45 protein-coding genes and 1 pseudogene are annotated in these 48,790 nt (G+C 72.0%); 27 read left to right on the top strand and 19 right to left on the bottom strand.

Features of this window, described 5'->3' with window-relative positions; all coding sequences use genetic code 11:
• Positions 1–245 (bottom strand): ArsR/SmtB family transcription factor (locus VGD70_RS20710; protein ID WP_331083757.1); only part of this gene is annotated, 245 nt, incomplete at its 3' end.
• Positions 246–347: 102 nt separating this feature from the next.
• On the opposite strand from VGD70_RS20710, the gene VGD70_RS20705 reads away from it, so the two are divergent.
• Positions 348–1,106, top strand: a complete 759-nt coding sequence (locus tag VGD70_RS20705; protein WP_331083755.1) for a hypothetical protein — start codon at positions 348–350, stop codon at positions 1,104–1,106.
• Positions 1,107–1,174: 68 nt separating this feature from the next.
• Here VGD70_RS20705 and VGD70_RS20700 read toward each other — a convergent pair whose 3' ends face one another.
• The 3 genes from VGD70_RS20700 to VGD70_RS20690 all read right to left on the bottom strand — a co-directional run bounded on the left by VGD70_RS20700 (position 1,175) and on the right by VGD70_RS20690 (position 3,460).
• Positions 1,175–1,327 carry a hypothetical protein gene (locus tag VGD70_RS20700; protein WP_331083753.1) on the bottom strand — a complete coding sequence of 51 codons (153 nt, stop codon included), beginning with the start codon at positions 1,325–1,327 and terminating at the stop codon, positions 1,175–1,177.
• 93 nt (positions 1,328–1,420) lie between these two features.
• Entirely contained in the window at positions 1,421–2,056 is a 636-nt protein-coding gene (gene shbA, locus VGD70_RS20695; protein WP_331083752.1) for an RNA polymerase sigma factor ShbA, read from the bottom strand.
• Positions 2,057–2,212: 156 nt separating this feature from the next.
• Positions 2,213–3,460, bottom strand: coding sequence for an endonuclease/exonuclease/phosphatase family protein (locus tag VGD70_RS20690; protein WP_414638008.1), 1,248 nt, complete (start codon positions 3,458–3,460; stop codon positions 2,213–2,215).
• 147 nt (positions 3,461–3,607) lie between these two features.
• Here VGD70_RS20690 and VGD70_RS20685 point away from each other — a divergent pair, with 147 nt between their 5' ends.
• From VGD70_RS20685 to VGD70_RS36980, 6 genes and pseudogenes are all read left to right on the top strand, one after another.
• Positions 3,608–4,312 carry a TetR/AcrR family transcriptional regulator gene (locus VGD70_RS20685; RefSeq protein ID WP_331083748.1) on the top strand — a complete coding sequence of 235 codons (705 nt, stop codon included), beginning with the start codon at positions 3,608–3,610 and terminating at the stop codon, positions 4,310–4,312.
• A gap of 79 nt (positions 4,313–4,391) precedes the next feature.
• Positions 4,392–5,288, top strand: a complete 897-nt coding sequence (locus tag VGD70_RS20680) for a diiron oxygenase (RefSeq protein WP_331083746.1) — start codon at positions 4,392–4,394, stop codon at positions 5,286–5,288.
• Between the two features lie 41 nt (positions 5,289–5,329).
• Positions 5,330–6,508: an RtcB family protein gene (locus VGD70_RS20675; protein WP_331083744.1), complete on the top strand. Its 1,179-nt coding sequence runs from the start codon at positions 5,330–5,332 to the stop codon at positions 6,506–6,508.
• A 47-nt stretch (positions 6,509–6,555) separates the two neighbouring features.
• Complete coding sequence (locus VGD70_RS20670; protein ID WP_331083742.1) at positions 6,556–7,167, top strand: MerR family transcriptional regulator; 612 nt, start codon at positions 6,556–6,558, stop codon at positions 7,165–7,167.
• The gene (locus tag VGD70_RS20665) at positions 7,164–9,845 is read left to right on the top strand and encodes a VIT domain-containing protein (RefSeq protein ID WP_331083740.1); all 2,682 of its coding nucleotides are present in this window, start codon (positions 7,164–7,166) and stop codon (positions 9,843–9,845) included. The genes VGD70_RS20670 and VGD70_RS20665 overlap by 4 nt, the downstream gene beginning before the upstream one ends.
• A gap of 498 nt (positions 9,846–10,343) precedes the next feature.
• Positions 10,344–10,394 (top strand): annotated as a pseudogene (locus VGD70_RS36980) (hypothetical protein); the annotation flags it as partial.
• Positions 10,395–10,561: 167 nt separating this feature from the next.
• Here VGD70_RS36980 and VGD70_RS20660 read toward each other — a convergent pair.
• Both VGD70_RS20660 and VGD70_RS20655 read right to left on the bottom strand, forming a co-directional pair.
• On the bottom strand, positions 10,562–10,912 hold the full coding sequence (locus VGD70_RS20660; protein ID WP_331083738.1) for a metallopeptidase family protein: 351 nt from the start codon (positions 10,910–10,912) through the stop codon (positions 10,562–10,564).
• 4 nt (positions 10,913–10,916) lie between these two features.
• A complete protein-coding gene (locus VGD70_RS20655) occupies positions 10,917–11,798 on the bottom strand; it encodes a septum formation family protein (protein WP_331083732.1) in 882 nt (293 codons plus the stop codon).
• Positions 11,799–11,991: 193 nt separating this feature from the next.
• On the opposite strand from VGD70_RS20655, the gene serS reads away from it, so the two are divergent.
• From serS to VGD70_RS20640, 3 genes are all read left to right on the top strand, one after another.
• Entirely contained in the window at positions 11,992–13,251 is a 1,260-nt protein-coding gene (gene serS / locus VGD70_RS20650) for a serine--tRNA ligase (protein ID WP_331083730.1), read from the top strand.
• A 213-nt stretch (positions 13,252–13,464) separates the two neighbouring features.
• Positions 13,465–13,728 (top strand): EamA family transporter, encoded by a 264-nt coding sequence (locus tag VGD70_RS20645; RefSeq protein WP_331083728.1) that lies wholly within the window; start codon positions 13,465–13,467, stop codon positions 13,726–13,728.
• A gap of 4 nt (positions 13,729–13,732) precedes the next feature.
• Positions 13,733–14,311, top strand: a complete 579-nt coding sequence (locus tag VGD70_RS20640) for a Pr6Pr family membrane protein (RefSeq protein ID WP_331083726.1) — start codon at positions 13,733–13,735, stop codon at positions 14,309–14,311.
• Positions 14,312–14,429: 118 nt separating this feature from the next.
• On the opposite strand, the gene VGD70_RS20635 is transcribed toward VGD70_RS20640, so the two are convergent.
• Entirely contained in the window at positions 14,430–14,570 is a 141-nt protein-coding gene (locus VGD70_RS20635; RefSeq protein ID WP_331083724.1) for a hypothetical protein, read from the bottom strand.
• A gap of 135 nt (positions 14,571–14,705) precedes the next feature.
• On the opposite strand from VGD70_RS20635, the gene VGD70_RS20630 reads away from it, so the two are divergent.
• Positions 14,706–15,056 (top strand): YciI family protein, encoded by a 351-nt coding sequence (locus tag VGD70_RS20630; protein WP_331083722.1) that lies wholly within the window; start codon positions 14,706–14,708, stop codon positions 15,054–15,056.
• A complete protein-coding gene (locus VGD70_RS20625; protein ID WP_331083720.1) occupies positions 15,053–16,279 on the top strand; it encodes an RNA polymerase sigma factor in 1,227 nt (408 codons plus the stop codon). The genes VGD70_RS20630 and VGD70_RS20625 overlap by 4 nt, the downstream gene beginning before the upstream one ends.
• Positions 16,280–16,287: 8 nt before the next feature.
• On the opposite strand, the gene lhgO is transcribed toward VGD70_RS20625, so the two are convergent.
• The 3 genes from lhgO to VGD70_RS20610 all read right to left on the bottom strand — a co-directional run bounded on the left by lhgO (position 16,288) and on the right by VGD70_RS20610 (position 19,858).
• Entirely contained in the window at positions 16,288–17,460 is a 1,173-nt protein-coding gene (gene lhgO / locus VGD70_RS20620; protein WP_331083718.1) for an L-2-hydroxyglutarate oxidase, read from the bottom strand.
• A gap of 158 nt (positions 17,461–17,618) precedes the next feature.
• Positions 17,619–18,827, bottom strand: a complete 1,209-nt coding sequence (locus VGD70_RS20615; protein ID WP_331083716.1) for a glycosyltransferase family 2 protein — start codon at positions 18,825–18,827, stop codon at positions 17,619–17,621.
• A 44-nt stretch (positions 18,828–18,871) separates the two neighbouring features.
• Positions 18,872–19,858 carry a lysylphosphatidylglycerol synthase transmembrane domain-containing protein gene (locus VGD70_RS20610; RefSeq protein ID WP_331083714.1) on the bottom strand — a complete coding sequence of 329 codons (987 nt, stop codon included), beginning with the start codon at positions 19,856–19,858 and terminating at the stop codon, positions 18,872–18,874.
• 411 nt (positions 19,859–20,269) lie between these two features.
• Here VGD70_RS20610 and VGD70_RS20605 point away from each other — a divergent pair, with 411 nt between their 5' ends.
• The 3 genes from VGD70_RS20605 to VGD70_RS20595 all read left to right on the top strand — a co-directional run bounded on the left by VGD70_RS20605 (position 20,270) and on the right by VGD70_RS20595 (position 23,953).
• Positions 20,270–20,407, top strand: coding sequence for a hypothetical protein (locus tag VGD70_RS20605; protein ID WP_331083712.1), 138 nt, complete (start codon positions 20,270–20,272; stop codon positions 20,405–20,407).
• A gap of 20 nt (positions 20,408–20,427) precedes the next feature.
• On the top strand, positions 20,428–22,914 hold the full coding sequence (locus VGD70_RS20600) for a hypothetical protein (RefSeq protein WP_331083710.1): 2,487 nt from the start codon (positions 20,428–20,430) through the stop codon (positions 22,912–22,914).
• Between the two features lie 91 nt (positions 22,915–23,005).
• Complete coding sequence (locus VGD70_RS20595; protein WP_331083708.1) at positions 23,006–23,953, top strand: glycosyltransferase family 2 protein; 948 nt, start codon at positions 23,006–23,008, stop codon at positions 23,951–23,953.
• A 64-nt stretch (positions 23,954–24,017) separates the two neighbouring features.
• On the opposite strand, the gene VGD70_RS20590 is transcribed toward VGD70_RS20595, so the two are convergent.
• Positions 24,018–25,994 (bottom strand): DUF6541 family protein, encoded by a 1,977-nt coding sequence (locus tag VGD70_RS20590; protein WP_331083706.1) that lies wholly within the window; start codon positions 25,992–25,994, stop codon positions 24,018–24,020.
• Positions 25,995–26,198: 204 nt separating this feature from the next.
• On the opposite strand from VGD70_RS20590, the gene VGD70_RS20585 reads away from it, so the two are divergent.
• The 3 genes from VGD70_RS20585 to VGD70_RS20575 all read left to right on the top strand — a co-directional run bounded on the left by VGD70_RS20585 (position 26,199) and on the right by VGD70_RS20575 (position 33,590).
• Positions 26,199–29,018: a PQQ-dependent sugar dehydrogenase gene (locus VGD70_RS20585; protein WP_331083704.1), complete on the top strand. Its 2,820-nt coding sequence runs from the start codon at positions 26,199–26,201 to the stop codon at positions 29,016–29,018.
• Between the two features lie 21 nt (positions 29,019–29,039).
• The gene (locus VGD70_RS20580; RefSeq protein ID WP_331083702.1) at positions 29,040–31,523 is read left to right on the top strand and encodes a hypothetical protein; all 2,484 of its coding nucleotides are present in this window, start codon (positions 29,040–29,042) and stop codon (positions 31,521–31,523) included.
• Between the two features lie 102 nt (positions 31,524–31,625).
• Entirely contained in the window at positions 31,626–33,590 is a 1,965-nt protein-coding gene (locus tag VGD70_RS20575; RefSeq protein WP_331083700.1) for a glycosyltransferase, read from the top strand.
• A gap of 300 nt (positions 33,591–33,890) precedes the next feature.
• On the opposite strand, the gene VGD70_RS20570 is transcribed toward VGD70_RS20575, so the two are convergent.
• On the bottom strand, positions 33,891–34,838 hold the full coding sequence (locus tag VGD70_RS20570; protein ID WP_331083698.1) for a glycosyltransferase family 2 protein: 948 nt from the start codon (positions 34,836–34,838) through the stop codon (positions 33,891–33,893).
• Between the two features lie 351 nt (positions 34,839–35,189).
• Between VGD70_RS20570 and VGD70_RS20565 the strand changes: the two genes are divergently transcribed.
• Both VGD70_RS20565 and VGD70_RS20560 read left to right on the top strand, forming a co-directional pair.
• Positions 35,190–35,795, top strand: a complete 606-nt coding sequence (locus VGD70_RS20565) for a class I SAM-dependent methyltransferase (RefSeq protein WP_331083696.1) — start codon at positions 35,190–35,192, stop codon at positions 35,793–35,795.
• 22 nt (positions 35,796–35,817) lie between these two features.
• On the top strand, positions 35,818–37,725 hold the full coding sequence (locus VGD70_RS20560) for a glycosyltransferase (protein ID WP_331083694.1): 1,908 nt from the start codon (positions 35,818–35,820) through the stop codon (positions 37,723–37,725).
• Between the two features lie 90 nt (positions 37,726–37,815).
• Here the strand turns inward: VGD70_RS20560 and cspE are convergent, their stop codons facing one another.
• Positions 37,816–38,019 (bottom strand): transcription antiterminator/RNA stability regulator CspE, encoded by a 204-nt coding sequence (gene cspE / locus VGD70_RS20555; RefSeq protein ID WP_075126052.1) that lies wholly within the window; start codon positions 38,017–38,019, stop codon positions 37,816–37,818.
• A gap of 225 nt (positions 38,020–38,244) precedes the next feature.
• On the opposite strand from cspE, the gene VGD70_RS20550 reads away from it, so the two are divergent.
• Positions 38,245–38,592: a hypothetical protein gene (locus VGD70_RS20550; protein ID WP_291414197.1), complete on the top strand. Its 348-nt coding sequence runs from the start codon at positions 38,245–38,247 to the stop codon at positions 38,590–38,592.
• A 7-nt stretch (positions 38,593–38,599) separates the two neighbouring features.
• Here the strand turns inward: VGD70_RS20550 and VGD70_RS20545 are convergent, their stop codons facing one another.
• Together VGD70_RS20545 and VGD70_RS20540 are read right to left on the bottom strand one after the other, a co-directional pair.
• Positions 38,600–39,085, bottom strand: coding sequence for a histidine phosphatase family protein (locus VGD70_RS20545; RefSeq protein ID WP_331083687.1), 486 nt, complete (start codon positions 39,083–39,085; stop codon positions 38,600–38,602).
• A 36-nt stretch (positions 39,086–39,121) separates the two neighbouring features.
• Positions 39,122–39,955, bottom strand: a complete 834-nt coding sequence (locus VGD70_RS20540; RefSeq protein ID WP_331083685.1) for an HAD family hydrolase — start codon at positions 39,953–39,955, stop codon at positions 39,122–39,124.
• A gap of 42 nt (positions 39,956–39,997) precedes the next feature.
• On the opposite strand from VGD70_RS20540, the gene VGD70_RS20535 reads away from it, so the two are divergent.
• From VGD70_RS20535 to VGD70_RS20510, 6 genes are all read left to right on the top strand, one after another.
• The gene (locus VGD70_RS20535; protein WP_331083683.1) at positions 39,998–40,606 is read left to right on the top strand and encodes a hypothetical protein; all 609 of its coding nucleotides are present in this window, start codon (positions 39,998–40,000) and stop codon (positions 40,604–40,606) included.
• Positions 40,607–40,625: 19 nt separating this feature from the next.
• On the top strand, positions 40,626–41,513 hold the full coding sequence (locus VGD70_RS20530; protein WP_331083682.1) for an LLM class flavin-dependent oxidoreductase: 888 nt from the start codon (positions 40,626–40,628) through the stop codon (positions 41,511–41,513).
• Between the two features lie 12 nt (positions 41,514–41,525).
• Complete coding sequence (locus VGD70_RS20525; protein ID WP_331083680.1) at positions 41,526–42,710, top strand: PQQ-binding-like beta-propeller repeat protein; 1,185 nt, start codon at positions 41,526–41,528, stop codon at positions 42,708–42,710.
• A 203-nt stretch (positions 42,711–42,913) separates the two neighbouring features.
• On the top strand, positions 42,914–44,161 hold the full coding sequence (gene glf, locus VGD70_RS20520) for a UDP-galactopyranose mutase (RefSeq protein WP_331083678.1): 1,248 nt from the start codon (positions 42,914–42,916) through the stop codon (positions 44,159–44,161).
• A complete protein-coding gene (locus tag VGD70_RS20515) occupies positions 44,161–44,766 on the top strand; it encodes a phosphatase PAP2 family protein (RefSeq protein ID WP_331083676.1) in 606 nt (201 codons plus the stop codon). The genes glf and VGD70_RS20515 overlap by 1 nt, the downstream gene beginning before the upstream one ends.
• Positions 44,763–45,716, top strand: a complete 954-nt coding sequence (locus VGD70_RS20510; RefSeq protein WP_414638007.1) for a decaprenyl-phosphate phosphoribosyltransferase — start codon at positions 44,763–44,765, stop codon at positions 45,714–45,716. Before VGD70_RS20515 ends, VGD70_RS20510 begins: the two co-directional genes overlap by 4 nt.
• A gap of 7 nt (positions 45,717–45,723) precedes the next feature.
• Here the strand turns inward: VGD70_RS20510 and VGD70_RS20505 are convergent, their stop codons facing one another.
• The 4 genes from VGD70_RS20505 to VGD70_RS20490 are packed head-to-tail and all read right to left on the bottom strand — an operon-like array spanning position 45,724 to position 48,759.
• Positions 45,724–46,653: an endonuclease V gene (locus tag VGD70_RS20505; RefSeq protein ID WP_331083674.1), complete on the bottom strand. Its 930-nt coding sequence runs from the start codon at positions 46,651–46,653 to the stop codon at positions 45,724–45,726.
• Positions 46,650–46,994: a hypothetical protein gene (locus tag VGD70_RS20500; RefSeq protein ID WP_331083672.1), complete on the bottom strand. Its 345-nt coding sequence runs from the start codon at positions 46,992–46,994 to the stop codon at positions 46,650–46,652. Before VGD70_RS20500 ends, VGD70_RS20505 begins: the two co-directional genes overlap by 4 nt.
• Positions 46,995–47,001: 7 nt before the next feature.
• Complete coding sequence (locus VGD70_RS20495) at positions 47,002–47,568, bottom strand: suppressor of fused domain protein (protein ID WP_331083670.1); 567 nt, start codon at positions 47,566–47,568, stop codon at positions 47,002–47,004.
• A 33-nt stretch (positions 47,569–47,601) separates the two neighbouring features.
• Positions 47,602–48,759 (bottom strand): GH-E family nuclease, encoded by a 1,158-nt coding sequence (locus tag VGD70_RS20490; protein WP_331083668.1) that lies wholly within the window; start codon positions 48,757–48,759, stop codon positions 47,602–47,604.
• Positions 48,760–48,790 lie beyond the last annotated feature (31 nt).

The raw sequence follows: 48,790 nt of genomic DNA, 5'->3' as shown, positions 1-48,790 counted from the left end.
TTCATCCGCTGCCGGCCGTCCTCGTACTGGCGCAGGATGCCGGCCTTGCGCAGCGCGCGGAAGTGATGGCTGAGCGTCGAGGCGGCGACCGGGAGGCCGAACGTGCCGCAGGCCCGGTCGCCCTCGGCCAGCAGCATCCGCACGATCTTGCGCCGGGTCGGGTCGGCGAGCGCGTGCAGCACCTCGTCGATCGCGACCGCGTGGATCTCGGGATGGGCGATCGACGCCCACCGGCCCAACGGCATTCCTGACAGCCCTCTCAGTTCTCTTCGATAACTAACGAAGACTCTACCTCCGATCGGGACTATTCGACATGTATCGAAAACACCCCGACCGGAGGTAGCAGCATGCGAACCCGTCTCGTGCTCGGCCTGACCGCCGCCGCCCTCGCCCTCGCGGCGACACCCGCCTCGGCGACCACCGCCGCACCGCCCCATCCGGCGCCGTTCGGCCCGCAGCGCCCCTACGAGCCCGACGTCGCCGGCCCGGCGAACCTCGACGAGGGCGAGGCCACGGTGGTCCGCGACGCCGGCGGCAAGCACGGCGTGGAGATCACCTTCGACACCCGCCGGTTCACCGCGTCCGGCGAGAAACCCGCGGCACCGCGCGAGTTCGTCTTCCTGTTCGACGACTCGGTGAGCTTCAACGTGCTGGCGTTCCCGACCTGTGGCCGCGCGGTACTCGCGGACCAGGGGCCGGCCGCGTGCCCGCCTGGCTCGAAGGTCGGCGCCGGCCGGGCCGAGTTCTACGGCGGCGGCGCGGCGGAGGTCGCGGTCTACAACACGACGTTCGCCGGCGGCCTGCGCGGCGTGCTGATCACGATCCCGGCCACCGGCACGATCCTCGACAACACGCTCGAGCCCGTGTGGGGCCCGTACCGGCAGAACTACACCTGGGGCCTGCACGAGATCATCCAGCCCGACGGCGTGCCGCCGCAGGACCGGGGCGTGACCTCCAGCTTCGTCGTCAGCTTCGGCGCGACCTGGCACGGCCGCAGCTTCGTGGAGAGCCACGAGCGTGCCGGGCGCCCGCTGGACCTCGGCGTCTGGGGCCACTACGTGACCGGCCAGGTCACCCTGACCGAGGGCCGGACCGCGCGACCGTAGGCGGGTATGCGGCGCGGGTGGCCCCTGGCCGTGCCACCCGCGCCGCCGCACCCACCTGTTGGAGACGCTCAGAAGATCGCGATGGGCACCAGGATCACGAGAACCGCGAGGGCGATCCCGACCCACGGCACCCCGCCGGGCCTGCGCCGGTAGTGACTCCGGACCCACGTGCTCCGGCCGAAGAGGCCGTTGTGGCGGCGGTGCCGGCGGACCCACGTCATCTCTCTTCTCCCAACTCAACCCCTGTCCGTCCAGGCTAAGTTGGGAGAAGATGTCCTGCTTGTCGATCACCTGGTTGCCGTTTCACGAGCTGGTCAGCGCTTGATCGCCCGCCGCAGCCGGTTGAGTGCCCGGTGCTGGGCGACCCGGACGGCGTCCGGCGTGGTGCCGACGGCCTCGGCCGTCTCCTGGGCGGACATGCCGAGCACCACCCGCATGATCAGGATCTCGCGCTGGCGGGGGAGGAGCGTGCGCAGCAGGCCGCCGGTCTGCTCGACCAGTTCGCGGCGCAGTGCGATCTGCTCGGGGCTCTCGTCGATGTCGGGCAGGTCCGGCGTCTCGGCGGTCGGCAGCGAGCGGTCCCGGGCGGCCGCGCGGTGTACGTCGGCCACCTTGTGCGCGGCCACGCCGAACACGAACGACAGGAACGGCCGGCCGAGGTGTCGGTAGGTGGGCAGCGCCCGGAACACGGCCAGGCACACCTCCTGCGCCACGTCGTCCGGCGAGTTCACCGGGCGCACGCGGCCGAGCTTGCCGCGGCAGTAGCGCACCATGATGGGGCGCAGGTAGGTGAGCAGCTCGTGGGTGGCCACCGTGTCGCCCGCGGAGGCGGCCGCGGCGACCGAGTCCACGTTCCCCCGGGTGACCGGTCGGGACCATGCAGTCGGCTGGGTGGCAAGCTCGGCCTCGAGCTCGGCAAGAGCCGAGTCCGGCTCCACAGTGCACAACATCGCGCCTCCAAGAGGGTGACCCCGCGGTTGTGGTCACACCAAGAGAGCACGCATGGGGGCCGCAAATACGTCGAGCGCGAACTTGCGACCCCCGGGAACCAAGTTGTTGCCCCTTTGGGCATATGCCCAGAACAGGGCGTGTCTTGTTGGTTACCGTCAGCGCCTGGGGACCACGATGTCGACCCGCACGAGGTGGTGGTCGGAGGCGTCGTTGAGCCTGGCCAGCTCCGAGTCGCTCCGGGGCCAGAACACCTCGCCGCCGACCGGGACCAGGCCCCGCGACGGCAGCACGTAGTCGGCCCGCAGGTTGCCCGGCGCCACGTCGTTGAAGTCGGCGGTGTCGAAGAACGGGTTGCCGCGGTGGGTCGCGTTGGCGCCGCCCTGCTCGCCGGCCGCGAGGTAGCCGCCGATGCTGCCCGGCTTCGGGTCGATGACCCGTGGCGCGTACAGGAGCTGCTGGATGGCGCCGGGCACGCTGTCGCCGTCGAGCGGGTCGGAGTTGTTGTCGCCGGCGACGACGAAGTTCGCCTCGGACCGCAGGCCGCCGCGCTGGCCGTGGTCGTCGTAGATGTAGCGGCCCTTGCCCGGGGTGACGTAGTCGGCCCAGAACCGGATCTCGTCGTGGTTGCGGGTGCCGTTGCGGTCCTCGGCGCCGTCGAACGTGGGCGGCGTCGGGTGCGACACGAGGAAGTGCACGGTCGACCGGCCGACCCGGATCGGCACGTCCCAGTGCGACTTCGACGACAGCCGCAGGACGTCGAGGATCTGCGGTGAGTACCAGTCGTGCGGCGCCGCGGTGGCCGGGTCGTCCGGCAGCATCGCGTTCGGCATGTCCTTCCAGCGGAACTTCTGGAAGGTGCGGATCGAGCGGGTGTCGATCGGGTACTTCGACAGCACGAGCATCCCGTACTGGCCCTCGAACAGGCCGAACCCGTGCGCGTCGTCGCCGGTGCCGGTGCGGCCGTCGCGGTTGAGGTCGAACCCGGTGGGCACGCCGGTGTTGGACGGCGCGACGAACGCGTACGGGTAGGTGACCGGCGTGGCGCCGTTCTGGCCGCGCTCGAGGTAGTTCGTCCGGAACAGGTCGGCCGCGACGTTGTCCGGCACGTAGTCGAACTCGTTGATCAGCAGGACGTCCGGCCGGTTGCGCTGGACCACCTCGGCGACCTCGCGGGCCTGCGCGTTGTCCGGCGTGGACAGGTCGGTGACGAGCCGGCCCGCGGCGCCCCGGTTGAGCGAGGCGTTGAAGGTCGCGAAGCGGACCGGGTCCGGCCGGTCGCCGTGCCGGTCGCCGTGCCGGCCACCGTGCTGGTCGCCGTGCTCGGCCTGCGCGACGGGCGCGGCGAGCACACCCGCGGCCAGGGCCAACGCCGGTAATAACAGGAGTCGTCGGGCTCGGATCATGATCTACCTCCAAGGTCGGCGCGTCACCCTGGCATGCCGCGGCCACGAGCGGGTGATGCCCGAGTGAACACCGCGCCCCCTCGGCCGGCCCTTCGGTGGGGTCGGAAATGTCCGGACGGCGCCGCGTGCCGACGATACGGTGATGTGGTGGCGGAATCCCCTGGCACGGTCGTGCGCACGCCGAAGAGCGAAGCGACCCGGACCCTCATCGTCGAGACCGCGCTGCGCCTGTTCCAGGAGAACGGCTACGCCAAGACCACCATGCGGGCCATCGCCAAGGAGGCCGGTGTCTCGGTCGGCAACGCCTACTACTACTTCTCCTCCAAGGAACAGCTGGTCCAGGGCTTCTATGACCGGATCACCGAACTGCACGAGCAGGCCTGCGAGGAGGCGTTGCGCACCGAGCGCGAGTTCGCCCCGCGGCTGAGCGCCGTGATGCACGGCTGGATCGACGTGGCCGCGCCCTACCACGAGTTCGGCAAGCAGTTCTTCGTCAACGCCGCCGACCCGGACAGCCCGCTGAGCCCGTTCTCGACCGACTCCAGCCCGGCCCGGGAGGCGCAGATCGCCCTGCACCGCCGGGTGCTCGACGGCTCGACGGTGAAGGTCGACACAGAGCTGCGCCCCGAACTGCCCGAGCTGCTGTGGCTCTACGAGATGGGCGTGGTGCTGTTCTGGGTGCACGACCGCTCGCCGAACTGCCGCAGGACGCGCCTGCTGGTCGACCGCACGGTGCCGCTCATCGACCGGGTGATCGGGCTCTCCCGGCTGCGCCTGCTGCGCCCGGTCACGAGGGAGATCGTGCAGCTGATCGGCGACCTGGTCCGCCCCGATCCCGAGCCGACCGCTTGACACGGCCGCCCACCCGCGAGACTCTCTACCCAAGGTAACTGTTACGCGAGGTAACACCAATCGGGGAGGGTGGTCCACGATGGCCCGCGTGCTGCAACCCAAGGACCGGGAGGTCACCGCCGAGCGGCTGCTCGACTCCTCCGTCCGCAACTCCTACCAGCCGGACGTCGACATCGACTGGGACGCGCCGCTGGTGGAGGGGAAGGGCTTCCTCCCCGAGGAGCGGGTCTCCCTGTACGGCACCGAGCTGTGGGAGCGACTGACCCCTGAGCAGCGGATCGAGCTGGCCAAGCACGAGCTCGGCAGCATCACCAGCGTCGGTCTCTGGACCGAGATCGTGCTGATGCAGCTGCTCGCCCGGTACGCGGCCGACCTCGACCCGCGCAGCCCGCACACCCACTACGCACTGACCGAGATCGGCGACGAGACCCGGCACGCGATCATGTTCGGCAAGGGTCTGTCCCGGTTCGGCCTGCCCGCCTACGGCCCGCCCAAGGTGGTCCGCTCGCTGGCGAAGGTGTTCGGCGCGGTGATCGGCGGTCCGGCGATGTTCGCCTCCGTTCTGGTTGTCGAGGAGACCACCGACCGGCTCCAGCGCTCCATGCTCGACGACGAGGGCATCCAGCCGATCATCCGGATGATCAACCGGATCCACGTGGTCGAGGAGGCTCGGCACGTGCGCTACGCGCGCGAGGAGCTGGTCCGTGGCCTGGAGAAGCTGAGCCGTCCGGAGCGCGAGGTGCACCGGCTCGTGACGGCCGTGGTGGCCTACTCGGTGGTGGACATCATGGTTCACCCAGCGGTCTACAAGTCCGTGGGTCTGGACCCCAGGGAGGCACGCGCCGTGGCGCGGGCCAACCCGTACCACCACGAGTCCCGCCGGTGGATGGCCGAGAAGATCGTCGAGTTCCTCAACGAGGTCGGCATGATCGGCGGCCCGTCCAAGCGGATCTGGCGTAAGGCGCACCTGCTGTAAATGCGTCGAGCGTCCGGATCTCGGGGCCTAGCCTGGAAATCATGAACGCGACCACGATCAAGGGGCGGCACGTTGACATCCGGCTGTGGACCCGACCGGAGTCGGTCGAGGCCGAGGCCATGCGTCAACTGCAGAACATCTCGGCCCTGCCGTGGACGTTCAAGCACGTCGCGGTGATGCCGGACGTGCACTACGGCAAGGGCGCGACCGTGGGCTCGGTGATCGCCATGCGGGACGCCGTGTCGCCGGCGGCGGTGGGCGTGGACATCGGCTGCGGCATGACCGCGGTCCGCACCTCGCTGCGCGCCGAGGACCTGCCCGCCGACCTCCGCCGGCTGCGGTCCAATGTGGAGCGCGCCGTGCCGGTGGGCGCCGGCCTGCACAAGGCGAGCGCGTTCACCCCGCGCGACGCGGGGGACTGGGACAGCTTCTGGCGCACGTTCGAGGATCTGACGCCGGCGGTGAAGGCGAACGCGGGGCGGGCACTGCACCAGATGGGGACGCTGGGCGGCGGCAACCACTTCATCGAGATCTGTCTGGACACCGACAAGCGCGTCTGGGTGATGCTGCACTCCGGCTCGCGCGGTATCGGGAACCTCCTCGCGCAGCACCACATCGAGGTGGCCCGTGGGCTCGCGCACAACCAGTCGTTGCCCGACCCGGACCTCGCCGTGTTCCTCGCGCGCACCCCGCAGATGGCGGCCTACCGGCACGACCTCTACTGGGCGCAGGACTACGCGCGGCGCAACCGGTCGGTGATGCTGCGGCTGGTGTGCGACGTGCTGCGTGCGCAGTTCCCGCAGACGTCGTTCGACGAGCCGATCAGCGCCCACCACAACTACGTGTCCGAGGAGATCCACTTCGGCGAGGAGGTGTTGGTGACCCGCAAGGGCGCGATCCGGGCCGGGCGCGGCGACCTGGGGATCATCCCGGGTTCGATGGGCACCGGCTCCTACATCGTGCGTGGGCTGGGCAACCCGGACTCGTTCGAGTCGGCCTCGCACGGCGCGGGGCGGCGGATGTCGCGGACCAAGGCCCGCCGGCGGTTCACCGAGGCGGACCTGGCCGAGCAGACCGCGGGCGTGGAGTGTCGCAAGGACTCCGGGGTGGTGGACGAGATCCCGGGTGCCTACAAGGACATCGACGAGGTGATCCGGAACCAGGACGACCTCGTGGAGATCGTGGCGAAGCTCAAGCAGGTGGTCTGCGTCAAGGGGTGACATACTGCAATCTTGACAGTGTCAGCAGAAACTGTCAAGATTGCAGCATGACGGACGAGCTGTGGACGATCGAGCAGCTCCCGGACCAGGTTGCGGCCTTACTGGCCCACAACTACGACGGCCAGAGCAACGGCCGGGTCCGGGAGCTGCCCAACGGTCGCACCATCCGGTGGTACACCACGATCGGCCTGGTCGACAGGCCGGTGGCGACGCGTGGCCGCACGGCCCTCTACGGGCGGCGTCACCTGCTGCAGCTCGCCGCTGTCAAGCAGCAGCAGGCCGCCGGCCGCTCACTCGCCGAGATCCAGGAGCTGCTCGTCGGCGCGTCCGACCACCAGCTCGCCAACCTGGCCGGCCTCCCGCGCATCGACGTAGTGTCGAGGCCGGGCCCCACGGTCACCGGCGACTTCTGGAAGCACACCACGGACCGGCCCACGGCCGAGCTCGCGTCGGCCGCGGACGTTGACACTGTGGACAACACTGTCAGCAGGCTCGTGCCCGGCATCCGTCTCGGTGACAGTGTCACCGTGGTGTTGGACGCGGCCACCCGCGTGCCCGACGCCGATGAGCTCGCCGCCATCGAGGCGGCCGCCGCACCACTGCTCGACGTGCTCGGCCGGATGGGCCTGGCGCCGATCACACGAGGGGAAAGCCGATGAGCATGCGTATCGACCTCATGGACCACATGGAGGCGCCAAGCCGGCCCACCGAGGACGACGGGCTGGGCTGCCTCAAGACCGCGCGGGGCAACCTGCCGCTCGAGGTCATCGACGTCCAGGCCGCCATCACCGGGCTGGCGTCGAGCATCCAGCTCACCCAGGGCTTCCACAACCCGCACGCCGAGCCGCTCGAGGCCACCTACATCTTCCCGCTGCCGCCGCGGGCGGCGGTCACGGCGCTGCGCATGGAGGCCGACGGCCGGGTGGTCGAGGGCTTGCTCAAGGAGCGCGGCGAGGCCAGGGCCGACTACGACCAGGCCATCAGCGAGGGCAAGCGCGCGTCCATCGCCGAGGAGGAGCGGCCCGGCGTCTTCACCATGCGGGTCGGCAACATCATGCCGGGGGAGCGGGTCAGCGTGCACCTCACGCTGGCCGGTGCGTTGTCCTATGAGGACGGTGAGGCCACGTTCCGGTTCCCGCTGGTGGTCGCCCCGCGCTTCATCCCCGGCACGCCACTGGCCGACGGACAGGTCGGCGACGGCGTGGCGTCCGACACCGACGCGGTGCCCGACGCGTCGCGCATCAGCCCGCCGGTGCTGTTGCCCGGCTTCCCCAACCCGGTGCGGTTGTCCGTCGCGGTCGACATCGACTCGGCCTCGCTGCCGCTGGCCGGCGTCTCGTCCAGCCTGCACGCCACGGCCACCGAGGACGGGCCCACCGGGATGCGGGTCCGGCTCGAGCCGGGTGACAGGGCAGACCGCGACTTCCTGCTGCGCCTGCGGTTCGGCTCGGAGCAGGCCATCAGCACGTCACTGTCGGTGCTGCCCGACGGTCAGTCCGGTGGCACGTTCGCGTTGACCGTGCTGCCGCCGGTCCTCCACGTGCCTGCCCGCGGCCGCGACGTCGTCATCCTGCTCGACCGGTCGGGCTCGATGGGCGGCTGGAAGATGGTCGCCGCCCGGCGCGCGGCCGCGCGCATCGTCGACACCCTCACCAGCGCCGACCGGTTCGCGGTGCTGGCCTTCGACCACCAGGTCGACACGCCGCCGTCGTTGCCGGCGGGGTTCGTCGAGGCCAACGACCGCAACAGGTTCCACGCCGTGGAGTTCCTGTCCCGTTTGGACGCTCGCGGCGGCACGGAGATGCTCACCCCGCTGCACCGCGCCACCGACCTGCTGCGCGGCTCGGTCGAGCGCGACCGCGTCCTGGTGCTGGTCACCGACGGCCAGATCGGCAACGAGGACCAGCTGCTGCGTGAGCTTTCCGGCGGGCTGTCGGGCGTGCGGGTCCACACGGTGGGCATCGACCGCGCGGTCAACGAGGCGTTCCTGCAGCGGCTGGCCGGCTCCACCGGACGGTACGAGCTGGTGGAGTCGGAGGACCGCCTGGACGAGGCGATGCAGCACATCCACCGCCGCATCGGCGCCCCCGTGGTCACCGGCCTGCGCCTGGTTCCGGCGGGCCTGGTGGTCGACGCGGAGTCGATGGCGCCCACCCCCACGCCGGATCTGTTCCCGGGCGCCCCGGTGGTTGTCACCGGCCGCTTCACCGGCCCGGCCACCGGTGCGGTCACGGTCACGAGCGACGGTTCCTGGCAGTCCACGGTCCCGGCCACCCAGAGCGACAACCCGAGCTTGGCGGCCCTGTGGGCGCGAGCTCGGATCCGCGACCTCGAGGACAGGTACGTGGTCGGCACGGGCGACCAGGCCGGCTTGGAGAAGGGCATCGTCGACACGTCACTGAAGTTCGGCGTGCTGTCCCGCTTCACGGCCTTCGTGGCGGTCGACCAACGAGTGGTCAACGAGGGCGGCAAGGTCCACCGGGTCACCCAGCCGGTCGACCTACCCAGCGGCTGGGAGATGCCCGACACCCCGACGTACCAAAGCGCCGGCTACGGCGGCACCGCCCCGATGGCCGCAGGCATGCCAAGGTACGGCGCGGCCCCGGCCGCCTTCGCCGCGTCGATCGAGTCCGCGCCCCGGCTCCGAGGCTCCCTGAAGCGCCGCCCCTCGTACGCAAAGCCCCCGATCCAGCCCCCAGCCGGCCCCTTCCCCGGCACCGCACCCCCCGGCCACGCAACCCCCGACACCGCACCCGGCGGCGCAGGTCCCGACTTCCCGACCCAGGGAAGCCCACCCCCTGACCACTCCGCACCCGGCGGCCCGGGCCCAGACTTCCCAACTCCGGGAAGCCCAACCCCCGGCTACTCCGCACCTGGCGACCCGGGCCCCGACGTCCCGACTCCGTGGCCCCCAACTCCGGGCGGCTCCACACCTGGTGGCCGACCCCCCGGTGGGCGGCCTGTGGACAAGGAGCGCATCGAACCAATCCCGCCGAGGCCGCCGGTGGTCCCGCCACCTGCCGCCCAGCCGCTGTCCGACTTCGTGGCGGGCGAGCTCATCACCCTCCACTCGGCGGCAACAGAAAACGTCTGGACCCGAGCCGGCCTACTCACAGCCCTGGCCGGCCGCATCCACGACCTGTTGCCCCACTGGACACACACCGGCGAGCCGTCCCAGTCCCGGACCGTCCTGAACACCCTCTACACCGCCCTGGCGATGCCCACCTCCGACCCCGCAGAGGTAGACCGCCGCTGGCACCAGACGCTCACCACCTTGGAGTCCCTGATGACCAACCCAACCCCCCAGAAGTCCCGCCGCACCTTCTGGAAGCGCTGATCCCCGGACTCGGTGTGCCCCGGGGCACACCGAGTCCGTTCCGCCGTGGGCTACCTCGGTGGACCCACCAACCAGGTGGCGCTCCACCGGTTGCCGCTCTTGCGCCGTGAAGTCGGTGTTCGGCTTGGTGAGCAAGCATTGCGGTGCGGGGGCTCGGTCGGGCGGGGTAGGCAGGAACTTTGGGGCGCCGCCGCCGGAAGAACGGGCCGCGTGACTGGCACACGGGCGGGTTGTCCAAGGCAAGGCCGGGGCGTCTGCAGGACGTGATGTTCGGCTACGTCGAGCGTGCTTCGGCTTGACGCGCCTGTTGATCGGCTGCTGCCGGAGCTTGCCGATCGCCAGGTCCTCAAGCCGGTCGACGGGCCGGTTGGACGACACCCTGTTCAGGACACTTCGAGCGGGCTGAACCCTGCCACTTAGGCCAAACACCGGACGAGTGGATGCGGCTGCTCGGCGCGCTGCCCTTGATGTACCAGCCCGCCGACCGCCGGCTACCACGTGGGCGCCGACATCCTCGGCGTTGTGATCGCCCGCGCGTCCGGGCAGTCGTTCGAGAGCTTCCTAAACGAGCGGATCTTCGAGCCCTTCGATATGCGGGGCAGCACGCGAACCCTTGGCTGGCCGTCGGTCGAGACCATGACCACCGACGATGACCACCGACGATCCGGCCTGGCCTACCAGGCGATCGACGACCGAGGCAGGGAGACGAGGCGAAGTCAGCCCCAGCCGAGCTCGTGCAGCCGGGCGTCGTCGATGCCGAAGTGGTGGGCTATCTCGTGGACCACCGTGATCGCGACCTCCTCGACCACGTCGTCCTCGTCGTGGCAGATGTCGAGGATCGCCTCGCGGTAGATGGCGATTCTGTCGGGGAGGACGCCGCCGTAGTTCGACGTGCGCTCGGTCAGAGCCACGCCGTGGTACAGGCCGAGCAGCGACGGGTTCTCCGGATTCCGGTCCTCGACCAGGATCACCACGTTGTCCATGGCCGCGGCGAACTCGTCCGGGATCAGGTCCAGCGCGTCGCCGACGAGCTCCTCGAACCGGCGCCGGTTCATCACCACGGCCACGGTGTCAGCCGCCGGGCTTGGGCGAAGGCGTAGCCGAACCAGGACCAGAATCAGTACCACCGGCCGGCGGCAACGGCTCGGCCTTCACGCTCCCGCGCACCGCCCGCAGCTGACCGTTCGACTCGCGCGCGCCTACCTTGCAGTTCACCCGGTGCGAGCCGGCGTCCCAGCTCTCCTTCTTCAGCGTGTCCGGATACAGCGACAGCTGGTGGGTCCGCAGGTCCGCGTTCCCCGTGTACTTGTTCGCCTCCGGCGGACACAGGTCGACCAGCTTCTCCAGCTGCGCCGCCTCCGACGGATAGGCCTTCGGGTCGAACGCCTTGCTGAGGTCCACGACGCCCACGACCTCGTAGGCATGCACGCCACCGCAGTCGACCGGGTCGCCGACCTGGCCCTTGACCAACCCGAAGCACGTGCCGGGCTCGTGCACGTTGGACTGGTCCTGGGCGGCCGCCGCGCCGGTGGTCGACAGCAGGCGCTTGCCCGACGGCGAGACCCGCTGCAGACCACAGCGAAGCTTGCGGTCACCGTTGCGCCACTGCTCGGCCGTCGGCTTCAGGGCGCCCACCGTGTACTTGCCGAACGGGTCGAGCTTGCCGCCCAGATACTGCGCGCCCACCGACGTGCAACGGTCGGTGACGATCTGCTGCCAGTCCGCGTCCGGCGGGGGCGGTGAGTTCGCCCCGTAGTCGCCGCCGATCTCGACGTTCGACGCGACCTCGAAGGTGTGCGCTTGCCCACACGGAACCCGCCGCATGTTCCGCGGCGCGTCGTGCGGCCAGGTCACGCACGTGCCGCTCGGCGAGTCGAACGCCTTCGCCGCCTCGTCGGCGGCCGTGTCCGCCGCGCCGTTCACCGCCACCGGCCAAGAAAAAACGATGCTCATGCTCAATACGGCCAGCGCTCCGATGAAAGCGCCGACCATGACCAAGCGTGTCCGCATGGTGCTCCCACGGGAGCCCATCCACCCGACTCGTCCAGAACCGTCCATGTCGGCGTCCATGATGCCAGCGCTTGCCCGGTCCGCAGGTGTCGAATCGCGTTGCGACCCGATCCGGTCGGCCGGATACGCTCGCGCGGTGATCGACCTGAGGACGCTGCGTGAGGATCCGGAGGCGGTGCGCGCATCCCAGCGCGCCCGCGGCGAGGACGAAGCGGTGGTCGACGCCCTGCGCTCCGCCGACGAGCGCCGCCGCAGCACGGTCGCGAAGGCCGACACGCTGCGGGCCGAGCAGAAACAGCTCGGCAAGCAGGTCGGCAAGGCCCGCGGCGAGGACCGGGACGCGCTGCTGGCCCGCGGCAAGGAGCTCGCCGCCGAGGTGCGGGCCGCGGAGGCCGTGCAGACCGCGGCCGAGGCAGAGCTCGCCGAGCTGCACGCGCTCGTGCCGAACCTCGTCCACCCGGACGTCCCGGCCGGCGGCGAGGACGACTACGTGGTGCTCAAGGAGGTCGGCACCCCGCCGGCCTTCGACTTCGAGCCCAGCGACCACCTCGACCTCGGCACCCGGCTCGGCGCGCTGGACACCGAGCGCGGCGCCAAGGTCTCCGGCGCCCGCTTCTACTTCCTCACCGGCGTCGGCGCCCAGCTGCAGCTCGCCCTGCTCAACCTCGCCGCCGCGCAGGCCACCGCCAACGGCTTCACGCTGATGATCCCGCCCGTCCTCGTCCGCCCGGAGATCATGGCCGGCACCTGCTTCCTCGGCGCGCACGCCGGCGAGGTCTACCGGCTCGCCGAGGACGACCTGTACCTGGTCGGCACGTCCGAGGTCCCGCTCGCCGGCTACCACGCCGGCGAGATCCTCGACCTGTCCGCCGGCCCGCGCCGCTACGCCGGCTGGTCGTCCTGCTTCCGCCGCGAGGCCGGCTCCTACGGCAAGGACACCCGCGGCATCATCCGCGTGCACCAGTTCGACAAGGTCGAGATGTTCGTCTACTGCAAGCCGGAGGACGCCGAGGCCGAGCACGCGCGGCTGCTCGCCTGGGAGGAGGAGATGCTCGCCAAGATCGAGGTGCCCTACCGCGTCATCGACGTGGCCGGCGGCGACCTCGGCAGCAGCGCGGCCCGCAAGTTCGACTGCGAGGCCTGGGTCCCGACCCAGCAGCGCTACCGCGAGCTCACCTCGACGTCCAACTGCACCACGTTCCAGGCCCGCCGCCTGTCGATCCGCTACCGCGACGAGCACAACCGGCCGCGGACCGCCGCCACGCTCAACGGCACGCTCGCGACCACCCGCTGGCTCGTCGCGATCCTGGAGAACCACCAGCAGGCCGACGGCTCGGTCCGGGTGCCCGAGGCACTGCGCCCGTTCGTCGGCCGCGACGTCCTCACGCCCCGCTAAACCCGCTCGCGGACCACGACGGCCCGGCCGTAGCGTGCCGACCGTGCATCGGCTGTTCCTGATCCTTCCCCCTCCCCGCGCCTGAGCGGGGTGTCGCTGACGGCGTGCCCACCGGCGGCCAGGACACGATCACCTCGGTCGGCCTGCTGGTCGGCGGCGTGCTCCTGACGCCGTTCGCGCTGGCGTACGGGATGGCCGTGCCGCTGACCGGAGGTGCTGGGGATCGTCGGCTACCTCGGCGTCGTGCCGACCGCGGTCGCGTACGGCGCGTACTTCCTGGGCCTGCGGCACGCGGGCGCGACCGCGGCGGCCCTCGCGACGATGCTCGAGCCGCTGACCGCGACACTGCTCGCGGTCGCCTTCCACGACGAGCGGGTCACCGCGGCCGGGGTCGGCGGCGCGGTGCTGATCGCCGGGGCGCTGGGGCTGTACTACGTCCCGTCGAGGGGCGGGTCGCGGGCCCAGCCCTTACGTTGACCGGATGCGTCACGTCGTCGCCGGCTACCGGCTCGTCTTCGGACTGCTGGCCCTCGGCACCGTGGTGTACCTGGCCACCCAGGTGCCCTCGCTGCCGAACCTGCTCAGCTACTTCACCGTGCTGAGCAACGTGTTCGGCGCGGGGGTGCTGCTGGTGGGCGCCTTCCGGCCGGTGCCGGACCTCGTGCGCGGCGCCGCGGCCCTCTACCTCGGCATGACCGGGCTGGTGTTCGCGCTGCTGCTCTCCGGTGCGGACCTCGGGCTCCTCGAGCCCTGGGCGAACTCCGTGCTGCACCACGTGCTGCCGGTGGTGGCGGTGCTCGACTGGCTGCTGGTGCCGCCGCGCCGCGGGATCCCGATGGCGCGGAGCCTGTGGTGGCTGGCCTTCCCGGCGGCGTACCTGGCGTACACGCTCGTCCGCGGCGCGATCGTGGACTGGTACCCGTACCCGTTCCTCGACCCGCGGCCGCGCGGCTACCCGCATGTGATCACGATGTCGGTCGGCATCGCGGTCGCGTTCGGGGTCGCCGCGCTGGCCGTCGGGTGGGCGGGGAACCGCAGGCGGGCCACCGTTCCCGCGTGATCGAGTCCGCCCTGTGGGGGTTCGTCGGCGTTGGGGTCCGGGCGGGCCGCGGCCCGCGGGTGGTCATCGGGCTGTGGTCGGCGATCGCGGTGATCTCCGCGGTCGCCGCCGGGCTCGGCTACCCGCTGGTGACGCACTCGCCGCCGGAGGTGGTCGGCGCGATCCGCGGGTTCGCGCCGGGCGCGGTGCTGACGATGATCGCGTCGACGATGCTGCCCGAGGCGCACGACGAGGGCGGCCCGGTCACCGCGCTGGTCACGACTGCCGGCTTCCTCGCCGCCGTGGCGCTGGGTTGGAGTTCCCGGCTGAGGTGTGTCCTTCCCGCGGGGTCGCCGTTCGTCCTTATCGTGGACGCTGGCGCAGAGCGCCGGCCCGACATCGGAGGAGCACCACCATGCCCACCTACATCGCCCTCACCTACACCGCCGACGTCGACTGGAGCCAGCCCGAGCAGGCCGCCGAGCTCGCCGAGTACCGGGAGTTCATGGCCGCGGCCGGGGCCGTGGTCCAGGGCGGCAAGGCGCTCTACCCGACCGCCACCGCGACCACGGTTCGCGTGACTGGCGGCAGGGGCGGCGACATCGTCGCCACCGACGGGCCCTACGCCGAGACGAAGGAGGCGCTGACCGGCTACTACCTGCTGGACTGCGCCGACCTCGACGAGGCGGTCAAGGTCGCGGCCGGGCTCCCGGCGGCCTGGAACGGCGCGGTCGAGGTCCGCCCGGTCGTCACGTTCGGCGGATGACCGCCGGCGCGGCCGGGGACGCGGTCGCGCGGCTGGTCCGCGACGAGGGCACGCGGGTGCTGGCCACGCTGATCCGCGTCACCGGCAGCGTCGACGTCGCCGAGGACGCCGCGCAGGACGCGGTCGTGCGGGCATTGCGGACCTGGCCGGCGGACGGCGTGCCGGACAACCCGCGCGGCTGGCTGCTGGTCACCGCGAAGCGCCGGGCGATCGACATCCTGCGCCGGGAGGCGCGCCGGGCGGGCAAGGAGGCGGAGTCCATGGTCGACCTGGCCGACCCCGCCCCGGAGCCCGCTGGCGTGGTGCGCGACGACCTGCTGCGGCTCGTCTTCACCTGCTGCCACCCGGCGCTCGCGGTGGAGGCGCAGGTCGCGCTCGCACTGCGGACGCTCGGCGGGATGTCGACCGCGGAGGTGGCCCGCGGCCTGCTGGTTCCCGAGGCGACGATGGCCAAGCGGCTGACCCGGGCCAAGCAGAAGATCGCGCAGGCTCGGATCCCGTACCGGGTGCCGGCGGCCGAGGAGCTGCCCGAACGCCTCACCGGCGTTGCCGCCACCGTGTACCTGATCTTCAACGAGGGCTACGCGGCCGGCACCGGCGAGGACCTGGTCCGGGTGGCGCTGACCGCGGAGGCCGTGCGCCTGGCCCGGCTGCTGGCCGAGCTGATGCCCGACGAGCCGACCGTGCTCGGCCTCCTGGCCCTGCTGTTGCTGCACGACTCCCGCCGCGCGACCCGGCTGGACGCGGCCGGGCGGCAGGTCCTGCTGGCCGACCAGGACCGCTCCCGCTGGGACGCCGAGGCCATCCGGGAGGGTGTGGAGCTGGTCGGCGTCGGGTTGCGCCGCACGCCGGACACGCCGAACCGGTACGTCGTGCAGGCCGCCATCGCCGCGTGCCACGCGCTCGCGCCGGCCTACGCGCGGACGAACTGGGACGCGGTCATCTCCTGGTACGACGTGCTGCTGACCGTGCAGGACACTCCGGTGACCCGGCTCAACCGGGCGGTGGCGATCGGCGAGCGGGATGGCGCCGCGGCCGGCCTCGCGCTCGTGGACGCACTCGACGGGCTTGCCGGGTACCCGTGGTGGCACGCCAGCCGCGCGGAGCTGCTGCGCAGGACCGGCGCGAACGACCTCGCACGAGCCGCCTACGAGCGCGCCATCGCCCTCGGTCTGAACGGTCCGCAGGCCGAGCACCTGCGGGGCCTGCTCGCTCAACTGTGACGGGCCGGTCAGCCGACCTGGTCGGCCACGTGCTTGGCGATCTCCAGGCAGCAGGTCGCCGCGGGGGAGGGCGCGTTGAGGACGTGCACCTGGTTGGGCGCGGTCTCGATCAGGAAGTCCTGCACGAGGGTGCCGTCCGGGAGGAGGGCCTGGGCGCGGACGCCGGCATGCGCGCGGACCAGGTCCTCGCGGCCGATCGCGGGGACCAGCCGGGCCAGGCTCGTCGCGAAGCGGCGGCGGGACAGCGAGCGCACCACCTCCTCGACCGCGGTGCGCGGGTAGCGGCGGGCCAGCCGCCACAGGCCGGGGAAGCGCACGGTCTCCCACACGTCCCGGCCCGACACGTCGCGCCAGCGGTAGCCCTCACGGCGCAGCGCCAGCACGGCGTTCGGCCCGGCGTGGACGCTGCCGTCGAGCATGCGGGTCAGGTGGACCCCCAGGAACGGCAGCGTCGGGTCGGGGACCGGGTAGATCAGCCCGCGCACCAGGTGCGCCGACTCCGGCCGCAGGGTGAAGTACTCGCCGCGGAACGGGACGATGCGGGCCCGCGGCGTGAGCCCCGCGAGCCGGGCCACCCGGTCGCTGTGCAGGCCCGCGCAGTTCACCAGCGCGTCGGCGCGGACGACGTCGGTGCCGGTGGCGATCTCGACACCGCCGTCCCGGCCCGGCCGGATCGCCAGCGCGGGGGTGCCCAGCCGCAGGTCCGCGCCGGACAGGTGCCGGACGAGCGCCTGGCAGATGCCACCGAAGTCGATGATGCCCGTCGACTCCACCCGCAGCGCGCCGACACACGCGACCTCGGGCTCGTAGGCGTGCGCCTCGGCCGGCGAGATCAGCTTCGCGGGAACACCGTTGGCCTCGGCGCGGGCGGCCAGCGCGCGCAGGCCGGGCAGCTCGGCGTCGGTGGTGGCGACGACGAGCTTGCCGCACACCTCGACCGGCACGTCGTTGGCCCGCGCGAAGTCCACAATGGACCGGTTGCCGGTGACCGACATGCGGGCCTTGAACGACCCGGGCTGGTAGTACAGCCCGGCGTGCACGACGTTGGAGTTGTGCCCGGTCTGGTGCCCGGCCCAGCGGTCCTCCTTCTCGAGCACCGTGACCCGGTCGCCGCGAGCGGTGAGCTCGCGCGCCACGGCCAGCCCGAGGATCCCGCCACCGATCACCGCAACATGTCGCACGAGCAGTGAGACTACTGGCGCGTGTTCCCCAGCGTGCCCTGCTGAGGCAGCAGTCCCGTCCCACGATCGCCGTCGTGACGCGCCGGATCGGGACAAGGATCGGTGACAAAGAACCGGGCCGCCACGACAGGTGACGGCCCGGCTCGAGCAAGCGTGGGTTACCGAACCAGCTCGTCGGTGGACTCGTGGACCGGCTTCTGCGTCGCGGCCGGCTCGGCGGTCGGAATGCCGAGCACGCCGGTGAACATGCTGAACATGATCGTCTGGAAGCCGAGCACCAGGCCCAGCACCGCGGGGATGGCGGTGCGCACGGTCTGGCCCGCGTCCATCGCGCCGAAGTCCGCGCCGCCCCACCGGATGACCTGCACGACCGTGAGCAGGATGCCGGCGAGGAAGATGACGATGCCCAGGATGAGCCCGCGTTCCACGGAGAACCGTTCGACGAGCTGCCGGTACCGCGCGCTCATCGGCAACAGCCCCTCGCGGGCGCCGAACAGCTTGGTCATCACCGAGAACAGCACGGCCTGGTAGCCGAGGATGGCGAAGCCGGCCGCGTAGATCATGGTGCCGACGTCGAAGCCGACCGAGCCGATGCTGACCGGGCCGACCAGCAGCACCAGCGAGGCGAGCAGGCCCAGGCCCAGCACGGCGAGTCCCGGGTAGAGGAAGAGCCAGCGCGGGCTGTAGATCAGCAGGAAGCGCAGGTGCCGCCAGCCGTCCCGCCAGCTGCGCAGGTGCGGCGGCCGGCTGCGGCCGTCCTTCTTCAGCGTGGTGGGCACCTCGGCGATGCGCAGGCCCGACATGCAGGACTTGACCACGATCTCGCTGGCGAACTCCATGCCGGTGGTGTGCAGCCCGATGCGCAGGATCGCCTCGCGCCGGAAGCCACGCAGGCCGCAGTGGAAGTCGCCGACCGGTGCCTTGAAGAAGAGCTTGCCGACCGCGGAGAGCACGGGATTGCCGAGGTACCTGTGCAGCGGCGGCATGGCGCCTGGCTCGATGCCGCCCTGGAAGCGGTTGCCCATCACCAGGTCCGCGCCCTTGCGCAGCTCGGCGACGAACGGGTCGAGGTCGGAGAAGTCGTAGCTGTCGTCCGCGTCGCCCATGATCACGTAGGTGCCGCGGGCGGCCCGGATGCCACCCATCAGCGCGCTGCCGTAGCCCTTGGCCTCGACGTCGACGACCCTGGCGCCGAGCGTCCTGGCGATGTCCTGCGACCCGTCGGTGCTGCCGTTGTCGGCGATCAGCACCTCACCGGCGACACCGGACCGGTCGAGGTAGCCCTGCGCCTTCCGGACGCAGGTCGCCAGCGTCTCCGCCTCGTTGAGGCACGGCATGACGATGGTGAGCTCACAGGTGTCGTGCAATGGCTCCATTGTTTTCCGATCAGGCAGCGGCACCAAGTCGAAGGTCAGGGTACCTGTGCGGGCTCGAGGTGAACGGCGGGGCGGCGCATCCGGACATACAGTGCGGCACCCCCGGCGGAGGCCAGGTCGACCACCGTGAACATCAGCCGGGACACCACCGCGAGGGTCAGCGCGGGTCCCGCGGGCAGCACGGTGGCCAGCACGGCGACGATGACGACCTCGCGCGCGCCGATGCCCGATGGCAGGAAGAACGCGAGCAGCCCGGCCGTCATCGCGAGGCTCATCGCGCCGACGCACAGCAGCAGGCCCTGGACGCCGGTGGAGCCCAGCGAGTTGGCGAGCAGCCACAGGTGCACGCCGAGCAGGACGTAGGTGGCGAGGCCGAGCACGAGGCAGCCCAGCACGACCGGGGCGGTCAGCGGCTGGGGCAGCGGCGGCCGGCGCAGGACCCGCAGGCCACGCGAGACGATCCAGGTCAGCGGCTTGGGATGCAGCAGCACGAGCCCGATCGGCAGGAGGATGAACAGCCACAGGTACTCGCGGTGCCCGTCGAGGATCGACGGCAGCGCGAGCGCGCCGGTGATCAGCGAGGCGACCACGCCCAGGCCCGCGGTGACGATCGACGCCGTGAACGCCCGCACCCGGGTGACGCCGGCGGACTTGGCGAGCTCCATCTGCACGAGGAACGCCCACACCGAGCCGGGCACGTACTTCCCGAGCTGGCCGACCAGGTAGATCATCGACGCGTCGCGGACCGGGATCCGGGTACCGAGGTCACGCAGGACCGTGTGCCACATGACCGGGCCGAGCCCGATGGCGACGAACACGCAGGCGAACGAGATGACCACGGACGTCCAGGGCAGCGCGGTGAGCGTGTCGGACACCTCGGGCCACTGCACGACGAGCTGGTAGACGGCGCCGGCGAGGACGGCGAGCACGAGCACCCGGCGCAGCCACGTGACGACCACGGCCCGGGTGCCGCGGCGCGGAGGCTCGACCGCGGGCGCGCCAGGTTTCGGTTCTTCGGTCATGGGGCCTTCCGGACGGTCGCGCGTGGCGCACGGACTCGACGTGACCCAGCGCGGAGATGGCCGGCCCAGGCTACCAACCTCGGGGTGCGGCGCTGGGCCGGACGGCGGTACCGCGCGCAGGTGCGGTGCCTGTGTCCGAAATGTGCGTCGCTGCTCCGAACGGCGGTATGTGCGTTCCTCGTGGGAGATTTACTGTTCGCTCGTTACTGGGGTCGGGGCAATTCTCTCTGGAGCAAATGGTGCGCCTCGTGCTGCCCGCTGCCCTCGTGGCGACCCTTCGCATCGGCACCGCGGCGCCCGCGCCGGCCGAGACACCCATAGCTCGACCTTCACCTCCGTCGCGCCGTCCGGGTGCTCGACACCCGGTGAGGCACCGGGACCGGCGGCGCCGTCGTGCTCAACCTGACCGGCGTGGCACCGACCGCCTCGACCTACCTCACCGCGTTCCCGCACCGGACGGCCCGGCCGAACGCGTCGAACCCGAACCGCGACGTCAGCCGTCTCTTTCCCGGCGAGTTCGGCGGCCGCGTGCTGGTGCCGAACCCATGATCCACTCGAAAGGAAACCACGTGAAGCTTCGACAAGCCCTGGTGCTCGTCACCTGTCTGGCGGCCGCCGTGGCCGCGGGGCAGGGCGGGGCGGCGGCTGCCGAGGAGCAGCCGGCCCAGGTGCGGCTGCCCGCGGCGGCCGATCCCGGCGTCACGCCGCTCAGCGTGCTGGACGCCAGGAAGGCCGCCGCGCGCGGCGGCGCCGGGCAACCACTGGCCCGGACCCGGTCCGCCGGCCCGGCGGTCGCGGTCACCTCGGGTGGCTCGGCCTACACCGCCGTGTCGCCGGTGCGCGTGCTCGACACCCGCAACGCGATCGGCGCGCCGGCCAAGCCCGTGCCCACGCACGGCACGATCACGCTCGGCCTGTCCTCCCGGGTGCCGGCGACGGCGACCGCCGTGGTGCTCAACGTGACCGGTGTGACGCCGACCGGGGCCACCTACGTGACGGTCTTTCCCGCGGGCGGCGCCCGGCCGAACGTGTCGAGCATCAACCTGCGGGCGGGTGAGACCCGGCCCAACGCGGTGACCGTCGCGCTCGGCACGAACCGGAGCATCCAGCTCTACAACAACTACGGCAACACCCACCTGCTCGCCGACCTGGCCGGCTACTACGCGCCGAACACCGGCTCGCGGTTCACCCCGCTGGCACCGAACCGCGCGCTCGACAGCCGCTACAACGGCGGCCCGCTCGGCGCGCGGGTCACCCGCACGGTGAACCTGTCCGGCGTGGTGCCGACGACGGCGACCGCGGTGACGATCAACCTGACCGGGGTCGCGCCCACCACCGACACCTACGTGACCGCCTGGCCGGCCGGCTCCACCCGGCCGAACGCGTCGAGCCTGAACGTGACGCGCGGGCAGACCACGCCGAACCAGGTGACCGTGGCGCTCGGCGCGAACCGCGGCCTGAGCTTCTACAACAACGCCGGCAGCACCAACCTGCTCGTCGACGTCGCCGGGTACTACGCGAGCGACCGGGGCGATCCCTTCTACCAGCTGAGCCCGCTGCGGGTGCTGGACACCCGGCCCGGCAACGGCCTCGACGCCGGCTGGATCGGGACGATGAACCTCGCAGCCGACCTGCCCGACGCGGCCACCGCCGTGGTGTTCAACCTGACCGGCACCAACGCGACCCGCTCGACGTACCTGACCGCGTACCCGACGGGCGGGGCCGTGCCGAACGCGTCGAACCTCAACCTGGTCGCCAGGCAGACCGCGGCCAACCTGACGACCGTGGCGCTCGGCCCGAACAACGAGGTCGACGTCTACAACAAGAACGGCTACGCCGACTTCCTCCTGGACCTGTCCGGCTACTTCGCGCCGGCGCCGTCCCCGTGCGGCGTCAGCTGCGTACACACCTGGGGCGACAACGACTCCGGCCAGCTCGGCGTCGGCACCACCGGCGGGTTCTCCGCCGCGCCGGGCCGGGTGGACCGGATGTCCGGGGTGCAGGCGGTGACCGCCGGCGCGCTCAACGGGTACGCGCTGGACTCGAGCGGCCAGGCCTGGGCGTGGGGCGCCGACGACCTGCAGGGCCTCGGCGTCGGCCGGACCTACGGCATGGCGGCCGTTCCGGTGCCCGTGCACCTGAGCACCAGGGTCACCCAGCTGGCGACCGGCACCTACAGCACGTACGCGAGGACCGCCGACGGCGACGTCCACGCCTGGGGCTACAACGGCGACGGCTCGCTCGGCGACGGCTCCACGGCGGTGCGGACCGCGCCCGTGCGGGTGCCGTTCACGCAGAGCGCGAACGCCGTGGCCGGTGGCTACACCACGGGGTACGCGCTGCTGGCGGACGGCACCGTGTGGTCGTGGGGCTCCAACGCCGGCTCGCTCGGCAACGGCAGCTACGGCACCGGGTGTGACACGGTGCCGGTCGGCGCCGGCTGCCGGTCGAGCGTCCCGGTCAAGGTCTCCGGGCTGACCGACGTGGTGTCCATCGCGGCGACCTGGAACGCCGCGTTCGCGGTGAAGTCGGACGGCTCGGTGTGGGCGTGGGGCTGGAACGCCGAGGGTGAGCTCGGCATCGGCACCGCGGGCGGCCCGGCGTGCTACGACGTGAGCCCGACCGGGCCCGGCTGCGTGGCCGTCGCCCCGGTGCGGGTGCCCGGGCTGACCGACGTCGCCAAGATCGTCAACGGCGGCTCGTCCACGACGTACGCGGTCAAGACCGACGGGACCGTGCTGGCGTGGGGCTGGAACAACGCGGGCCAGCTCGGCAACGGCACCGCCGGCGGCTCCTGCCCGACGCCGTCCACCCCGAACTGCGTCGCGACGACGCCGGTCGCGGTGTCCGGGCTGACCGGCGTGGTCGACGTGACGGCCGGCCCGGGCTACGCCCAGGCGCTGCGCTCGGACGCAACGGTGTGGTCGTGGGGCGTCAACACCTACGGCCAGCTCGGCCGGCCCAGCGCGTCGACCGAGCCGGTGCAGGTGCCGGGCCTGTCAGGGGTGACGGCGATCGGTGCCGGCGGGACGAGCTCGCTGGCCGTGGTGCCGTGAGCGACGGGGCGACGTGCGGGCCGCGCGGCCCGCACGCCGCCCCCGCCGACCGGCGTCCGCCCGGCGCCGGTGCCCCGGTACCGTCCGGGACGTGACAAGCGGGGCGCAGCTCGGGATCGACATCATGGTGCCGGCGTTCGGGGACGGGGCGCTGGTGCGCGAGACCGTCGGCAGCGTGCTGGCGCAGCGCGACCCGCACTGGCGGCTGACGGTCATCGACGACGGGGTGGGCGGTGGGCTCGAGGCCTGGCTCACCGAGCAGGGCGACGAGCGGGTCAGGTACCTGGCCAACCCCACCCGGCTGGGGATCAACCGCAACTTCCAGCGCTGCGTCGACGAGGCCGCCGCGGACCTCGTCGTCCTCCTCGGCTCGGACGACCGGCTGCTGCCCGACTTCGTCGGCCGCGTCCGCGACGTCGCCGCGCAGTGCCCCGAGGCGGCCTTCATCCACACGGGCGCCGTGGTCATCGGCGACGACGGCCAGGTGGCGACCACCTTGGTCGACCGCGTCAAGCGGCTCACGAAGCTCCCGGCCGGCGCCGCGGACCGGGAGCGCGGCTGGCAGCTGACCGGCGGCGAGCCGCTGGCCGCGTCGCTGCTCGGCGGCAACTGGATGTACTTCCCGAGCGTGGCGTTCCGCCGGGACCCGTTGCGGCGTCACGGTTTCCGCGAGGGCTACGACATCGTCCTGGACCTGGACCTGTACCTGCGCATCCTCGCCGATGGCGGCCGGGCGGTGCTGTTCACCGAGCCGGGCATCGAGTACCGCCGGCACGCGGCCAGCCTGTCGTCGGCCACCGCGGACACGGGCTCCAGGTTCGACGAGGAACGCGCCTACTTCGCCGAGGCCGCGGAGATGATGACCGCGGCAGGCTGGCCCCGCGCGGCGCGCGCGGCCCGCGTGCACTGGACCTCCCGCCTGCACGCGGTGGCGAAGATGTCGGCTCTCCTCGCCGCCCGCCGCTGGCGCCCAGCGGGCACGATGCTGCGCGGCGCGATAGCGACGAAGCCCCCCGCGCGCACGACCGGCGGCAGGTAACGTCGCGACTGCCGCGGTGGCGAAGATCTCGGCCCCGCCCAGAGCGATGACCGGCCGGTAGCGGTCAGCGGGCCTGGTCGCCCTTGCCCTCGTCGGCCGGGGCGTTCAGGCGGTAGATCACGATGTCGTCGGACTCGTAGACCAGCGTCAACGCCCGCACGTTCTGCAGGTTCGTCAGGCCCGGCTGGCGGGTGACGCCCGGGCGCAGGAAGCCGCGCCCGATCGTCACGTAGCCCACGTGCAGGCGCTTGGCCGCCGCGCGGACCTCGGGGTTCGTGTCGTACTCGTTGAACTCGTTCGCCAGCAGGTTGGCGTCGGGGCCGGTGAGCGTCGCGTCGTAGTGGCCGGCCACCGGGTGCACGCCGGCCAGCGCGTACATCCACACGGACCCGTCGCCGCGGTCGTTGAGCACCCGCTCGCCGGGCGGCACGATCTTCGCCAGCTCCTCGTAGCCCTTGACCTCGCCCGCCGTCACGGCCCGCCCGCGCGAGCCGCTGTTGTTCTCCATCCGCAGCTCGTTGCGGCCGACGTAGAACCCGTTGCTCAGCACGGCGAACACGGCCAGCACCACCACGGCGGCGGCGATCCCGGCCACCGCGGGCCGCCCGGCCACCGCGACCCGCGAGCCGGCCGCCGACACCCAGCCGGACACGATCCGCTGCGTCTCGGCGACACCGTGCGCGGCGATGACCGCCAGCGGGACCGCGGTCAGCGCGATCAGCCGCCACCGGTCGTTCCACCACGGCCGGGTCAGCTCGTTCGCCCACGGGGTGTCGTAGGCGGCCGCGACGACGAACAGCAGCCCGAACCCGGCCGCCGCGATGCCTACCCAGCGCAGGTCGCCGAGCCGGGCGAAGAACGCGAGCCCGACCGCGAGCGCGGCCGCGAGCCACCACTCCGGGAACGCCGAGCCGTGCTGGAACGTGAGGATGTCGCCGATGGCATGGCCGACCGTGTGCTGCGCGGGCCAGTCCACCCCGGGCACGTCCGCCCCGCTGCCCAGCGCGGCCTGCAGCTGCATCGCCGCGAGCACCGCCATCAGCACGGCGAACGGCAGCAGCGTGACGATGTCCTGAACGGCCCGCCGCGGCGCCCGCCACCAGCGCACCGCGAAGACACAGAGGGCGAACAGCGGCACGTTGAACGTCGCCGACGAGTGCACGGTGATCAGGCCGGCCGCGGCGAACCCGAACAGGAGCCCGGGCAGCAGCGCCTGCCGCCAGCCGCGCTCGGCGCGCACCTCGAGGAGGTCCGTCATCAGCACCAGCAGCAGCGGCGTGAACGCGACACCCGTCGCGAACGGCAGCAGCGGTCCGCGCCAGAGCATGTCGTAGAAGCTGGTCGTCGCGACGATCACCAGCGCCGTGGTGCCGGCGAGCATCGCGCGGCCGCCGAAGCGGCGCACCACCGCGACCATGACGAGCGCGGTGATCGCGGGGATGAGCACCGTGTGCGCGTTGAGCACGGCCACCACCGACGCCCCGGACAGCTTGTAGACCATGGCCGCGACCAGGTGGTACGCGTTCGGGTAGAAGATCCCGGCGCTGGACTCGTACCAGTTGAGCTGGCTCGCCGAGTACAGGCCGCCCTCGCCGGTGTCGGCGATCCACCGCACGTTGTTGGCGTGCCAGGCGGCGTCCCAGTCCTGCGGGATGCTCGACAGGCCGCCCATGCCACCCGCGATCGCGGTGATCGAGATCACGAGGGCGGCGGCCACGCACAGCCCGACGCCGAGCTGCGCCCGCCACGGCCACACCGAACCGGCCTGGAACGCCGGCCCACGCCCACTCAGCAGCCGAACGCCGAGGATGACGGCCGCGAACAACACCAGCCCGCCGAGGAACGTCCACCCCGACCAGCGGATGCCGAGCGCGTCCGACCACGGCCCGGTGAGCCCGGCGACCGTGTAGGTGAGCAGCGGTGCGGCCGCCGCGAGGGTCCACCCGCGCAGCCCCGCGAGCAGGCCGAGCAGCCCACCCGGCACCCACAGAACGGCTAGGTAAAGCAGGATCAGGCCGGCGTCGCCGATGGAGAGGACCACGCGCGCACCATAGCGATCGCGAGGTGACCGGCTGCCCTCGGCCACCCACCGAGCCCGCGTGCCACCACCTTCGGCACCGATGGCGACAATCCGCTTAAATTTGTCCGCCATCACACGATTGGGCGAAACAATATCCCCAATCAGGCGATGAGAAAGCCAGATACCCACGTCGGGTTATCGATGTTCATCACCTTGGGGGTCGTCTTGCCAGGTCCACGTCGGTTAGTCGCGCTCGCGGCCGCCCTCGCGGCGGTCGCCGGGGTCGTCGTGGCCACCCAGACGCCGTCGGCCGAGGCCGCGGCGCCGTCGCTGAAGCCGGGCTTCGTGCTCAGGGACATCGTCACCGGCCTGCGCCCGCCGGCGGGCGCCGACCCGGGCGACATGCTGACCGACTTCGTCTACCTGCCGGACGAGAGCCTCCTGGCCGCCGGCAAGTACGGCAAGGTCACCTACGTCCCCCGGACGGGCACGCCGCGCCAGATCGCCACCATGGCGACCAACGGCACCGGCGACCTCGGCCTCCTCGGCATCGCCATCGCCCCCGACTACCAGACGAGCAAGACGCTCTACTCGGCACGCGCGGTCTCGAGCACCGGCGCGGGCTCCGGCTCCTTCGGCGTGCTGCGGCTGTCCAAGTGGACGGTCACCACCGGCGCCGACGGCACGCCCACCGGCCTCACCGGCGAGCAGACGATCCTGCAGACCACCGGCGACAGCAACGTGCACAGCATCTCCGGGCTGGTCGCCGCCCAGGACGGCACGCTGTGGGTGACCATCGGCGACAACTCCGACTGGCGCGGCGCCGACCCGCTCGCCCTGCGCGCGCTGAACAACGACGACCCGCACGGCAAGCTCCTGCACCTGCGGCCGGACGGCTCCGGCGTGCCGGGCAACCCGTACTACAACGCCGCCAGCCCGCGCGCCGTGCGCGGCATGGTCTACGCCAACGGGTTCCGCAGCCCGTTCCGGGTGAGCCTCGAGCCCGGCACCGGCCGCCCGGTCGTCGGCGACGTCGGCAACGGCCGCATCGAGGAGATCAACCTCATCTCTCCCGGCAACACCTACGGCTGGCCGTGCTGGGAGGGCAACGAGCAGTCCGCGGGCTGGCGCGACATGCCCGGGTGCGCCGGCAAGACCACGACGAGCCCGATGTACTCCTACCCGCACGTCGGCGGCAGCAGCGTCACCGGTGGTCTGATCTACACCGGCACGACCTACCCGCAGGAGTATCGCGGCCGGTACTTCTTCGGCGACTACACCGACAAGACGATCTGGTCGATGGCCTACAACTCGGCCGGCCAGGTGACCACGCCCCCGGAGGGGGGCGGCTTCGGCGCGGGCATCGGCGCGCCCGTCAAGTTCGGCAGCGTGCCCACCGGCGGTGACATCGTCTACGCCGACATCGGCTCGGCCAAGATCCGCCGCATCACCTACGCGCCGGGCAACGCCGCGCCGGTCCCCGTGATCAAGTCCACTGTGGACCCGGCGACCCGCACGGTGGCCTTCGACGCGACCGACACCACCGACCCCAACGGCGACGAGCCGGCCTACACCTGGGACTTCGGCGACGGCACCACCGGGACCGGGCCGCGACCCAGCCACACCTACCCGGCCGGCGAGAGCTTCACGGTCCGGCTCACCGCCAAGGACCCGGCCGGCGCGGCCGGCACCGCCGACGCGACGATCTACCCGGGCAACCACGCGCCCACGCTCTCGATGCAGGCGCCCGACCCGAACCACACGTTCGCGGTCGGCGAGGTCATCGCCGCCGACGCCACCGCCGCCGACGCCGAGGACGGCCCGGTCCAGGTGAGCTGGTCGTCGGTGGTGAACCACTGCCTCGACGTCACCGACTGCCACCTGCACCCGGGCGACCAGCAGCAGGGCCCGCAGTTCCGGCTGTCCTTCGCCGGCCACCCGGGCGACAGCCGGCTCGAGGTCACCGCGATCGCGACCGACAGCAAGGGCGCGACGACCACCGAGACGTTCGTGGTCCACCCCAAGCAGCGCCGGGTCACCATCCAGACCAACGCGCCGGCCGGCTTCACCATCGGCGCCGAGCAGACCGACTCGGGCCTGTTCACCGTCGGCACCCCGCTGACGATCATCGCGCCGGAGGCCGCGCTCAACGGCGTCGCCACGTTCGACAAGTGGGGCGACGGCAGCACCGACCGGGTGCGCCAGCTGACCCTGCCGGACGCCGACCAGACCATCCAGGTGACCTACCTGACCCCGATCGACCGGCGCTACAACGCCGACGCGGCCGTGCGGGGCCGGCTCGGCGCCCCGACCGACGTCGAGCAGGGCGACGCGAAGGTCCGCTGGCGGACCTACGCCGGCGGCCGGATCTACTGGTCCCAGGCCACCGGCGCGCACGCGATGTTCGGCGGCATCCTCACCCGGTACCTCCAGCTCGGCGGGCACCTGAGGTACGGGCTGCCGACCACCGACGAGACGGCCGGTGCGAACGGCGGCGCGTTCAACCTGCTGGCCGGCGGGCAGGGCTTCTACTGGCACCCGAACGCGGGCACGCACCCGGTCGCCGGCGCGATCTTCCAGCGGTACTGGGCACTCGGCGCGGACAAGTCCCGGCTCGGCTACCCGCGGACCGACGAGGCCGGCGCGGTGAGTGGGCGCTACAGCCACTTCCAGAGCGGGTCCATCTTCTACGTGCCCGGCGTGGGCGCGCACGAGCTGACCGGCGCGATCCTGGCCAAGTGGAACGCGCTCGGCGGCGCGGCCAGGCTCGGCTTCCCGACCACCGACGAGACCCGGCTGCTCGACGGCAGGGGCGTCTACAACCACTTCCAGCGCGGCTCGATCTTCTGGAGTTCCGGCACCGGCGCGTGGAGCGTCGAGGGCGGCATCCGGACCCGGTGGGCGCAGCTGGGCTGGGAGCGGTCCTACCTCGGCTACCCGACGAGCGACGAGTACGCGGTCGCGGGCGGCAGGCGGTCGAACTTCCAGTGGGGCTACATCGTCTACAACGCCGCCACCCACCAGGTGACCGACCGGCGTTACTGAGAAGGTTCAAGGAGCACGGCATTGCGGCAGGGAAGTAGGAGCGTCGTCGCGCTGCTCGGCCTCGCGGCCGCGCTGGCCGCCGGGTCGGGCCCGGCCGCCGGCGCGGCGGCACCCGGGGCGCGGGCGCTGCCGGCCGTGACGGACGGGGCGTTCCGGCCGCTGAGCCTGCCCGCCGCCAGGAGCGCGGCGGCCGCCGGCACGCTCGACCGGCAGGCGGCCGACGCGCCGGCCGCGAACGCGAAGGCGGCGGAACCCGCGGCCACGGCCGTCGGGTCCGGCGGCTCCGGGTTCACGGCGCAGACCCCGGTGCGCGTGCTCGACACCCGCAACGGCATCGGCGCCCCGAAACGCCCGGTGCCCGCCCGCGGGACGATCAGGCTGGACCTGAGCCCGCGGGTCCCGGCCGACGCGACCGCCGTGGTGCTGAACGTGACCTCGGTGACGACCGCGGCGACCTACGTGACGGTCTGGCCGGCCGCCTCCGCGCGCCCCAACGTCTCCAACATCAACGTGGGCGCGGGGACCACCCGGCCGAACGCGGTGACCGTCGGGCTCGGCGCGAACCGCGGCGTCGACCTCTACAACAACGCCGGCAACACCAACCTGCTCGCCGACCTCGCCGGCTACTACGCGCCGGGTGCCGGCTCCCGGTACACCGCGGTCAACCCGGTCCGGGTGCTCAACACCAAGGTCGCCAACCTGCCGCTGGGCCCTGGCGCCAGCCGGACGGTGAGCCTGGCCGGCCAGGTGCCGGCGACGGCCACCGCGGTCACGGTCAACCTGACCGGCGTCACGCCGACCGCGGCCACCTACGTGACCGCGTGGCCCACCGGCGCCGCCCGCCCGAACGCGTCGAACCTGAACCTCGTCGCCGGCGAGGTCACGCCGAACCAGGTCACCGTGCCGCTGGGCACGAACCGTGGCGTCAACTTCTTCAACAACGCGGGCACGACCCACCTGATGGCCGACCTGGCCGGCTACTACGACCCGACCCGGGGCGGCGCGTTCTACCAGCTGACCCCGAAGCGGCTCTTCGACTCCCGGCCGGGCAACCAGGGGCTCGACGGCGGAGCCTTCGGCACGCTCACCTTCGCCACGGAGCTGCCGACGGCGGCCACGGCCGCGGTGTTCAACCTCACCGGCCTCGCGGGCACGCGGTCGACCTACCTGACCGCGTGGCCGGCGGACACCTCGCGGCCGGGGGTGTCCAACCTGAACCTGGTCGCCGGCCAGACCGCGTCGAACCTGACCACCGTGCGGCTGAGCCCGGGCCCGCTGCAGGTGAGCTTCTACAACAACGCGGGGCGGGCGAACCTGATCACCGACCTCGCCGGCTACTTCGCGCCCGCGCCGCCCGCGTGCGCCGCGGCCTGCGTGCACACCTGGGGCGACAACCTCGACGGGCAGCTCGGGGTCGGCACCACCGGCGGCTTCTCCGCCGCCCCGGGCAGGCTCGACGGGCCCTCCGGCGTCACCGCGGTGACCGCCGGCCTGCTCAACGGGTACGCCGTGGACGCCGAGGGCGCGGTCTGGGCCTGGGGCTCCAACGAGCTCATGGGCCTCGGCAACGGCCTTCCGTACGGCTCGGGCCCGGCGCCGAACCGGGTGCCCGACCTGACCGGCGTCCAGCAGATCGTGTCCGGTGCCTACACCGCCTACGCCCGGGACGCCTCGGGCCGGGTGCTCGCCTGGGGGTACGGCGAGGACGGCTCGATCGGTGACTACGTGCACCAGAACACGGCCAACCCGACCGAGGTCTCGCTCCCGGCGGACGTGGTCGACATCGCCGCGGGCTACAGCACCGGGTACGCGCTGCGCGCCGACGGCACGGTCTGGGCCTGGGGCGCCAACGGCGCCTCGCTGGGCAACGGCCAGTACGGCACCGGCTGCGACCTGGTGCCGGTGGCCGCGGGCTGCCGCGCCGACGTGCCGGTCCAGGTACCCGGGCTCGACGGCGTGGTGGACATCGAGGCCACGCTGAACGCCGCGTACGCGATCAGGTCCGACGGCACGGTCTGGGCGTGGGGCTGGAACGCGGAGGGCGAGCTCGGGCTCGGCACGCCCGGCGGCGACGCCTGTTACCCGAACCCGGCCGGCCCGAACTGCGTCGCGGTGTCGCCGGTGAAGGTGCCGGGCCTGGCCGGGGTCACCAAGATCGCCCCCGGCGGCGGCACGGCGAGCTACGCGGTCACCGCGGAGGGCCGGCTCGTGTCGTGGGGCAGCAACGACAAGGGCCAGCTCGGCTGGGGCGGCGACCTCGGTGGCGGGGCGGCCGCGCCGGTGCTCGTGCCCAACCTGGTGGACGTGACCGACGTCGTCGCCGGTGTCGACTTCGCGCAGGTGCGCAAGAGCGACGGCACGGTCTGGGCGTTCGGTGCCAACGACGTCGGCCAGCTCGGCGTGCCCGGCCCGAACACCCCGCGCAGCGGCCCCACCCAGGTGCCCGGCCTGACCGGGGTGAGCGCGATCGGCGCGGGCGGGTCGAACTCCCTCGCCGTCCGGTAGAAGCCCGGCGACGGGCCCGCCGGTCGTGACCTAACAGTGATCAGATACTTGGCCGCAGGTAGGCTGCCGACCAGACGAAGCCCCCTGGAGGAACGAACTCGAATGCGCGCCAGCAGCCCGACCACCAGCGACGCAGCACCCGCGCAGCCGGCAGCCGAGGGCGAGGCGCGGCTCGTCGAGCACGCACCCAGCGGCCGGCTCGTCGCCCAGCGCGGCCTCTTCCGCGGCCCCGACCCGGTCTGCCCGGACGACCTGTACGCGCAGGTCCTGTTCGGCAACGCGGTCCGCGAGCGCCAGCGCCTCGTCGTCCACGCCGGCTCCGAGGTCAGCATGGACACCTACTTCGGGCGCTTCCCGGCCAGCTACTGGCAGCGCTGGACGGTCGTCGACTCGGTCGACGTCGAGGTCACGGTCACCGGCTCGGGCCGCATCTCGCTTGTCGCGTCCGACATCGAGGGCGAGACCCGCACGGTCGCCGCCCGCGACGTCGAGGACCTGCGCGGCCAGACGGTCACGCTCACCACGGTGCTCGACAAGTTCGTCGACGGCGGCTTCCTGTGGGTCCAGCTCTCCACCGGTGACGACGACCTGGTGGTCGAGCGGCTGCGCTGGACCGTGGCCTCGCCGCACCGGCTGCGCCCCACCGCGGTGGTCATCTGCACGTACAACCGCGCCGACGACTGCACGAAGACGTTGCAGTCCCTGGCCGGCGACGCCGAGACGCTCGACGTGCTCGACGCCATCTACGTGGTCGACCAGGGCACCGACACGGTCGCGTCGCGGCCGGCGTTCCCGGACATCGAGAAGGCGCTCGACGGGCGGCTGCAGTACCTGCGCCAGCCCAACCTCGGCGGTGCCGGCGGGTTCGGCCGGGGGATGTACGAGGTCACCGAGGCCGGCCGGGTCAACAAGGAGGCCGAGCACGCCAACCTCCTGTTCATGGACGACGACGTGCTGTGCGAGCCCGAGATCGCCATCCGGCTCACCGCGTTCGCCAACCGCACGCCGGAGCCCACGATCGTCGGCGGCCAGATGCTGCGGCTGCTGCACCCCACCGTGCTGCTCGCCGGCGCCGAGTACGCCGACTTCGCCCAGCTCGTGCCGGGCAAGGTCGTCCGGAACGCGCTGGACGACGTGGACCTGCTCGGTGAGGAGCTCGACGAGGACGGCGTGCCCACGGGCAAGCCCAACCGCGGCGACCGGCGGGTCGACGCCGACTACAACGCCTGGTGGTCCTGCCTGATCCCGGCCGAGGTCGTGGCCGCGATCGGCCTGCCGCTGCCGCTGTTCTTCCAGTGGGACGACGTCGAGTACGGCTACCGGGCGCGGGCCAAGGGCTTCGCCACGGTCACCCTGCCCGGCGCCGGCCTGTGGCACGCGGACTTCGACTGGAAGGACGCGGACAAGTGGAACGAGTATTTCGCGGTCCGCAACTCCTTGATCGTCAGCACGCTGCACGCGGAGATCGACCCCAAGCACACCGCCCGGGTCATCACCTCGCGGATCAGCCGGTACCTGCTGACCATGCAGTACGGCCTCGCGGCCACCATTCTCAAGGGCGTCGAGGACTTCCTGCGCGGGCCTGAGTTCCTGCACGACGGGGGTGCCGGCGCCGCCAAGGAGATCCACGCGGTGCGGGCCGAGTACCCGGACACGGTGATGCATCCGGCCTCGGACGTCCCCGGCCTCAAGCCCGGCGCGATCCCGCTGGTGCAGGCAGGGCCCAAGCCGAGCCGCAACCGGCTGGTCATGCTCAAGCGGCTCGCGTACCTGGCGATGGGCCGCACGGTCCACCCGGTCGGCGCGGTGGCGCAGAAGGACGCGACGTGGTGGCACGTGTCCCAGTTCGACACGGTCGTCGTCACGGACGGCTCGCAGGGCGGCGTCCGGCTGCGGCGGCGGGACCGCGAGACCACGGTGAAGCTGGCCAAGCAGACCGCGCGGCTCGTCCGCCGGCTGATCGCCGAGGTGCCGGGCCTGCGCGAGGAGTATCGGGCCGCCGTGCCCCAGCTGACCAGCCGCGACAACTGGCGCCGGCTGTACAAGATGGACCAACGCCGCGGTTGATTCCGGCCAGCTCAGGGCTTTCCCGCTCGGCATCGTTGATGTCCTGCATCAGGTCACGCCTCCGCAGGTCCTGTACTTCGGCACGCCGGTCGTGCTGATCAGCTCCCGCAACGAGGACGGCTCGGCCAACCTCGCTCACGACGGAGGTTGGCCGACCTCTGGGAGGCGTCGCCCAGGCCACGGCCGTCACTCGGGTGGGCCGCGATTCTCACTCGACGCTCACTTCGCATCGTCGCCGGCCAGAAGCCGAAACGGCCCGCTCTCCCCCTTTCGGGAGCGCGGGCCGTCTCCGTCCTCTTGCTACCTGTCGTCTCGCGATCGGACGATCAGGTCTGCCAGCAACGCCATCGAGCCGATGATCAACGCCGTCACCAGCACCAGCATCGCGTTCGTCGTGATTCGGAACTCGTACCTGATGATGTCGACGACGCCCTTGGCGGCACCGGCCACGAACAAGGTCAGCGCCAGCGGCATCAGCACCTTGATCGGGTTGAAGTACATCACCATCCGCAGCACCTGCAGGATGTAGCGGTACGCGTCCTTCACGAAGTGGAACTTGCTGACGCCGGCCCGCTTCGCGTAGTCGATCGCCACGTAGTCCACCGGGTGCTGGTTGGACAGGAACGACATGGTGATCGTCGTGACGCAGCTGAAGCCTGGGGGCAGCAGCCGCATGTACGGCAGCGCGACCTCACGGCGGAACGCGCGCAGGCCCGAGTTCAGGTCCGGGATCTTGGTGCCCGCCAGCAGCTCGGCGATCTTGCGGATGGCCCACTTCGCCGGCACGCGCAGCACCTTGTGCGTCCCCTGCTCGCTGGTCCGCGCGCCCACGACCTGGTCCACATCCGGATTGTCGGTCAGGTACTGGATGAACTCGGGGATCCGCTCATTGGGATACGTCATGTCCGCGTCGGTCCACACCACGATGCGGCCGTACGCCTCGCGGGTACCGATGCGGCGCGCCGTGCCGGAACCGCCGTTGCGCCGGAACGGCATCAGCCGCATCGTCGGGAACTGGGGCAGCGCCTCCTGGAGCACCTTCAGCGTGCTGTCGGTGGACTTGTCGTCGATGACCAGCAGCTCGTAGGACATGCCGCTCGCGTCCATCGCGCCGCAGATGCGCTTGATCTCGTCGAGCACATGCTCCTGCTCGTTGTAGCAGGGGAGCACCACCGTGGCATCGAGCGTGTTCTCGCCGCCGCCCTCCGGGGCGGTCGCGCCGAGGCTCGTGTGCTGGCTTGCGTTCACTGTCCAACTCCAGACGCCGGATCGGGTCGGTCGTCGCTCGTATTGGTTCCACTCCGCGCCGCTCGGCGCCAGGGGCTGCGCCTGCGCCAGAACCGGGGTGGCACTCCGGCCACGATCAGCAGCAGCGCCGCGGCCGCCGACAGCCAGATACCCGTTGTTCTGCCGCGTGGACTGTAGCGCAGCGCGATTTCGCGCTCACCAGCCTCCACGTGCACGCCCCCGAGCGCGTCGCCCGCGGGCCGGCCGGTTGCCCTCCGCGCCGACCCGCGCACGGAGCGTGTCATCGACGGTCTCGGCCCCGGCCATGGGCGCGACCGAGGGCGTCCGATGTGGGTGGATACCATGCCGAGCATGGCTTCCCTTGAATCGACCGAGGGCGAGGAGTACACCGACCGCCTCAAGCGCATCTCGCAGCCGCTCTGGAAGCGGGTGCTGGACGTGCAGCGGCCCTACCGGTGGAACATCCGTCGTCTGTTCGGCGACCGCGAGGTTCTCGAGGTGGGGTGCGGCATCGGGCGGTGCCTGTCGCACCTGGCGCCGCGGGGGGTGGGGGTCGACCACAACGAGCACTCGATCGCCGAGTGCCGCCGGCGCGGGCTCACCGCCTTCACGGTCGACGAGTTCGGCGAGAGCGAGTACGCCGAGCCGGGCCGGTTCGGCGGCATGCTGGCCGCACACCTCGTGGAGCACATGCCCCGGGCCGAGGCGGTCAAGATCCTCTCCGGCTACCTCGACTACCTCGCGCCCGGCGCGCGGCTGGTGCTGATCTGCCCGCAGGAGCGTGGGTACGCCAGCGACAGCACCCACGTCGAGTTCGCCGACTTCGACGCGCTCACCGACGTGGCCCGCCAGCTCGGCTTCGCGCGGACGAAGGCACTCTCGTTCCCGCTGCCGCGCCTGGCGGGCAAGCACTTCACCTACAACGAGTTCAACCTGGTCGCCGACCGGCAGGCCTAGGCCCAACCCCAGGAGGAGCAACGTGGCCGAGCAGGCGACCGAACCCGACGCGCGGCTGGACCCGAACAGGGTGCTGCAGCGGGTCATCCTGCCCAGGGACACCGACCCGCTGGACGTGCGCCCGCTGTACCTGGACGAGCCGGACGGCACGCACAGCCAGGTCGCCGGCCGCCGGGACGTCGTCGTGCCAGCATCGGCGCGGGTGTCGTTCGCGTCGTACTTCAACGCGTTCCCGGCCAGCTACTGGAAGCGCTGGACCCGCGTCGACCACGTGACGCTGCGGCTCAACGTCCGCGGCGCGGGCCGGGTCGAGGTCTACCGGTCCAAGCCCAACGGCGACATCGTCCACCTGCAGGGCGAGCCGGTGCACGCCGAGAAGAAGTGGCGGACGCTGGAGTTCCGGCTGAGCCTGGCCCCGTTCGAGGACGGCGGCTGGCTCTGGTTCGACGTGTTCACCGAGAGCCGCACCCTCGAGGTAGCCGACGCCGCATGGCTTTCCGACGAGCCGCTGCCCGTGCAGAAGCTCGCGGTCGGCATCACCACCTTCAACCGGCTCGACGACTGCGTGCAGTCGCTGCTGGCGCTCGGTGCGGACCCGGCGGTCCTCGACGTCATCAGCAAGGTCTTCGTCGCCGACCAGGGCAGCCGCAAGATCCGCGAGCACGCGCGGTTCGCCGAGGCACGCGAGCTGCTCGGCGACCGGCTCGAGGTCATCGAGCAGGGCAACCTCGGCGGCTCCGGCGGCTTCACCCGCGCGCTGTACGAGTCGATCGAGCACACCAAGCCCGGCGTCGTCGACCAGATCCTGCTGCTCGACGACGACATCGCGCTGGAGCCCGACTCGATCCTGCGGTCCAACGCGTTCGCGCGGGCCGCGGCCAAGCCGGTGATCGTCGGCAGCCAGATGCTCAACCTGCAGGCCAAGTCCCGGCTGCACACCATGGGCGAGGTCGTGGACCTGTCCGCCTGCGTGTGGCGCGGCGCGCCCGGCGCCGTGACCAACCACGACTTCGGCCAGCACTCGCTGCGTGACACCCGCGCGCTGCACAAGCGCATCGACGCCACCTACAACGGCTGGTGGATGTGCCTGTTCCCGCGCGAGGTCGTGGAGCGCACGGGCCTGCCGCTGCCGCTGTTCATCAAGGTCGACGACTCGGAGTACTCGCTGCGGGCGCTGGCGGGCGGCATCCCGACGGTCACCCTCCCCGGCTCCGCCGTGTGGCACGAGCCGTGGACGGACAAGAACGACACCAAGGACTGGACCGTCTACTTCCACCTGCGCAACCGGCTCATCATGGCCGCGCTGCACAGCCCGTACGACATGCGCAAGACGCTGCTGCTGCAGGGCGCCCGCGCGTCGGTGCGCCGGCTGCTGTCGATGGAGTACTCCACGGTCGCGCTGGAGATGAAGGCGATCGAGGACTTCATGGCCGGCCCGGAGCGGCTGTTCGACATGCTGGCCACCGGCCTGCCGGAGGTCCAGCAGATCCGCAAGCAGTACACCGACGCCCAGTTCCTGCCCTCGGCCCGGGAGTTCCCGCCGCCGACGTTCGACATGGTCAAGGCCGAGCAGATGCTGCGCCCGCCGGTGCACCCGGCCAGGGTCGCGCTGCGGGCCGGCAAGGCGCTGATGCACAACCTGCGTGCCCCGGACTCGACGGCCACCGAGCGGCCGCAGGTGAACGTCCCGGCCAGCGGCGCGCTGTGGTTCCTGCTGGGCAACCTCGACAGCGCCACGGTGTCCAACGCGGACGGCAGCGGGGTCGCGTTCCGCAGGCGGGACCCGAAGGTGTTCCGCGAGCTGGCCCTGCGGACCGCGCACAACTACCGGCGGCTCACCGCGGAGTGGCCCAAGCTCGTCGAGCAGTACAAGGCCGCGCTGCCCGAGCTCACCTCGGTCGAGGCGTGGCGCAAGTACTTCGAGAGCTGAGCGTCGTACCCGCTTACATGCAGCCTCTTACATGCACTGAGGGCCACCAGGGTCAGTAACCCGGGTGGCCCTCAGTGTCGTGATGGAAGATCAGACCGCGCGAACCCCGGTGGCCTGCGGGCCCTTCTGACCCTGGCCGATCTCGAACTCCACGCGCTGGTTCTCGTCCAGGCTACGGAAGCCGTTGCCCTGAATCTCCGAGTAGTGGACGAAGACATCGGCGCTGCCGTCGTCCGGCGCGATGAAGCCGAAGCCCTTCTCGGAGTTGAACCACTTCACAGTTCCCTGTGCCACTACGTTCTCCAAAACAACTAATCACAAGCCGCCGCGGTTGCGACAACCTTGGTCGGTTCCAGACGGCGACTCAACCTGGAGCTAACCCGCGCGCCCGCAACGCGTCTTGCGACCGTGTCGAACACGAACTCAAGAAATCACGACCAGGGCACAGTCAACCACATGGACCACACTCGGCGCACTAGAAGGGTTGCGGGCGGTCACGTGCTGGGAGACGCTCGTAGGGTGAGCGAGCTCGCTAGTGAACAGCCCCGATCCATCGCACTCGACCTCGACGATGCCGGTGTCTCAGTCGACCTGCCCAAGCCCCCTCACCAGGAGGACCAGGTCTACGGCGTCCCTTACCGCCCGGTCGAGTTCCGCGACGACGACCTCCCCACGGCCCTGGAACGCTCCGCCGCGTGGCTGCGCCGGACCCAGGAATGGCTCGGTGAGCCTGTCGACGTGATCGCCATCCACCTCGACTACGACGACAGTGAGGGCTCCCCTTACTACGACGTGAAGCTGCTCTGCAACGAGGAGGACCTGGCCGGCGCGCCCATAGCGCTGCGTTCGGTCAAGGAACCCGAGTAGCTCCTGCTCATCCCCTGGGCGTGGCGTGTGCGACCAGCGCGGCGCGCCGGGCCCACACGTCCGCCCAGGTCCCCTCCCACCGCACCACGGCGACCGCCGACGTCTTCAGCTGCACCGCCTGGCCGGTCAGCACGTCCACCAGCTCGGTGAGGCCGGGGTTGTGTCCGACCAGCGCGGCGGTGGCGACGTCGTCCGCCAGCTCGTCCAGTACGGACATCAGGTCCTGCGGACCGGCCGCGTAGACCCGCTCGTCGTGCCGCACGGCCGGGGCCGGCTCCAGCGCCGCGGCCGCCAGCCGCCAGGTCTGCCTGGCCCGGGCCGCGGTCGAGCAGACCACGAGGTCGATGCCCCCCGTGTTGTCCCCGAGCCACGTGCCGATGGCGGGCGCGTCCCGGCGGCCCCGCTCGTTGAGCGGCCGCTGCTCGTCGGGCAGCCCCTGGCCCCAGTCCGACTTGGCGTGCCGGATGACGACGAGGGTCCGCGGGTCGGCCATGCCCCAGCATGGCACGCACGGTGCGGGGATCGCCGCCTAGAACCAGCGCTCGAGGACCTGCGCCACGCCGTCCTCGGAGTTGGGCGCGGTGACCTCGTCGGCCGCCGCCAGGACGTCGTGGTGGGCGTTGGCCATCGCCACGCCGTGGCCGGCCCAGCGCAGCATGTGGACGTCGTTGGGCATGTCCCCGAACGCGACCACCCGCGAGGACGGCACGTCGACCATGGCGCACACCTCGGCGAGGCCGGTGGCCTTGGTCACCCCGGCCGCGGAGACCTCGATCAGCCCCCGGTTGGTCGAGTACGTGACCTCCAGGGCCGCGCCGTCCAGCACCGACAACACCGCCGCGGCCAGCTCCTGGCTCGTCAGCCCCGAGTGCCGGATCATCAGCTTGGTGGCCGGATGACCCAGCACCTCGGCGGTGGGCACCTCGGGGTTCTCGCCGTCCATGCCGTTCGGGTTTCCCCACGGGTTCCGGAAGCCCGGCTCGGTGGCGAACGCGGCGAGCGGGGACGGCCCGACCGAGGTGCGCTCGGTGGCCACCCGGATGTCCGGCAGCACCCCGCGCACCGCGTGCGTCACGTCGTGCAGGACCACCGGCGCCAGGTCGTGCACCGACAGCGCCTCGCCGGAGGCGATGTCGTAGACCGTGGCCCCGTTCGCGCACACCGCGTAGCCCGTGAGCCCCGCCGCCCGCGCCACCGGCGGGATCCACCGCGGCGGCCGGCCGCTCACGAGGACGAACGGCACGCCGGCCGCGACCACCCGGCCGACCACCCCGGCGGTCCGCGGCGTCACCCGCTCGAGCGGGTCCAGCAGCGTCCCGTCCACGTCTGAGGCAACCAGCTTCGGTCTGTCCACGTTGTCCATCTTCCCTGCTGAGGTCGGCGTCCTTCGACTACGGTTCGGTTCGTGAGTTATGGACCACAACCGGGCTACCCCCAGCCGTACGGACCGCAGCCGGGTGGCTACGGACCGGGATACGGCGGCTACGGGCCCCGGCCGCAGAGCAACGCACTGGCCTACCTCTGCGCGGGCCTGTTCCTGATCTGCGGGGTGCTCGCCCTGATCACCGCGATCATCGGCTGGGACGGCAGCGCGGACAACGTCGACATGCTGGTGGCGCTGGTCGGCGCCGCGTTCTCCGCGGACGTCACCGGCAACCTCGACTTCGCCATCTCGGTCACCATGTCGGTCGCCTGCACCACGCTCACCTTCGCGCTCGTCCTGTTCGCCCGCCTCGACTTCGTGCGCTGGGTGCTCGGCTTCGTCGGCGGCGTGGTCACCGTGTACTACCTCTACGCGATCATCAAGCTGCTCGCCGACGGCGGTGGCAAGTACATCGCGATGGTCCTGGTGTCCCTCCTGCTCTGGGCCACGGCCACGGTGCTCGTGCTGCTGCCGCACACGGCCCGCACCATGCGGGGCTACCAGCGCAAGCTCGCCCAGGGCGGCTACCCGCCGCAGCCCCCGGGCCAATATCCGCCGCAGCAGCCGCCGCAGGGGTACTACCCGTACTGATCGGCTAGCGTGGGCGAACGTGCGCGTCGGCATCGTGATCCTCCCCGAGTACCGCTGGCTGCTGGCCGAGCCCAAGTGGCGGGCCGCCGAGACCTACGGCTTCGACCACGCCTGGACCTACGACCACATCGGCTGGCGCTCGCTGGTCGACGGCCCGTGGTTCGACGCGGTCCCCACGCTCACCGCGGCCGCCATGGTCACCCGCCGGATCCGGCTGGGCACCCTGGTCGCCTCGCCCAACTTCCGGCACCCGGTGCCGTTCGCCCGGAGCCTGCTCACCCTCGACGACGTGTCCAGCGGCCGGATGATCCTGGGCGTGGGCTCGGGCGGCATCGCGGGCTACGACAACGTCGTGCTCGGCGGCGAGGGGCTCGCGCCCAAGGCCCGGGTGGACCGCTTCGCCGAGTTCGTCGAGCAGCTCGACTCGCTGCTCACCAACGAGCGGACCTCGATCAGCGGCGAGTTCTACACCTCGGTCGACGCCCGCTCCGCGCCCGGCTGCCGCCAGCACCCGCGGCTGCCGTTCGTCGTCGCCGCCAACGGCCCGCGCTCGATGGGCCTCGCCGCCCGGTTCGGCCAGGGCTGGGTCACCACGGGCCGCCGCGAGGACACCGGCGAGGGCTCGGGTGACGCCTGGTGGCAGGGCGTCGCCGAGCTGGCCAAGACCTTCGACGACAAGCTTGCCGCCGCCGGCCGCGACGGGGCCGAGGTGCGCCGCTACCTGTCCGTCGACGCCGGGCCGAGGTACTCGCTGTCGAGCGTGGCGTACTTCCGCGAGGTGCTCGGCCGCGCGGCCGAGCTCGGCTTCACCGACCTGGTCACCCACTGGCCGCGGCCGGACGGCGTCTACGCGGGGCGGCTGGGCGTCCTGGAGAAGGTCGCCGCCGACGTGCTTCCGCACCGCTAGGCCGGAGTCGGGATGAACAGGACCGTGCTCGGCGCGGTCGGGGCGCTCGTGGCGGTGGCCGCGGTGGCCGTCGCGCTGGTCGTCACCGACGACCCCGGCCGGCAGCAGCCCGGGCCGACGGTCGCGCCCGCCCCGCGTCCCGTGCCGGTGCTGCTGGACGAGGAGCCCGAGTGGAGCCGGCTGGGCGCCCTGGCGGCGCCGGAACACCTCTCGGTGCGCGACGGCACCGTGCTGATGTACCGGCCGGGCGAGCTGTCGCTGGTCGACCTCCGCACCGGGGAACCTCGCTGGACCGTGCGCACCGGCGCCGCGCTGCCGGGCGGCCCGGCGACCACGGGGACCACGGGGACCACGGGGACCTACGACGGCGGTGGGCTGCTCGTCGGCGACGGCGTCCTCGTCCGGTACCGCGCCGGCCCGCGGACCGGGATCGCGCGGCTGGCCGCGGCCGACGGCTCGGTCGCGTGGCGCCGCGAGCTCGCCGGGCCGCTCGACCTGGTGACCGCCGACGACCGGCGCGCGCTGGTCATGGTCGGCGGCGCCCGGGTGGTCGCGCTCGACGTCGGCAGGGGAGGCCCGCTCTGGGAGCGGACCGGCCTGTGGCCCTACGCGATCGCCGGTGACGTGGTGGTCGGCGAGACCGTGCGCGGCGTGCGGCGGACCGGCCCGCCGACCGAGGGCACGGTGGCCGCGTGGAACCTCGCCACCGGCGCGCCGGCCTGGACCCTGGCCGACCTCGCGCCCGCCCGGGTCACGCTGACCGCGGGCGACGTGGTGCTCGTCGACGGGTTCCGCACCGGCCGCCCCGAGCGCGGCCGGTGGGTGGTGGACGCCCGCACGGGCCGGCGCGTGCACGAGGTCGGCGCCGCGCCGGTCGAGGACAGCTGCGCCACTGACGGCCGGACGTTGGTGGCATGCGCCGTCGTGGAGGACTCCGGCGCCCTGGACATCGAGACGTTCCGGGTCGCCGGCCGCCGGGTGGAGACCCTCCGCGGCGACTACCGGTCGCAGGCCGTCCGCCTGGTCGGCCCGGACCACCTCGTCGCCGGCGACAGCCGGCACTTCGTCGCGCTCGACCGCCGCGGCAGGGTCGTCGCGAGGAACCTGCCCTACCCGCCGGCCGCGATCACCGGCGAGTACCTCCTCAGCAGCGTCGGCGACCCGCCGCTGATCGCCGCCTACCGGTTCCAGAAGTGACCTACGGCACGGAACGCCGCCGGGGGCCCGCGCGTCTTTGTCTGCGAGGCGTCAAGCCGGAGGGATCAAGGGGATTCAAGGGGTGTAGGGGAGCCAGAACCCCCGTGCTGACCACAGCGCGGGGGTTCTCGCGTGTCCGGCCCACCGCCGCGCCGAGCAGGTGCGTGCCACCTGACAGAGCGACGCAGGTAATCTCGACGCCCGTGAACGAGCTTGCGAGTGAACCATCGACACAGGGCAGCGCGCCAGCGAACGCAGCCGGCAGCTACTCCGGCTACGACCTCGTCATCGTCGGCTCCGGGTTCTTCGGGCTGACCATCGCCGAGCGGGTCGCCACCCAGCTGGACAAGCGGGTGCTGGTGCTCGATCGCCGGCCGCACATCGGCGGCAACGCCTACTCCGAGCCGGAGCCGGAGACCGGTATCGAGGTGCACCGCTACGGCGCGCACCTGTTCCACACGTCCAACAAGCGGGTGTGGGACTACGTCAACCAGTTCACCGAGTTCACCGGCTACCAGCACCGGGTGTTCGCCAAGTACCAGGGCCAGGTCTACGCGTTCCCGATGAACCTGGCGCTCATCAACCAGTTCTTCGGTAAGTCGCACACGCCGGACGAGGCCCGCAAGCTCATCGCCGAGCAGTCCGCCGAGATCGACACCGACGCCGCGCAGAACCTCGAGGAGAAGGCGATCTCGCTGATCGGCCGCCCGCTCTACGAGGCGTTCGTCCGCGGGTACACGGCCAAGCAGTGGCAGACCGACCCCAAGGAGCTCGGCGCCAACATCATCACGCGCCTCCCGGTCCGCTACAACTTCGACAACCGGTACTTCAACGACACCTACGAGGGCCTGCCGGTCGACGGCTACACCGCGTGGCTTACGAAGATGGCCGCGCACCACAACATCGAGGTCCGGCTCGACGTCGACTACTTCGACGTCCGCGAGCGGATCCCGGCCGGCACCCCGACCGTCTACACCGGACCGCTCGACCGCTACTTCGACTACGCCGAGGGCCGGCTGTCCTGGCGGACCGTCGACTTCGAGCAGGAAGTGCTGCCGACCGGCGACTTCCAGGGCACCTCGGTCGTCAACTACAACGACGAGGAAGTGCCCTACACCCGGATCCACGAGTTCCGGCACTTCCACCCGGAGCGCAAGCACTACCCGGCCGACAAGACGGTCATCTTCCGCGAGTTCTCCCGCTTCGCGAAGGACGACGACGAGCCGTACTACCCGATCAACACCCCCGAGGACCGGGCCAAGCTCGAGCGCTACCGCGAGCGCGCCAAGGCCGAGGCCAAGGACCGCAACCTGATCTTCGGCGGGCGGCTGGGCACCTACAAGTACCTCGACATGCACATGGCGATCGGCTCCGCGCTGTCGGTGTTCGACAACAAGGTCGCCCCGCACCTCACCGACGGCGCCCCGCTCGACGGATCGCTGGAGGCGTGATGACCACGGCCGCCGCGTCCGACCGGGCCGCCCGGCGGGCCCGGCTGCGGGTCGTCGAGCCGGGCACGCCGCCGGCCGAGCCGGAGCGGTCCGTCGAGATCGCGGCGCTCGCCCGGATCCAGCACGCGATCGGCCGCAAGCCGGTCGTGCGCGCGGCCCGGGGGCTGTCGCTGTTCGGCGAGCACTCCGCGGGCTGGTTCGCGCTCGGGGTCCTCGGCGCGGTGGCCGACCGCGGGCGGCGGCGCGACTGGCTCGCCGGTGCCGCCGGGGTGGTCGCCGCGCACGCCGCGTCGATCGCCGTCAAGCGGGTCGTGCGCCGGCAGCGGCCGATCGACGAGTCGGTCGAGGTGCTGGTCGAGACGCCGAGCTCGCTGTCGTTCCCCTCCTCGCACGCCACCTCGACCACCGCCGCCGCGGTGGTCTACTCGGGCCTGACGGGGCGCAACCTGGTGCCGGTGCTCGTGCCGCCGATGCTGGTGTCCCGCCTGGTCCTGGGTGTGCACTACCCGACCGACGTGCTGGCCGGCTCGGCGCTGGGCGCCGTTCTCGGTGGCCTGGTCCGGCGGCGCCTGCGCAACCGGCCGGGCCGGAGACGAGCGAGGTGAGCGACACGGCGGCGGGCTCCCCGGAGGAGACCCCGGTGAACGCGACGGGAAACACGAGTCCCGCGCGGATGAGCCTCGTCGCGGGCGTGATCCGCACCGCCCGCCCGCGGCAGTGGGTCAAGAACGTGCTGGTGCTGTCCGCGCCGTTCGCGGCGTACGCCGCGGACGCGGACTTCCGGCTCAGCGTGCTGGTCGACGCCGGCGTCGCGTTCGTCGCGTTCTGCCTCGTCGCCTCCGCCGTCTACCTGGTCAACGACGCCATCGACGTCGAGGCCGACCGGGCCCACCCGACCAAGCGCAACCGGCCGATCGCCGCCGGCGTGGTGCCGGTGCGGCTCGCGTACGGGCTGTCGATCGCGCTGTTCCTGGCGTCGTTCGCGGTGTCGCTGGTGTCGAGCTGGCGGCTGCTCGTGGTGATCGGCGTCTACGCGGCCGTGCAGCTGGGTTACTGCCTGGGGCTCAAGCACCAGCCGGTGATCGACCTGTGCATCGTGGCCTCGGGCTTCCTGCTCCGCGCGATCGCCGGCGGTGCCGCGGCGGAGCTGCCGCTGTCCCAGTGGTTCCTGCTGGTCACCGCGTTCGGGTCGCTGTTCATGGTGGCCGGCAAGCGGTACGCGGAGATCGTGCTCTACGAGCGGACCGGCGCCCAGATCCGCGCGTCGCTGTCGAAGTACTCGGCGAGCTACCTGCGCTTCGTGTGGGCCACCTCGGCCGCGATCATGATCATGACCTATGCCCTGTGGGCGTTCGAGATCCGCCAGCGCACCGGCACCAACTCGGTGTGGGCGGCCATCTCGATCGTCCCGTTCGTGGTGGCCGTCCTGCGCTACGCGGTCGACGTCGACACCGGCAACGCGGGCGAGCCGGAGGACATCGCCCTGCACGACCGGGTCCTGCAGGTCCTCGGGGTCTCCTGGGTCGCCTGCGTGGTGTTGTCCGCGTTCGGCTGAGCCCCCGTCAGGGCTGGTCGCTCTCGTCGGCCAGGTGGTAGTAGCTCATCCGGAACGGCTGGAGCAGCGCGCGCATGAACACCGGCCCCTCCCGCGGCGTGACCATCCGGCGCTGCCGGTAGTGCTCGACGCCGTGCTCGAAGTACCCCGTGGCGACGCGCGACCACTCGGGGTCGAGCAGCTCGAGGGTGACCCCGTCGGCCGGGTTCCAGCAGAACACCGCGATCCGCCGGGCCGTCCCCGTGGCGTGCCCGAACAGCGCGACCCGGCTCGGCGCCGTGGCCGCTTCGTCGAGCGTGCGGCGGGAGAGCTGGTCGGCCAGCCGGGTGGTCTCGGGCAGCCGGTGCGCACGGGCCAGGGTGAGCACGAGCCGGCACGCGGTGGCGAGGTCGAGCTGGTGGCCGACGGACACGAAGACCGGCTTCACGCCGTCCTGGGTGCGCAGCGCCGCGCCGACCTCCTGGCCGCCGTCGAGGAGCAGGCTGGTGGCGCCGCGCCCCTGGGCCGGCGGGTCGTAGTGGCCGAGCGGGGTCTTCGCGACGCCGATGGCCGGCAGGCCGGTCTCGATCCCGAGGTGGCAGGCGAGCCCGAACCGCCGGGGGTGGGCGATGCCGTGGCCGTCCGCGACGAGCAGCTCCGGCGGCCTGCCGAGCCGGCCGAGCGCCTCGAGCAGGATGGGCAGCTCGCGGAACGCGAACAACCCGGGCACGTACGGGAAGTCGCTCTCGCCGGTGGCCGTGGCGGACCCGAGCTCCGCGCCGGTGGCGAGGTCGACCGTGACGGCGGCCGCGGCGACGGCGTCGGACCCGGTGGCGTACGCGACGTCGAGTCCGGTGGCGGTCCGCGGCGCGAAGCCGGGTGGCGTCACCCGCACGACGCGCGGCGCGAGCCGCCGCTGGAGCGCGACGGCCTCCTCCGGGTCACGGGGCAGGCTCATGGGAGCTCCAGCGTGACGGTGCCGTCCTCGGCCCAGCGGCGCATGCGGACCAGGGTGGACCGCTCGTCGTAGGCCCGCTCGACCTTGGGCGCGCCGCTGTCGTACCACTCGCGCTGCGTGCCGACCGGCCGCCCGCGCCGGCAGGTGCCGTCGATGACGAGCACGCCGTCGCCGGACCAGCAGTGGAACGGGCCCTCGTCGAGGCCGTCGACGTAGGTCGAGAGCGAGAGGAGCCGGCCGTCCGCGGCGGTCTCGACGCACTCGCCGGTGAACGGCTCGTCGCGGTAGTACGGCCGGTTGTCGTCGTCCCAGTCGAGCTCGCTCTCCTCGACCCGCGGCATCGCCGGCTCAGACAGCGGACGGCCGGAACGGGTTGAGGAGATCGGTCTCCTGGGCCTCCCACCGGTCGTAGAGGGCGTCGGCGCCGGACTCCTGCGCCAGCCGCCCCTCCGGGCCGGTGATCGGAATGAGCGTGAGGATCTGCAATTCGACCTCACCGTTGTCGTCGGTGAGATCTTCCAGATCCTCGTCGACATAAGGATGGGTGGACGCGATGATGCCCTGGATCTGCGAATCCGGAATCAGAATATTGTCCGCCAGGACGACCTGGTCGAAAACCAGCCCGACCCCCGTGCGAATGACCTGGTCGGCGGTGAGGATGGTGAGGAATCGCGCCTGCTGCTCGTACTGGGCGCGCAGGGTGCAGACGAACTCCTGGGGCCGCACGGCCCGGATCCGCTGGAAACGCAGCCCGTTGGTGACCACCGAGACAAGGTCACCCGACGCGTTGACCAGGAAGAACAGCGCATAGCCCCGGTTGCCGCCGCCCACCGTCGGGGGCTCGCCGTCGCGGATCGTGCCGAGATAGTGCTGAATGTGGTCGACGAAGCCGCTGAACTTCTCCGCGGTGGACATGGCGGGATCCTAACACTGGTCGGGTAATGCGCCTCAGCGCCGCCGGATTCGCGGCGGTTGTTGCGTCGGCCCGGTCGGCGTCGAATTGGCGGGCGGATTCGCGGGCGGTGCCGGTGGATTTGTGGGCGGTATTGGCACCGCGGTCTGCGGCAGATTCTGCATGCCCTGGTAATGGCCGTAGCCGGGCGCGTTCGACTCGTGGCTGTGGCCGACGTTGGCCGCCGGCGCCTCGATCTGGTAGTGCGTCGCGGTGTTGTACTCGTCGAGGACCTGCTGGTGGCTCCACCGGCCGGGGTGGTCGTCGATCATCTGCGTCAGCCGGTGGTACTCGCTGTCCGGCACGTGGCCGAAGTGGTAGTTGGCGTCGCCCTGGCCGCTCTGCGGGTTGTCCACCGGGACGGTGAAGCCGTTCGGGTCGCGCCGGCCGCGCTCGTCGAACAGCTGTGGGGTGCCGTCGGCGTTGCGCTTGACCGGGATCTCCTCGCCGGTGCTCGGGCAGATGATGTTGCCGTTGGCCGCGCGCTGGGAGTTCTTGTAGACCGCGAACTTGGTCTTCTTGCGGATGCTCGGCCGGTTGTCGCGAAGCTCCGCCGCGTCCGCGGGCCGGTTGAGCGGCCGGCGGCGGCGCGGCGTGCGGATGGGGCCGGCCTGCGACGGCGTGCCGCCGCCTGCGGTACCCGCGGTGCCGTCGAGCGCGGCGCTGATCGAGCCCGGGGTGGTGCCGACGGGGGTGTGTGTCGTGCCGGCGGGCGTGGTGGTGCCCGCGGGGTTGGTGGTGGGCGGCGTCGTGTCGGTGCCGAGCCCGCCGAGGTTCTGCGCGTTGGTGGTGTCGGTGTCGCGGTAGGTCTGCGCGGTGGCCGTGGTGCCCTGCTGGGCGTGGTCGACGGCCTGCCGGGTACGCGTGACGTGCTGGCGGGCGGTCTGCACGTGGGTCTGCGCGGCGCCGGTGAAGCCGGAGCCGATGAGGCCCATGCTCTGTGGTCCGACGTTGACGCCGTCGAGGGTGGTGCCGACGGCGTCGACGCGGCCGCCGGTGTTCTGCAGGCGCCCGGCCATGGTGTCGATGCCGTCGGTGTCGACGTCGACGCCGTTGCCGCCGGGACCGCCCGTGCCGGACGGCCGGCGGGTGGTGCCCGACCCGCCGTCGCCGCCGGACGAGCTGCCCCCTGGTCGCCTGCGTCGCGGAGTCACGGCCCCCACCTCCCGTATCGGTCTACCACCC

It is taken from the genome of Actinophytocola sp. (genome assembly GCF_036402745.1).
Lineage (GTDB): Bacteria > Actinomycetota > Actinomycetes > Mycobacteriales > Pseudonocardiaceae > Actinophytocola.
The sequence above is the reverse complement of the archived record's forward strand: the minus strand, read 5'-3'. Positions and strand labels throughout refer to the sequence as shown.

Coding starts and splice junctions, on each gene's coding strand:
- VGD70_RS20705 (WP_331083755.1), top strand. CDS start 348: ATGCGAACCCGTCTCGTGCTCGGCCTGACCGCCGCCGCCCTCGCCCTC.
- VGD70_RS20700 (WP_331083753.1), bottom strand. CDS start 1,327: ATGACGTGGGTCCGCCGGCACCGCCGCCACAACGGCCTCTTCGGCCGG.
- shbA (WP_331083752.1), bottom strand. CDS start 2,056: ATGTTGTGCACTGTGGAGCCGGACTCGGCTCTTGCCGAGCTCGAGGCC.
- VGD70_RS20690 (WP_414638008.1), bottom strand. CDS start 3,460: ATGATCCGAGCCCGACGACTCCTGTTATTACCGGCGTTGGCCCTGGCC.
- VGD70_RS20680 (WP_331083746.1), top strand. CDS start 4,392: ATGGCCCGCGTGCTGCAACCCAAGGACCGGGAGGTCACCGCCGAGCGG.
- VGD70_RS20675 (WP_331083744.1), top strand. CDS start 5,330: ATGAACGCGACCACGATCAAGGGGCGGCACGTTGACATCCGGCTGTGG.
- VGD70_RS20670 (WP_331083742.1), top strand. CDS start 6,556: ATGACGGACGAGCTGTGGACGATCGAGCAGCTCCCGGACCAGGTTGCG.
- VGD70_RS20665 (WP_331083740.1), top strand. CDS start 7,164: ATGAGCATGCGTATCGACCTCATGGACCACATGGAGGCGCCAAGCCGG.
- VGD70_RS20655 (WP_331083732.1), bottom strand. CDS start 11,798: ATGAGCATCGTTTTTTCTTGGCCGGTGGCGGTGAACGGCGCGGCGGAC.
- VGD70_RS20640 (WP_331083726.1), top strand. CDS start 13,733: ATGCGTCACGTCGTCGCCGGCTACCGGCTCGTCTTCGGACTGCTGGCC.
- VGD70_RS20630 (WP_331083722.1), top strand. CDS start 14,706: ATGCCCACCTACATCGCCCTCACCTACACCGCCGACGTCGACTGGAGC.
- VGD70_RS20625 (WP_331083720.1), top strand. CDS start 15,053: ATGACCGCCGGCGCGGCCGGGGACGCGGTCGCGCGGCTGGTCCGCGAC.
- VGD70_RS20610 (WP_331083714.1), bottom strand. CDS start 19,858: ATGACCGAAGAACCGAAACCTGGCGCGCCCGCGGTCGAGCCTCCGCGC.
- VGD70_RS20575 (WP_331083700.1), top strand. CDS start 31,626: ATGCGCGCCAGCAGCCCGACCACCAGCGACGCAGCACCCGCGCAGCCG.
- VGD70_RS20565 (WP_331083696.1), top strand. CDS start 35,190: ATGGCTTCCCTTGAATCGACCGAGGGCGAGGAGTACACCGACCGCCTC.
- VGD70_RS20545 (WP_331083687.1), bottom strand. CDS start 39,085: ATGGCCGACCCGCGGACCCTCGTCGTCATCCGGCACGCCAAGTCGGAC.
- VGD70_RS20540 (WP_331083685.1), bottom strand. CDS start 39,955: ATGGACAACGTGGACAGACCGAAGCTGGTTGCCTCAGACGTGGACGGG.
- VGD70_RS20525 (WP_331083680.1), top strand. CDS start 41,526: ATGAACAGGACCGTGCTCGGCGCGGTCGGGGCGCTCGTGGCGGTGGCC.
- VGD70_RS20515 (WP_331083676.1), top strand. CDS start 44,161: ATGACCACGGCCGCCGCGTCCGACCGGGCCGCCCGGCGGGCCCGGCTG.
- VGD70_RS20505 (WP_331083674.1), bottom strand. CDS start 46,653: ATGAGCCTGCCCCGTGACCCGGAGGAGGCCGTCGCGCTCCAGCGGCGG.
- VGD70_RS20500 (WP_331083672.1), bottom strand. CDS start 46,994: ATGCCGCGGGTCGAGGAGAGCGAGCTCGACTGGGACGACGACAACCGG.
- VGD70_RS20495 (WP_331083670.1), bottom strand. CDS start 47,568: ATGTCCACCGCGGAGAAGTTCAGCGGCTTCGTCGACCACATTCAGCAC.